This window comes from Pseudomonas abietaniphila (assembly GCF_900100795.1).
Classification (GTDB): Bacteria; Pseudomonadota; Gammaproteobacteria; order Pseudomonadales; family Pseudomonadaceae; genus Aquipseudomonas; species Aquipseudomonas abietaniphila.
The window spans coordinates 57,672-115,342 of record NZ_FNCO01000003.1 but is presented as its reverse complement, the minus strand read 5'-3'; the positions used below and the strand labels follow the sequence as shown (position 1 = coordinate 115,342).

Genomic DNA, 57,671 nt, shown 5'->3' with positions numbered 1-57,671 from the left:
TTGAAAATGCTCGGCAGACGCTACTAAACGACGTCGAATGACGCGCGTTCGATTCGTGTTGCGCACCCGCTCAACATCGCTGATCAACCGCAACTGGGTGTCGGCGATGCGCACATGCACTGAAACGCGAAACCATCGGCTACTCACACTCAGACCATGAGTCGACACCCCCAGCCCTAGCACTCCAGGGGCGCGGGTGAATGACTCGATATCAGCATAACCTCGCGGCGCGCGCTGGCTGACCAGCCCTCTGGCAGCGGAAAGCGTCATACCTTCCAGGCTGGCCATAACGGGCGCCGATACAGTATTGACGTTAAGCATCGCGTCGCGCGGCAGCACAACAACCCACGGCAGCAGTCGTTGCAGATCGTCTTTTTTCAGCTGAGGCATTCGCTGAAGCTGCGCCGCATCGGTGAGCGTGAAGTCGTTCAGCCGCCGCAGATCGAAAGCTGGGATATCCAGCGCGCTCAATAGACGAACCCAGCGCTGCAGCGTGACGTCGTCTACACCACCGGTCCCGACCAGTCGCGTCAGATTGAAGCGTCCTGCCAGGTCCTCGATCTCCAATCGGACATCCAGATCCGGTAGTTGAAAAGCCTGTGCCTTGAGTGCCCAGTCCTGCCCGAGGTGAATGGTCGTAGCCTCTCTGATATCGGATGCAAGCAAGAGCTGCGATGCGTAGCTTTCTGCTGTCAGCGCGGCCTGACGTAATTGCTGCTGATGAAGCTGCTGGGCGGTTCCTTGCACCGTCATCCTGTGGCTGCGCATCAAACCTGCAACCACAAACAATGCCAGGCTGGTGACCAGCAGGACACTGATGAGTGCGACTCCGCGCTGGCAAGAATGGGTCATGCCCCCTCCGCCAGCGCAATGACACGACGGATTTGCCCGAATGCACCGCAGGACAGGGTCATTTCCAGCGCGCGCGGTCGGCCTGATTCCCGCGCACTGCCCTCATCACTACGCCAGCCATGCCTGTCGTCATACAGACGCCAGTCAAGGCCGCGAACATCGTCCAATAACCGCTGCTTTTGGACTAAGGGCAGATCCGGACTGCGGCTGTAACGCCAGAGACGCCCCTGCTCAATCACGTAACTGACTTCCTGTCGCTCGCCGCGCGCATGCCCCAACGGATTGCGCCAGTTACCGCGGCTCAGATTCAACACACCTTGGCGTATCAACACCGCCTGACCTGCAGAGGCCGGAACAACCTGCAATACATCGCGTTCGATCACCGCGACCGCGCGACGCAATGCACGCAGGCTTTGCTCCTCTTGGCGCAGTTGATCCTGCACCCGGAAAACACTCTCGAACAGGTGCCAGCTGGCGAGCCCGATCAGAGAAAAAATCGCCAGGCTGACAATCAGCTCCAACAGGGTGAAACCACGCTGTCGGATCATGGCAGCGCAGCCTCAGACATTGGAGCGATCCAGCCCACCGTTCGATAAACGACTGGGCTATTGGCGCCGTGGCTCACCTCGATCTCGATACTGAGCCAACGGTCGTCGCGACCACGCTTGACGTGCTGCTCCAGCGCCCAGGATTCGCCCGCAAAGCTTCGCGTAATGCGTTGTTGGCCCGGGCTTGGCAACCGCAAACGAAGCTCGGTCAAATGATTGTCGGCCAGCCAGCTGGCAAACAGGCGCTCGCGCAATCCGGCATGCTGACTCAGTACAAACTGACAAGCCGAAAGCACGGCAGCGGATAGCAGAGCGAACACTGCCAACGCGACCATCACCTCCAGCAACGTGAACCCGCGCTCAGTGCCCATCGATCACCGGATCGTTCACACCGTCACTGGATACAGCTAGCAAGGGGCCGTCTGCAGTTTCAAAGTAGAGCGCAAACGCGCTTGTTTCATCGCTGCTTAGAATCAACAACTGTGGCTCATCGGCACGATGAGACAGCTGCAAAGCCTGCCCTTCCAACTCCAGACGAAACGACATGCCCTCCCCCACTGGATGAGCGCTGCGTTGAAACCATTGGCCCTCTTTCCACTCCATCAGTCGGTAGCCGTCATCATCGAAACGCACGCCATACTCCGCTCCGTCAGACACGGCCTTGACGCGCAGTTGCGTAATCATCGTCACCAGCTCATGGGCATACTGGCGCGCTTTCTGAGCAGGGCCTGCGCGCAATCCGACGGTCGCCAGCCCCAGCAGCACACCGATCAGCACCATGACCGTCAAGATTTCCAACAGGGTGAAACCACGACAACGTCCAGGCATTACTCGGCAGTCCTGTCACCGATGTCGGCGGCAAAGTCGTCACCACCCGCCACGCCATCTGCGCCGTAGGAGTACAAATCAAACGCTGCGCCAGCCGCGCCCGGACTCAGATACTGGTAAGGCGTGCCCCATGGATCGGAAGGAAGGCTCTTCAGATACCCCCGAGGATTCCAGTGCTTCGCGGCAGGCGTACCCGAAGGGCGTATAACCAGAGCCTCAAGTCCCTGTTGGGTTGACGGGTAGCTGAAATTATCCAGCCGGTACATCTCCAGTGCCGTGCTCAATGCCTGAATATCCGTGTGCGCCGCAGTGACCTTGGCCTGGTCCGGGCGACTCATGAATTGCGGAATCACCAGCGCGCCCAAGACCCCGATGATCACGACCACGACCATGATTTCGATGAGGGTAAATCCGTATTGCCGACGTTGTTGCGGGATTGCCATAAGCTCAATTCACCAGTTGGTTGAGGTTTAGGATCGGCATCAGAATGGCCATGACGATCAGGAGTACCACGCCGCCCATCAGTACCAGCATCGCCGGTTCGAACAGGCTGACCATTAGCGCAATGCTGGCGGCCAGAGTCTTTTCCTGCTGTTGCGCGGCACGTTCAAGCATGCGGTCGAGCTCACCCGCACGCTCGCCGCTCGCGATCATGTGCAGCATCAAGGGGGGAATGTCTCCGCCGTGCTCAAGGCTACGGGTCAAGGTCTGTCCTTCGCGTACACGGCGCGCGACATCCTGCATTCGTTTGCGAATCGACTGATTGCCGATGACTGCCGCCGAAATGTGCAACGCATCAACCAGCGGCACGGCACTTTTGCCAAGAATGGCCAGGGTGCTCGCGAAACGCGCCGCATCCGTGGCTCGAAGGACCTTTCCCAGAACCGGGATGCACAACAATCCATCATGAAAGCGCCCGCGCAGAGCAGGGCGCCGTAGAGCCCAATAACCCACGCCCATCAATGCCATGAGAATGACCAAAAGCAGCAGACCGTAGCGACGCAGCCCGGAACTCAGCGCAATCAGCCCCTCAGTCAACGCAGGCAGGGGCTGACCGCTGTCGATGAACACCTTGACCACATCCGGCACCACAAACCCCAACAGAAAGCTGACGATGGTCAGCGACGCGCAAAACAGGATCATCGGATAGACGAGGGCAAGCTGAATTTTCTGCCTCGACTGCTGCCGCCCTTCGGTGTACTCCGCCAGTTGCTCAAGAACGACCCCCAGGTGGCCGGAGCGCTCACCTGCAGCAATGGTTGCGCAGAACAGTGCCGGAAAGGCGCGAGGGAATGCGGACAGCGCCGACGCCAGATCGTGACCTTCACTGATTCGGGTCGCGACCGCCGTTACCAAATGGCTGACTCGAGGCTTTTCACTTTGTGCTGCGACGACCTGTAATGCCTCTTCCAGTGGCAGCCCCGCCTGAATCAGAGTCGACAGCTGCAGGGTTAGCGGGGTCAACTCGCCCGATCTTAACCAGCGTCCTCTCTGCCCTCCCGCCCAACCGATGGACAGACTGATCGACGGTTTGACGTCGATCGGTAACAGCCCTCGCTCGCGAAGCCGCTGACGAGCATGACGCGCGCTTTGAGCCTGTTCCTGACCACGATGGCGGCGACCGGAGGCATCCTGAGCCTGATAATCGAACCATGCCATGTCCTAGTTCTCCTGGCTCACACGCAGCAATTCGTCGAGGCTGGTCCGCCCCTCCATAACCAGTCGACGACCGTCGTGAAACAGACTGCGGGAACAGGTTCGGGCTTCCTGGGTCAGTTCAGGCTCACTTGCCGCGTTGTGAATCAGCTCTGCCAGCCGAGGCGTGACCGTAATCAACTCGTAGATGCCGATGCGTCCACGGTAACCCCGCTGGCAATGCTCACACCCCGTCGCCCTGAACAGCTCATGGCGTTTGCCGACGTCCAGACCCAGCCGCTCGACCGCCTTTTCGTCAGCAATCCAGGGCGTCTTGCAGTGCTCACACAACATTCGTACCAGACGTTGCGCCAACACCCCCAACAGTGAAGACGCGAGCAGATAGGCATCCACGCCCATATCCAGCAAACGGGTAACCGCGCCCACGGCGCTATTGGTGTGCAAGGTTGATAGCACCAGATGCCCGGTCAACGACGCCTGCACCGCAATATCCGAGGTTTCGCGATCACGGATCTCGCCAACCATCACAACGTCCGGATCCTGTCGCAGGATGGCCCGCAGGCCACGGGCAAACGTCATCTGGACCTTGGGATTGACCGGCGTCTGGCCGATGCCCGGCAGGTGGTATTCGATAGGGTCCTCGACCGTCAAAATGTTCCGCGTCTGATCATTGAGGTAGGTCAGCGCGGCATACAGACTGGTGGTCTTGCCGGAACCGGTTGGCCCGGTGACCAGAAAAATTCCGTGGGGCCTGCCCAGCAAATGTTCAAACTGCTCCAGCGTATCGTCAGGCATGCCCAGTTGCCGCAGGTCCAGTGCGCCCTTTCGCTTGTCCAGCAAGCGCAGCACCACCCGTTCTCCGTGGGCAGAGGGCAACGTGGAAACGCGCACGTCGACTTCATGCCCAGCCAGGCGCAACGCCATCCGACCATCCTGAGGGACGCGCTTTTCAGCGATATCCAGTCGCGACATCACCTTGATCCGAGAAACCAGCAGATTCGCCAGTTCCCGACGGGGTTTGAGCACTTCGCGCAACTGGCCGTCGACGCGAATGCGAACGGAAACACTGTGTTCGAACGTTTCAAGGTGCACATCCGAGGCTTTTTCACGCACAGCCTGGCTGAGCAACGCATTGATCAGCCGAATAATCGGAGCATCCCCCTCCTGCTCCAGCAGGTCGGCGGTTTGCGGCAATTGCTCGGCGACTTCCAGCAAATCGAGCTCGTCATCCAGCCCTTGCGCAACGTCCTCAGCCGCGCGCTGCCCATCGCTGTAGGCACTCGCCAGCTGCGCAGCGAAGTGCGGTTCATCGAGCATTTGCCAGGCAATATCACTGCCGCCGAACCGCCGCTGAACCTCCGAGAGTGCGGTAAACGGTGTGTCGGCACGCAACAACACCTTGGGACCGCTTTCGAGTTGTTCACACATCACGCCAAAACGCCGGGCGAAACCGAAGGGCAGCAACTGGCTCATGGCTTGCGCCCACGGCTCTGATGCAGATCGGTTTCGGCTGCCTCCGTTTCCCTGTCGAACAGCTGTCGGGCTTCGCCAGGCAGCAGCAACGAATTGCCGTTTCCCGGCCCGCTGAGGTTTCGCAACGACCGGTAGCGATCTGCCGTCACCTCAGCCAGCTCGTCTTTGCCACGCACAATGGTCGGGCGCAAAAAGATCATCAGATTGGTCTTTTCGCGAGTGTCGCTGCTCCAGCGAAACAAGGCGCCCAGCCAGGGAATGTTCTTGAGCAGCGGCACGCCGCTCTGGCGAGTTCGAATGCTGTCCTTGATCAGCCCCCCAATCACGATGATCTGGCCGTCGTCCGCGAGAATCGTGCTTTTGAGCGCTCGCTTGTTGGTGATCAGATCGTTCAGTCCCTCTACCGAGCTGGCGATCTCGGAGTTTTCCTGTTCGACTTCCAGACGCAGTGTCTCCCCGTCATTGATGTGCGGACGGATCTTCAGCTTGATGCCGATATCCTGACGGGTGACCGTGGTGTAAGGGTTTTCCGAGCCGCTGCCGGGGGTCTGATACGAACCGCTCTTGAACGGTACATTCTGCCCCACGAGGATTTCCGCCTCCTGGTTGTCGAGCGTCAAAAGGCTCGGGGTAGAAAGCACATTGTTACGCGTGTCGCTAGCCAAAGCGTTGATCAGCACACCGAAGCGATCATTGCCTACGCGCAGTACCGCACCGTCGGGCAATTTGACGTCGCCCGCCGCCATTGCGGGAAAACTGATACCGGCTCCGGGAAAGTTGATAGCACCCAGGACACCGCCCGTCTGAGCCCCCCATTGCACGCCAAGCGCATTGGCAATGTCGCCGGAAACCTCAACGATGGCGGCGTGAATCAACACTTGGGAGCGCGGCTGGTCTAGCTGCTGTACCACGTGCTCCAGCGTTCGCAACTGCGCCGGCTCAGCAATAAGGACCAAGGCATTCTGGCTATCGTCGGACTTGACCATCGCCTTCTGTGCCGACGCGGCTCCTTTCTCGGCATTCTCGCCAAGCCCTGCCCCCATGGCATCGAGTACCTCCGCCAGTTGACGGGCATCACTGTGACGCAGTCGAATGACGCGAGAGTGCTCTGCGCGGGTCGAAGCCGGCGTGTCCAGATCCCTTGCCAGCGCGGCAAGGCGCCGGCGTGTCAATGGATTACCAACCAGCACCAGACGATTATTGCGAGTGTCGGCAATCACAAGTCCTCCGGCGTCGATGCCCTGCTTGCCCAGAGACTGTTCAAGCACCTTGGCCAGTTGCTCGGCCAGCCCGTGTCGTAAGGGAACGACCGAATGACCGCTCTTCTGTCCGGAATCCAGTTGAGCGACGATGCCGCCGATCCGATGCACATTGTTCGCCGTATCAGTGAGCACCAGCGCGTTGCTCGATGCTGACGGCCCTATATAGCCGTTCGCCGAGACCAGGGGGCGCAGCAGAGCGGAAAGATCGGCCGCGGTGCTGTTGCTCAACGCGATGACTTCAGTGACGAACTGGCCGCTGCGGGCAGTGCGGCTGTCGGTCTGGCCGGCCCGCGTCTTCGCCTCTGCCACCGGCGCGATCAGGATACGTTCGCCCTCATCGATCACCGTGAAGTTATGGGAGTCGAGTACCGAATAGAAAAGCCGGCGCACGCCCTCGCGATCCAGAGACTGATCCGACATAACCGTGATCCGCCCTTGAACGCGAGGGTCAAGAACAACGGTTGCGCCCAGGATCGAGGACATTTCACGGACCACGTCCCGCACGTCGGCGTCGTTCATTGCCAACTGCCATTGAGGCTCGTCGTCTGCAGCTCCCGTAGCGCTGTAGAAAGTCAGAACCAGCAAAACGATGCAGACAGCCTGTTTGCACCCACCCACCACGGCAACCACGTTCATGTTCAATCCTGAAGCTTGGCGGCATTGGGCCGCAGATGAGAGTGCACCACAGGCGTGACAGCAGTCGCAGTGCGCAGTACCGGCTGAGCCGACATCACCAGCGGCAGAACCTCCTCACGACCGTTACGCCATAAGAAAACCCGTCCGGCGTCGATGCGTAGCACCACGCTGCCGCTTGGCAGGCGCTCCCCTTCCCTATAACTCCTTTGGCTACCGCCCACCGTCAGCAGCGCTCTGGACTGCTTGCCCGAAGAAACCACGGTGCCACGCAATACCGCCGGTTCCTGACTGTGCGGGGCTGCCCCCTGAGTCTTGAAACCAAGCACCGTGAGCAACGCGCTGTTGTCTGGCGTGGGTAATGCCTCGAGGGGACGAGCGACAGGAGGGAATGCCGTGACGGCGTGCAGCCTCTGGCGATAGCTCCGCTCGGCCCAAAGCAAATGGGCGCCATAGCCCAGCACTGCGGCCATAACGAGGACGGCGAATCCGTGATGCCTGCTGATCAATGCCACATTCGCTTAATGATCGAATGGCCTGAAAGCTGATGTTTGATGACCGCCGCTACGTGCAACGTGATCAAAGCCGCGAGCGCGACACAACTCCAGGTATGGATCTGAGTGAACCATTCGCGCAGCCAGACGTGTGTCAAAACAGGGCCGAATTGAGCAAAGCCGAACACGTCGGCACCGTGTTGCATCATCAAGACGCCGCTGATCAATACCACCGTGGTCAAGGTATAAATGGCGCGATGCGTGAGACGGGCAGCCACCTGCTGAAGTGTCCATGAAGCATTAATACTTGCCGCAGAACGCGAAGCGGCCACATAAAGACGCAACATGAAAAACGGAATGAACACGGTTGTCAGCGACACATTGAAACTTGCCATACCGTCTTTTATTTCAGCGGGAAGTTCTAAAAAACTCAACAAGCTCCCCGTCACCAACGCCCACAAAATAACAACTGCAGAGAGCCAGTGAAGACCTATCTGCACGCGCGAATAAGATCCAGGCAAGTGCATATCAAATCCAGTCGTTAAGAGCTTTGAGCAGCGCAATGGAGCCGCTCAAAGCTTGAAGGTTACTTACTTGAGTATCCAGGCGTCTTGCCAGTCAGAACCGGTACCCGGCGTGTAATGATGAACATTCTGCGTGCACCAGCCAGCGGCCGGGAACGGTTTACACTCGTAAACGTTGCCGTCAGCAGGCTGAAGCACCGTTGTTCCGGCCACGTAGGTTTCAATGCCTTCCGGATAGACCGCATCGTAGTCCTGACCGCCGCCCTCGCCTTTGAGCTCCAGAACTTCCAGCGCCTGGCGCGTCGTACGACCGTCCGGCGTCACGCCGATCAATTTCAATTGATGGCTGCCCGGATTGCTCAGGAGAGCAATGTCCAGAGTTGCGTTGCCCGCCTGGACGAGGGATGTGTTCGATCCCACAGCCTTGTTGGCTGAATCGAATACCGTGGCCTGGATATTCATCGTGCGGTTGCTGGTCACGGTCACCGGCAGTGTCGCCCGCCCCTTTACCAGTTCAAGGTTTTTGTCGAAAGACTGAATGCTCAATTCGGCTTGAGCATCTTCCACCAATTCCATTTGCAGTTCGTAGCGATTGACCCCGCTTTCCTGCTTGGCATACAGATTGTTAGTGCCCCTGACGGGTTGAATCGTGCCATCTTCGCCACGTACGCCGGCACGCACGAGCGTATTGGCGGCGTTAAGTTGCTCAGCGAGCATGAACGACCAGTTTTCCGGTTTGCCTTCCTCAGCAGTGGCGATAATCAATTGAGCGCTGAATTCCGAACTTTCTCCATCATTGGTCAGCGCTCTCGCAGTCACCTTGTCGCCGGTCAGCAGCCCATTGCGCGGCGTGATGTTACCCACAGGCCTCCAGCCATCCGGCGCCTCGGCTTCGGCAACGATGTTCACATCCACCACATCATGGAAAGCACCCGGCGTATCATCGACGGTCCAGATCCCTAGCAGGACATGGTGCCCTTCGCGGTCGCCTGGAATCTGGCAGGCATGCTTCTCCCGTGCAGGTCCTTCGCTGCCCTGCGGCTGGTCGGTCGGCAACTTTCCGCCGGCGTCGACCACGCAGAACGGGGTGAGATCAAAGGACTCCCGGGTCAACGGCGCGTTGGGATTCCACCCGCTGCGGGTAATGAAATATTGATACTTCGTCGCGGGATGCGTTGCCTTGTAGTGCCAGTCGAAGTTAATGGTCCTGTCTTTGATTTCGGTTTTGTGCCAGCGGTTGGCGGACTGGATATCGAGCGCAGAAAATTGAGACAGCGCCCCACTGGCGATCTTGCCATCCGGAACACCGGCTTCCGGGAACCCCTTTGCGGTCTCCCCCACACTTTGTGGTTCGTATTGAGCGGCGCCGCACTCTGTATTCAAACCCTTCTGACAAGCAAATGCCCGAGAAGGTGGATCATTAAGGTAGCCATGGGCGGCTGCAAATTGCGGAGACAGTAGCACCGCAAGTAGGGCGAGGGAGGATACCCGTGGTGATACGGCGGTCAGTGTCGACATCATTTTCTCATCCCGTGTAATTTTTAAACTATTCGTCCATGTAACGACAGCCTCGCTGATACTCCGCAGATCGACCAAAAAACGTAGTTCGCGACGAATCAAAACACCGCTTGAGCTTAGTTATACTCATTCGAATTGAAATTAGCGTCTTCGGTAAACCAACTAGCGAGATCAAAAATTCTACGGACTCTAAAATATTTAGATGTAGGAAACCGCCTCAGGCGCATGAAGAAACCTCTCTTATTTGTTACAGATGGAAGTCATTCAAACCTCAGCGTTATCTTCGTAATCGCATGAGCAAAAAAAACGCCCGGCATCGACCGGGCGTTTTCGTATAGGCGTATCCGCGCTTACTGGTGGTACTTCGCTGACATCTCGTGCACCGCTTCGATGAAAGCCCCCGCATTGGCCGGGTCGACTTCCGGCGTGATGCCATGGCCAAGGTTGAAGACGTGGCCGGTGCCGCTGCCGTAGCTGGCAAGGATGTTCGACACTTCCTGGCGGATGGCCTGCGGATTTGCGTAAAGGACGGTCGGGTCCATGTTGCCTTGCAGCGCCACCTTGCTGCCGACACGACGGCGGGCTTCGCCGATGTCGCAGGTCCAGTCCAGGCCCAGCGCGTCGGCACCTGCGTCGGCGATGCTCTCCAGCCACAGGCCGCCGCCTTTGGTGAACAGGATGACCGGCACTTTACGACCGTCATGTTCGCGAATCAGGCCGCTGACAATCTTGCGCATGTAGGCCAGAGAAAACTCCTGATACGCAGCAGCAGAGAGGCTACCGCCCCAGCTGTCGAAGATCTGCACGGCTTGCGCGCCCGCCAGGATCTGACCATTGAGGTACGCGGTCACCGACTGCGCCAGCTTGTCCAGCAGCAGGTGCATGGCTTGAGGGTTGTCGTAGAGCATCGCTTTGGATTTGCGGAAGTCCTTGGACGAACCACCTTCGACCATGTACGTCGCCAGGGTCCATGGGCTGCCGGAGAAGCCGATCAGCGGCACGCGCCCGTTAAGCTCGCGACGAATCGTGCTGACGGCGTCCATCACATAGCCCAGGTCTTTCTGGGCATCCGGGATTGGCAACGCTTCGATGTCGGCCAGGGTGCTGACGGTTTTCTTGAAACGCGGGCCTTCGCCGGTTTCGAAATACAGGCCCAGGCCCATGGCGTCAGGCACGGTGAGGATGTCGGAGAACAGGATCGCCGCATCCAGCGGATAGCGTTCCAGCGGCTGCAACGTGACTTCGCAAGCGAACGCCGGATTCATGCACAGGCTCATGAAATCGCCGGCCTTGGCGCGGCTGGCGCGGTATTCCGGCAGATAACGACCCGCCTGACGCATCATCCAAACCGGCGTGACGTCAACGGGTTGCTTGAGCAGGGCGCGAAGGAAACGGTCGTTCTTGAGGGCAGTCATGGCGGCATCCGCAAAAAAAGTGCGGGCATTTTCTCAGACACAGACGTAAAAGGCACGGTAAGTACCGCGCCTTTTGTCTATGGGGGCGATTTGTCGCATCAACCCGCAGCGGCTTCAGGCGCCGGCTGAGCTGGCGAACTGTCCTTCAGCGCCTGTTCGAACGCATAGGCAAAGGACAGCAGAGACGCCTCACTCCAGGCGGTGCCGAAGAAGTACAGCCCCGTAGGATCGCCATCTTCGTCAAAACCTGATGGCACGGTAATTCCTGGGTAGCCCGCGCGCGCGCCGTAGGATTTGAGCACGCCACTCGACAGGTCCAGCAGCGCGTCCAGCGAGTGGTTGCGCAACGCATTGTCGATGGCCATCCGATTATTGTTTTTGAGCGCACTGGTCATTCTGAAATAACTGGTCTGTGAAAAGCTTTGCTGTTGAGCCTGTTCCAGGTTGCCCTGACCGTAATTCTCCTCGCCCGGATTGCTGGCGTTGAACGCGATGATGTCCGACAGCGTGCTGACCGGCAGGCCGGATCGGGTCTGAAGGTAGACCGCCAGTTCGCGCTTGAAATCCAGTTGCAGCAGCGGCCAGGTAAAGGCGCCCTCGGCCGGATTGGCCAGCAGGACGGGCACCAGCGTGGCGCCCGCTGCCTTGAGGATCTTGCCGACCCGGATGAACTCGGGATCGGTCAGCATCGGAACACCCCCGAAACCGTAAAGGGGGTAACCCAGACGCGCACCTCTGAGTGAATCCCGATCCAGCAAGGCGTGATAGTCGACAGGCCCGTTCGGTACCTGATACGTGGCGGTGTCCCGAGCGTCCGTACCGCTCATCGCCGAGAGCAGGAGCGCGGCATCGGTGACCGTGCGCGCCATCGGTCCGGGTGTGTCCTGACGGCTGGAGATAGGAATGACGCCCGCCCGGCTCAAAAGGCCCACGGTCGGTCGAATCCCCACGACGCCATTTCTGAAGGCAGGGCAGATGATCGAACCGTTGGTTTCCGTGCCCACAGAAACAGGCACGAAACCCGCTGCTACAGCCGCAGCCGAGCCCGAGCTTGAGCCGCAGGTAGTGGCGTCGGGGTTATGGGGATTGCGCGTCTGCCCGCCGCGACCACTCCAGCCATGGGGAATGGTTCGGCCGCGAAAGTTAGACCATTCGCTCAAATTCGATTTGCCGAGAATGATCGCGCCGGACGCCCGTAAACGTTGCACCACGAATGCATCCTTTGATGCAGGCTGGCCAACCATTGCCAGTGAACCCGCAGACGTTTGCATCTTGTCCGCCGTGTCGAAGACATCTTTAACCAATACCGGCACGCCGTGAAGAGGTCCGAGGTCACGGCCTTCGGCGCGCTCCTTGTCCATGTGCGCGGCGATCGTCAGCGCATCGGGATTAACTTCAATGACAGCGTTGAGTCGCGGGCCTTTTTTGTTCAACGCCTCTATGCGTGCCAACAGTTGCCGGACCAGCGCCACAGACGTCAACTCGCCTGAAGCCAAGCGCTGTTGCAATTGAACCGTTGATGCGAAATCGCTGGGGTCGGGGGCAATCAGCGATGCGAAGACCGGCCCGTCCAGCTCCGGCTCCTCATCGGCATGAACACAATTCAGGCCACCCATCACCAGGGCGAGCAGCAGTGCAGTGGTTTTCATCCATCAAATCCCTTTCGTTGAAAACGCTCGTTAGTGAGCGAAAACCAGGGAGTTTAGAAAGATGCAAGGCGCCGAATAGCGGCGCGTTCAGCAACGGATGTCAGATGCGTAAGTACCCGCTGTGCGATTCGTGAAAGCCGGCGTTTCCCCTGCAATGCTGCCACCCGCCTACCTACAAGTCCTGCCTGCCTGCGGGCAATCCCTGCTCCAGTGCATAAGCAAAGCTCAACAACCTCGCCTCGTCCCAAGCGGTGGACAGCCAATACAGGCCCAGCGGCATTCCTTTTTCGTTGGCCCCTACAGGCAAGGTTAAGCCTGGATATCCCGCGAGGGCACCTGAACCGTTGAAGGACCTGTCAGACCAATCGATGAGCGCATCCAACCCGTACTTTCCCATTAGCCCATCGATCAATTCGCGGTGAGTACGCTGAAGTTGTGTTGCCGCCTCGAAGTACAACTGCTGCTCGATATCCATCGACGATGAATTGATCAGGTTGTTCTGGTCATAGTTCTCAGCCCCGGGGTGCCGGGTATTGAACGCGACAATGTCATTCATAGAGCGCACATCCAGCCCGGGACGGGTTTGCAGGTAAGTGTTGAGTTCAGCGGCAAAATCCGTCTGAAGCAACTCCCACTCTGTGTATCTATTACTGGCAGGGACATCAATCGGGACCAGTATCGCGCCGATCCGGCGCAAGTGCTTTTTGATCGTTTCAAATGCAGGATCATCGTCCATGAATTGACCTTCCACCGTCTTCACCGGATACCCCAGACGCTTACCTTGCAGGGCATCCGCTCTCAGGTAGGAAAAATAGTCCACAGGATTATTGGGCACACCATAGGTAGCCTTGTCTCGCGCATCCTTGCCGCTCATGGCGGTCAGCATAAGGGCAGCATCAGTGACGGTCCGCGCCATCGGGCCGGGCGTGTCCTGGCGGCTGGAAATAGGGATCACACCTGCTCGGCTGAGCAAGCCGGTGGTGGGCCGCACGCCCACGACACCGTTCTTGCTGGCCGGGCAGATGATCGAGCCATGGGTTTCCGTCCCGATTGAAACTGGAGCAAATCCTGCGGCAACGCCGACCGCTGACCCCGAACTGGAACCGCAAACCTCGCTGGCCAGATCATGAGGATTACGGGTCTGTCCGCCACGGCCGCTCCAACCGTTGGGAATATTGTCGCCCCGGAAAGCGGACCACTCGCTGAGGTTGGCTTTGCCCAGAATGATCGCGCCGGCCTCTCGAAGCTTGTTCACCACGAACGCATCGTGCTGCGGTGCCGGGCCCACTAGCGCCGGTGAGCCCGCCGTCGTTTGCATCTTGTCTGCGGTATCGAAGTTGTCCTTAACCAATACCGGAATGCCGTGCAACGGACCGCGCTTCACGTTCGCAGCGCGTTCTTGATCCAACTGCTCGGCGATGCCAAGGGCATCAGGATTGATTTCAATCACTGCATTGAGCTGCGGGCCCTTGTTGTTGAGGGCATCGATGCGCCGAAGCAGATGTGTCACCAGCTCTACAGAGGTCAGGCTGCCTGAGCTCATCAATGCCTGGAGCGCCACGCTGGACTGAAAATCGACAGGCTGGCTTTCTATGACCGAGCCAAATACCGGGCCATCGAAGATGGCGGCAATCTGATCATCCGCGAATGCCCAGGGGGCACTGAAAAGGGAAAGGAACATCCCTGTTTTGAATACGTTCATTATCTACCGTCCTTGGTCGAAAGCGCTCGAATGTGAGCGACGTTTGCGAGCTTAGGCTAGGTAGACGAAACGGCATGTCAGAGGAATAAGCGTACTGCGCAGGAATTAGCTGAAGGCTTGCACGGGGCGCGCCGTCAAGCAGCGCACCCCGATGACACACGCGTCAGACGCCCAGATAGTCCAGGATACCTTCAGCGGCATTGCGCCCTTCGAAGATTGCCGTGACCACCAGGTCGGAACCCCGGACCATGTCGCCGCCGGCGAAGATCTTCGGGTTGCTGGTCTGGTGCTTGAACTTGCCTTGCTCTGGCGCAACAACGCGGCCTTGGCTGTCGGTGTCGATGCTGAACTGCTCGAACCATGGCGCCGGGCTAGGACGGAAACCGAACGCGATGACCACGGCGTCGGCCGGGATGATCTCTTCGGAACCCGGAATCGGCTCAGGGCTGCGACGGCCACGGGCATCAGGCTCGCCCAGACGGGTCTCGACGACCTTGACGCCTTCAACCTTGTCCTCGCCCACGATGGCGATCGGCTGACGGTTGTAGAGGAACTTCACGCCTTCTTCCTTGGCGTTTTTCACTTCCTTGCGCGAGCCCGGCATGTTTTCTTCGTCACGACGATAAGCGCAGGTGACCGACTTGGCGCCTTGACGGATCGACGTGCGGTTGCAGTCCATCGCGGTGTCACCACCGCCCAGCACGACCACTTTCTTGCCCTTCATGTCGACGAAGTCTTCCGGCGACTTTTCAAAGCCCAGATTGCGGTTGACGTTGGCGATCAGGAAATCCAGCGCGTCGTGTACACCCGGCAAGTCTTCACCCGGGAAGCCACCCTTCATGTACGTGTACGTGCCCATGCCCATGAACACGGCGTCGTACTCTTCCAGCAACTGCTCGACGGTGATGTCTTTGCCGACTTCGGTATTGAGACGGAACTCGATACCCATGCCAGTGAAGACTTCGCGACGGTTGCTCAGCACGCTCTTCTCGAGCTTGAACTCCGGGATACCGAAGGTCAGCAGACCGCCGATTTCCGGATTCTTGTCGAAGACGACCGGGGTCACGCCACCGCGTACCAGCACGTCGGCACAGCCCAGACCTGCAGGGCCTGCACCAATGATGGCCACACGCTTGCCGGTCGGCACGACCCGGGACATGTCCGGACGCCAGCCCATGGCGAACGCGGTGTCGGTGATGTATTTCTCCACCGAACCGATGGTCACCGCGCCGAAGCCGTCGTTGAGGGTGCACGCACCTTCGCACAGACGGTCCTGCGGGCACACGCGGCCGCAGACTTCCGGCAGGGTGTTGGTCTGGTGCGACAGCTCGGCCGCCGCGAGGATGTTGCCCTCGGACACCAGCTTGAGCCAGTTGGGAATGAAGTTGTGCACCGGGCACTTCCATTCGCAATACGGGTTACCGCAACCCAGGCAGCGGTGGGCTTGATCAGCCGATTGCTGGGGCTTGAAGGGCTCGTAGATTTCAACGAACTCTTTCTTGCGTTGACGCAACAGTTTCTTCTTCGGATCTTTGCGCCCGACATCGATGAACTGGAAGTCGTTACTCAGACGTTCAGCCATGGTGTTAAAACTCCTGACTGCTGCTTCAAGCGCCAAGCTTGAAGCAGCAAGAAAATCATGTTCGCAGGCACTCGCGCGCTGCCGTTAGCTTGCGGCTTGAAGCGTGCCGCTGACAGCTACCCTTATTGCGGATTTGCGCGGGTGCTGGACAACAAGGATTTCAGGTTTGCAGCCTTAGGCTTCACCAGCCAGAAGCGACGCAGGTAGTCGTCCAGGTTTTCCCAGAGATTACGGCCCCACTCACTATCGGTTTCCGCCACGTACTCGGCCAGCACGCGCTCCAGATGGCTGCGATAGGCTTCCATCGCTTCGCCGCTGATGCGCTGAATTTCAACCAGTTCGTGGTTGACCCGGTCAACGAAGGTGTTGTCCTGATCCAGCACGTAGGCGAAACCACCGGTCATGCCTGAGCCGAAGTTGTAGCCGGTCTTGCCCAGTACGCAGACGAAGCCGCCCGTCATGTATTCGCAGCAGTGATCGCCAGTGCCTTCCACCACGGTATGGGCGCCAGAGTTACGCACCGCGAAACGTTCGCCTGCGGTTCCGGCAGCAAAAAGCTTGCCGCCCGTGGCGCCGTACAGACAGGTGTTGCCGATGATGGCGCTGTCCTGGGTTTTGAACGGGCTGCCTTTAGGCGGCACGATCACCAGCTTGCCAGCGGTCATGCCTTTACCGACGTAGTCGTTGGCGTCGCCTTCCAGGTACATGTTCAGACCACCGGCGTTCCACACACCGAAGCTCTGACCCGCGGTGCCTTTGAAGCGGAAGGTCACCGGAGCGTCTTTCATGCCCTGGTTGCCGTGCAGCTTGGCGATTTCGCCGGAAATCCGCGCGCCGATGGAACGGTCGCAGTTGCAGATATCCAGTGCGTAGTCGCCGCCGGACTTGGACTCGATGGCCGACTTGGCCATCTCGACCATCTTCTCGGCCAGCAGGCCTTTGTCGAACGGCGGGTTGCGGTCGACCAGGCTGAACTGAGGCTTGTCGGCAGGAATGTGATCGCTGCCCAGCAAAGGCGTCAGGTCCAGATGCTGTTGCTTGGCGGTCTCGCCCGGCAGGATGTCCAGCAAGTCGGTACGGCCGATCAGTTGTTCCAGCGAACGCACGCCCAGCTTGGCCAGCCACTCGCGGGTTTCTTCAGCCACGTAGGTGAAGAAGTTGATCACCATGTCGACGGTGCCGATGTAGTGATCCTTGCGCAGCTTGTCGTTCTGGGTCGCCACGCCGGTCGCGCAGTTGTTCAGGTGGCAGATACGCAGGTATTTGCAACCCAGCGCGATCATTGGCGCCGTGCCGAAGCCGAAGCTTTCAGCGCCGAGGATGGCTGCCTTGATCACGTCCAGACCGGTTTTCAGACCACCGTCGGTCTGTACCCGGACCTTGCCGCGCAAGTCGTTGCCGCGCAGAGTCTGGTGGGTTTCGGCCAGGCCGATTTCCCACGGAGCGCCCGCGTACTTGATCGACGACAGCGGCGACGCACCCGTACCACCGTCGTAACCGGAGATGGTGATCAGGTCGGCATAAGCCTTGGCAACACCGGCAGCGATGGTGCCGACGCCCGCTTCTGCCACCAGCTTGACCGAGACCAGCGCCGACGGATTGACCTGTTTCAGGTCAAAAATCAGCTGCGACAAATCTTCGATGGAATAGATGTCGTGGTGCGGCGGAGGCGAAATCAGGGTCACGCCCGGCACTGCATAGCGCAGCTTGGCGATCAGGCCGTTGACCTTGCCGCCTGGCAATTGACCGCCCTCGCCCGGCTTGGCGCCTTGAGCGACCTTGATCTGCAGCACATCGGCGTTGACCAGGTATTCAGGTGTCACACCGAAGCGGCCGGTTGCGATCTGCTTGATCTTGGAGCTGCGGATCGTGCCGTAGCGCGCCGGATCTTCGCCGCCCTCACCGGAGTTGGAGCGCGCCCCCAGACGGTTCATCGCTTCGGCCAGCGCTTCGTGAGCTTCAGGCGACAGCGCACCCAGCGAGATACCCGCCGAGTCGAAACGCTTGAGGATCGCTTCCAGCGGCTCGATGTCGTCAATCGACAACGGCGTATCGAGCTCCTTGACCTTGAACAGGTCGCGGATCATCGACACCGGACGATTGTCCACCAGCGCGGTGTATTCCTTGAATTTGCTGTAGTCGCCCTGCTGCACGGCCGCTTGCAACGTCGCCACCACGTCAGGGTTGTAAGCGTGGTATTCGCCGCCGTAGACAAACTTCAGCAGGCCGCCTTGCTGGATCGGCTTGCGCGGGCTCCAGGCTTCGCCGGCCAGTGCCTTCTGCTCGTCTTCGATGTCGACAAACCGTGCGCCCTTGATGCGGCTTGGCACACCACGGAAGCTGAGGTCGCAGACTTCTTCGGACAGACCGATGGCCTCGAACAGCTGCGCACCGCGATACGACGCGATGGTCGAGATGCCCATCTTCGACAGAATCTTGAGCAGGCCCTTGGTGATGCCTTTGCGGTAGTTCTTGAAGACTTCGTACAGATCGCCCAGCACTTCGCCGGTGCGGATCAGGTCACCCAGCACTTCATAGGCGAGGAACGGATACACCGCGGACGCACCAAAGCCGACCAGTACCGCGAAGTGGTGCGGGTCACGCGCCGTCGCGGTTTCGACCAGAATGTTGCTGTCGCAACGCAGGCCTTTTTCGGTCAGGCGGTGGTGCACCGCGCCGGTGGCCAACGACGCGTGAATAGGCAGTTTGCCCGGCGCGATATGACGGTCGCTCAGCACGATCTGGGTACGACCTGAACGCACGGCCTCTTCAGCCTGATCAGCAACGTTACGCACGGCGGCTTCCAGGCCGATGCTCTCGTCGTAGTTCAGGTCGATGATCGCGCGGTCGAAGCCTGGACGATCCAGGTTCATCAGCGAGCGCCATTTGGCCGGAGAAATGACCGGCGAGCTCAGGATCACGCGCGAGGCGTGCTCTGGCGACTCCTGGAAGATGTTGCGCTCGGCACCGAGGCAGACTTCCAGCGACATGACGATGGCTTCACGCAGCGGGTCGATCGGCGGGTTGGTCACCTGCGCGAACTGCTGACGGAAGTAGTCATACGGCGTGCGCACACGGCGCGACAGCACGGCCATCGGCGTGTCATCGCCCATGGAGCCGACCGCTTCCTGACCTTGCTCGCCCAGCGGACGCAGCATCTGATCACGCTCTTCGAACGTGACCTGGAACATCTTCATGTACTGCTTGAGCTGATCCGGGTTGTAGAACGCCGAACCGTGATCGTGATCTTCCAGGGTGGCCTGGATACGCAGCGCGTTCTTGCGCAGCCACTGCTTGTAAGGGTGGCGCGACTTCAGACGGCTGTCGATGGCGTCGGTGTCGAGGATCTGACCGGTCTCGGTGTCCACGGCGAAGATCTGGCCCGGGCCCACACGGCCCTTGGCAATGACGTCTTCCGGGGTGTAGTTCCACACGCCGATTTCGGACGCCAGCGTGATGTAGCCGTTCTTGGTGGTGACCCAGCGCGCCGGACGCAGACCGTTACGGTCGAGCAGGCAGACGGCGTGGCGACCTTCGGTCATCACGATACCGGCCGGGCCATCCCACGGCTCCATGTGCATGGAGTTGAATTCATAGAACGCCCGCAGATCCGGGTCCATGGTTTCAACGTTCTGCCACGCAGGTGGCACGAGCATGCGCACGCCGCGGAACAGGTCGATGCCGCCGGTCACCATCAGCTCCAGCATGTTGTCCATGCTCGAGGAGTCCGAACCGACACGGTTGACCAACGGGCCCAGCTCGTCGAGGTCCATCAGTTCGTTGGTGAACTTGGTGCGACGCGCCTGCGCCCAGTTGCGGTTACCGGTGATGGTGTTGATCTCGCCGTTGTGGGCGAGGAAGCGGAACGGCTGAGCCAGCGGCCATTTCGGCAGGGTGTTGGTCGAGAAGCGCTGGTGGAACACGCAGATCGCGGTCTGCAGGCGCTCGTCGTTGAGGTCTGGATAGAATGCCGTGAGGTCACGCGGCATCATCAGGCCTTTGTAGATGATGGTCTTGTGCGAAAAGCTGCAGATGTAGTGGTCGGTGTCGGCGGCGTTGGACACCGACGAACGGCGACGGGCGCAGAACAGCTTGATCGCGAATTCCTGATCGCTCAGGCCTTCGCCACCGATAAACACTTGCTCGATCTTGGGCAGACGCTCCAGCGCCAGACGGCCCAGCACACTGGTGTCGATCGGCACTTCGCGCCAGCCGATGAGGGTCAGGCCCTCGGCCAGGATTTCGCGATTCATGTTCTCGCGAGCAGCCTGCGCCTTGGCATCGTCCTGGTTGAGGAACACCATGCCCACGCAATACTGACGCGGCAGTTCGACGCTGAATTGCTCTTTGGCCACAGCGCGCAGAAACATGTCGGGTTTTTGAATCAACAGCCCGCAACCGTCACCGGTCTTGCCGTCGGCGTTGATCCCACCACGGTGGGTCATGCAGGTCAGGGCTTCGATAGCCGTCTGCAACAGGTGATGACTGGGCTCGCCTTGCATATGGGCGATCAGGCCGAAACCACAGTTATCCTTGAATTCTTCTGGATGGTACAGACCTGCTTTCATAGACACATTCTCACCAGGCTGCCTCTTAACGAGACAAATTTCTTTTCAATTCAACCATTTACCGTCCACGCTGAACGTACGCCAGCTTTGCGGGAGCAAAAGGGAGGTCATTGTACACACCGACACAAAACCTCACAAATTTAGCGACGAAACGTCGCAAATTTATGTCGCATTCATGAAAGGTTTTAAAGCGATTCTCGTGCTAGCCAGAGCTTTGTTGCGAGTCTGACCAAACAGAACCCAAAATTCAATGTGTGTCTGAGACGCAGACACCACAAGGCGCGCTGCTCGTTGGCAGCACGCTCATGCGGGAAATTCGGGGGAGCTAACCGAGCGACCCGGGTAGGGTCGCTGCGTTCTTAGCGAGCTGCGGCGAGTTCCTGTTGGATACTGCCGACAGTACGAGGCCAAGGTTTACCAGCCTGAACCTTCGCTGGCAAGACTTTGATCGCGGCGAGTGCCGCATTGCGGTCTGCAAAACTGCCGTAAGTCACTACGTACAGCGGCTTGCCCTGCAGGGTTTTCTTGAAGTAACGGTACTCGGCGCCCTGTTCTTTCACGTAGCTCTGAGCAGTGGCTTCGGAGCTGGTGCCGAGGATCTGCACCACGTAGTGAGTCGGCGCCTGACCTGCGTACCACGTGCCGCCGGCAGAAGCGGGAGCGGCGGCAGACGGCTTGGCGGCAGGTGCTGGTGCTGGCTTGGCGGTCGCGACCTGAGTCGGTGCCGGTTTTGCGGCAGGTGCCGGTGCTGGCGCAGGCTTGGCGGCCGGTGCAGGACGCGGCGTCGGGACTGGCGTTTGCGCCATCGCTGGAGCAGGACCCGCTGCGGCGCCGGCCGGTGGCGCGGTCGTGGTCACGGTCGGCGGCTGCAACGACTGGTTGGCGGCTGGGCCACCGTCCTCGCCATCGCCCTCACCCGAGCCTGCGGCTTCGGCCAGAGGGCCGCGCATGACCGGCTGAGAGTTGCCGACCAACGGTAGCGGCATTGGCTGCGAGTTCCCGGCGAACTCGATGGCCGGCCCCCCATTGTTCGACTGCTGAGCAGGCGCCTGACCCTGGCCCAGCGGCAGTTGTGCCTGGGAATTGGCGGGCGCTGTCGCGGGCGCGTTGTTGCGACCCGGAATCAACCAGGCAGCCAAAACCGCTGCAACAACAACCCCACCCAAAGCCAACACGTGTTTCTTAGGCATTTTGAACCCCATACTTGGACGCTTGACCGCAGAGCGGCTGGCGATCATGGCTTCGATCATCGAATCGCGCGCGACCTGGTTGATCGCGCCCGGCCATCCATTGGACTGCTCGTGAATATCGGCAATCTGCTCGGCACTGAACACTTCAATGCCTTGGCCAGCGCCATCCAGCCGCTGCGCCAGATACTCACGGGTTTCTTCTTCGGTATACGGTGCAAGCTCGATAACGTGGAAGCGTTCTTCTTCAGTGCCGCTCTCGGCGCACAGCTGATCCAGACGATCGATGATCGATGCCTCGCCGAACAGGAAGACGTGCGGACGCCCTTCCGGAGTGCCCGCTGCCAATCCCAACAACGCTTCGAGTGCGGATTCGCCCAGTTGTTCGGCATCGTCCACGAGGATGTAGACTTCCTGGCCGGTCAGGGCCAGTTGCACGACCTGCGACAGAATGGCTTTCATTTCGGGCTGGGCGACATTCAGGGCCTGAGCCACCTGGCGCAGCACACCCGATGCGTCACCGGCACCACGGGCGGAAACCACCACGCTCTGCACAGACTGCTTGTTCGTGCTCGCGACCAACGCCTGGCGCAGCAAGGTCTTGCCGCTGCCGTGAGGCCCGGTGACCAGCAACAGCAACTGGCTGTAGCGGGCGAGATGGTGCAGTTGCCCCAGCACGGGTTTGCGCTGGGCAGGGAAAAACTTGAAGCCGGGGACCCGCGTGGCAAAGGGGTCATGACTCAATTGGTAATGACCGAGGAAGGCCTCATCGGCGTGCAAACTAGTCATGGATTTTTCATTAACCTCTAAGCTGATCCACCAAGGCGCGGTAGTCCGCGACCAGTGTGGCCTGTAGTACTTCTTTTGGATATTCGTCAGTCACCACTGCTTCACCCATCCGGCGCAGCAGCACCAGGCGCAGACGACCATCGATCACCTTCTTGTCCACCGCCATGTGCTCGAGGAAATGCTCAGGCGTCATGTCTTCAGGCGGAACCACCGGCAAGCCGGCACGCTGAAACAGACGGATACCACGGTCTCGTTCCTGTTCGCTGATCCAGCCAAGCCGCGCCGACATCTCCAGCGCCATCACCGTACCCGCAGCTACGGCTTCGCCATGCAGCCAGACCCCGTAACCCATGTGGGTTTCGATGGCGTGGCCGAACGTATGCCCCAGATTCAAGGTGGCGCGCACGCCCGACTCGCGTTCATCCGCGCCCACGACCGCAGCCTTGGCCGCACAGGAGCGCTCGATGGCAGTGGTCAGCGCGACTTGATCCAGACCGCGCAGCCTGTCCACATTCTCTTCGAGCCACGTCAGGAACGGTTCGTCACAAATCAGACCGTATTTGATGACCTCGGCAAGCCCGGCCGACAGCTCGCGTTCAGGCAGGGTGTTCAGCGACGCGGTGTCGATGAGCACAGCGTTCGGCTGATAGAACGCGCCCACCATGTTCTTGCCCAGCGGATGGTTGATCCCGGTCTTGCCGCCCACGGAGGAGTCGACTTGAGACAGCAGTGTGGTCGGAACCTGAATGAAATCTACGCCGCGCTGATAACAGGCGGCGGCAAAACCCGCCATGTCGCCGATCACACCGCCACCCAGCGCAATCACGGTCGTGCGACGGTCGTGGCGCGCGGTCAGCAGGGCGTCGAAGATCAGCTGCAGGGTTTCCCAGTTCTTGAAGGCTTCGCCGTCGGGCAGGACGATTGGCAGGACGTTGTAACCGGCGAGCGCTTGAGTCAGGCGCTCCATGTACAGCGGCGCAACGGTGGCATTGGAAACGATCGCCACTTGCTTGCCGGCAATGTAGGGCTTGAGCAGTTCGGGCCGATCCAACAAGCCTTCGCCAATGTGAATCGGGTAGCTGCGCTCGCCGAGCTCGACCTTGAGTGTCTGCATGTGTCCCCACACTGTTCTAACAATTGGATGCCTGTTCGACGCATGGGCGTCGATACGGACCACGGCGCAAGGCCATTTGGCGGCCCCGCTTTTTATGGTCGCCGAGGATAGCGCATTTCTGCCTGCGCTTTAACGGGGAGGAAGCTCGGCCAACAGCGCAAGGATGTCAAGAACGACCATGCGTGGCGGCCGCTCATCGGTTTCGATGATGACATCGGCGATTTCCCGATACAGCGGATCGCGAATGGCCAGCAGCTCACGCAGCACCCGCGCCGGATCGGCGGTACGCAACAGAGGCCGGTTGCGATCACGGGAAGTGCGCCCCACTTGCTGCGCCACTGAGGCGTGGAGATACACCACGCGCCCGCCGGCATGCAGCGCACGACGGTTCTCTTCACGCATGACTGCGCCACCGCCGGTCGCCAGCACCACGCCGTCAAAGGCGCAGAGCTCGGCAATCATGGCTTGTTCGCGATCACGAAAGCCCGCTTCACCTTCCTTGTCGAAGATCCACGGGATATTGGCGCCCGTTCGCAGTTCGATTTCCTTGTCGGAATCCTTGAACGGCAGTCGAAGCTCTTTGGCCAGCAGACGACCGATGGTGCTCTTGCCAGCCCCCATCGGTCCCACAAGTATTAAATTTCGCACAGAATCAACGACTCACAGCAATCGCCTGGTTGTTCATGATACGCGGAGTGAGGAACACCAACAGCTCGGATTTTTTCTCCGAGACCACATCCCGCCGGAAAAGGCGGCCAACATACGGCACATCGCCCAAAAATGGCACCTTGTCGACGACTTTACTCTGCGTATTCGAGAACACACCACCAATTACGATGGTTTCGCCATCTGCAACCAGGACCTTGGCGTTGACCTCGTTTTTCTTGATCGGCGGCACGCCGAGCACCGTGTTCACGTAGTCAGGCTCATCCTTGGTGACTTTCACCTCCATGATGATGCGGTTGTCCGGCGTGATCTGCGGCGTTACTTCAAGCGACAGCGAGGCTTCTTTGAACGACACCGACGTCGCGCCACTGGAGCTGGCTTCCTGATACGGCACTTCCGTACCTTTCAGGATCTTCGCGGTTTCCTTGTCCGAGGTCACGACTTTGGGCTGCGACACCACCTCACCGTTGCCGGTTTTTTCCATGGCCGACAACTCGAGATCCAGAATCGTGTTGTTGGTCAGGAAGCCCAGACCAATCGACGACGTCGGATCGGCCACGCCCATGTCGACATACGGCCCGTTGGTGTTGCCCACGCCAGTCACCGTGCCCGCACCACCGGAGGTGAAGTTGCCGTGGGTACTCGAACCACCCCAACGCACGCCCAACGCCTTGTCGTAATCGACGTTGGCTTCGACGATGCGCGCTTCGATCATCACCTGACGCACCGGAATGTCCAGCTGGGAGACGATACGGCGCAGTTCGTCCAGGCGATCCTGGGTCTGATAGGCAATGATGTTGTTAGTGCGATCGTCGACCGTGATCGAACCCCGCTCGTCGGTCTTGGAATCGCCGCTGGTCACGGACTGGAACAGCTTGGCAATGTCAGCAGCCTTGGCGTAGTTGACCTGCAGCAGCTCGCGACGCAGAGGCGCCAGCTCAGAAATCTGCTTCAGCGACTCCAGTTCCTGACGCTCGCGGGCAGCGATTTCGTCCGCAGGCGCCACCAGCAACACATTGCCGACTTTGCGCTTGTCCAGGCCTTTGGTCTTGAGCACCAGATCCAGCGCCTGATCCCACGGCACGTTCTGCAGACGTAAGGTAATGCCGCCCTGAACAGTGTCGCTGGCGACCAGGTTGAGGTTGGTGAAGTCAGCGATCAGCTGCAATACAGAGCGAACATCGATGTCCTGGAAGTTCAGGGACAGCTTCTCGCCGGTGTACACGAGCTTTTCGGCGTTACGACGCTGCACGTCCTCGTTGGTGAGCGGACGTACGCTGATGGTCAGCTTGTTATCGGTCTGGTACGCCGAATAGTCGAACGCACCGGAAGGCTCGATGGAAATACTGGTCTTGTCGCCCGTGACACTGGAGTTGACGAACTGAACCGGGGTAGCAAAGTCCTTCACATCCAGACGTACGCGCAGCGGATCAGGCAGCTGCGTCTTGGCGAAGTCGACACGGATCTTGCCGCCCTGCTCCTGAATGTCCGGCGCAATGCCCGGATCGCTCAGCTCGATGACGACGTTACCCTCGCCCAGCTCACCGCGCTGAAAATCGACATTTTTCACCGAGCGCGGGCCCGGTGCGTAAGCGCGTGGCGCTGGCTTGGGCTGGGCCGCCTGAGTCGGCGCTGGCGGCACGCCAACCCGAGGAGCGCCCAACGCCGTGCTCGGCTGCGAACCTTGTGCGGCAGCGGCACCCTGACCGACCACCACAAACAGGTTGTTCCCTTCGACCCGTGAGCTGTAAGGCGCCAGAGTGGTGAGGTTGATGATCACGCGGGTGCGATCCTTGGCCTCGACCACCACGACACTGTGCGCATTACCTGAACCCAGGTCGCGACTCTTGATTGCCAACTGATTGGTCACGCCGGGCAGGTCCAGCGCGATACGCGCCGGTTGCTCCGTGGTGTAACCACGCGGCGCGGCCACCGGACCGTCGAAGGACAGTTTCAACTCGACCCGATCCCCCGGCAATGCAGCGACATCCAGCGTCTTGAGGTTGGCCGCCTGGAGAATCGGTGAAAGCATCGCCATCCATAGCGACACGCCGATCATTGAAAGAATCCTAGTCATGTTTACATTCCACCACTGTGCAGATCCGAAGGTGTTTCGCTTGCTTGTCGTCTTCATGAGCGCTCTTTAAGGGAAATGCTTCGCGGCCGCTCCAGCCACGCCCCCTCTCCATCAGGCACGATTTCTATCACCTGCACCGCCGACTCGGTGATGCTGACGATCCGGCCGTCATTGCGACCCAGATAGTCACCGACCTTGACCCGGTGCACACCACCGGCGCCGCGCAGCAACGCGAACATACCGGTTTCATTGCTCAATGTGCCGACCATTTCGAAACCATCGATGTTGAAGCCTTCCAGGAACTGCTTGACCCGTGTTGGATCCGGCTGAACCAGACGCGAGCCTTTCTGCCGGTTCACCAGATCGACCTTGATCGGCGGCTGAAACGGACTGCGCAGACTCGACGCGGCATACGTGAACGCTTCATAGGGACGAAACTTGGGCATGGGCTCGATGTTGCCGACCGGACGGGCGCGTACCTCGGCCATGAACTGCTTCAGATCGTCGAAATCACCAGAACCGTCACAACCCGCCAACGCCATCAACGTGACGCCGATGCACAACCAATGCACGGTCCTCATTTCGCGGGTCCCTTGTTGTCAGTGCTCTGAAGTCCCTTGTCGTTGTAGCGATAGGTTTTGGCGAGAATGCTCATACGCAGTTTCCCGGGAGACTTGGCGTCCACCGGCTTGATCTCGAAATCGTGCAGGGTAACGATGCGTGGCAGGCTCGCCACACCACTGACGAAGGTCGCCAAGTCGTGGTAAGCGCCCGTGACGGTGATCTGGATCGGCAATTCGATGTAGAACTGCTGAGCCGCTTCAGGCAGCAGCTTGATCTCTTCGAACTCCAGACCGCTTCCAAGCCCCGTACGCGTGATGTCTTCGAGCAAACCCGGCACTTCAGTGTCGCTGGGCAACTGCCTTAACAAGGCGCCGAAGGTGTTTTCCATCTCCACCATCTGGGTCTTGTAAGCCGTCAGGTTCGCCGCTTGAAAGGCCTTGTTGGAGAACTGCTCCTTCAGCGTGACTTCATCGGTACGCGCCTGATCCAGTTGCGCCTGCATGTCCTGAATGTAGAAAAAGTAACCACCGGCCAGCACCAGGACCAACAGCAACGCGCCAGCAATGGTTTTCAGCGCTGCGGGCCAGGAACCGACGTTATTGAAATCCAGGTCGTTGACGTCGACCTTGCGCAGGCCGTCCAGCCATTCATTCACATTCATGGCTTGACTCCATCGACAGCCGGCTGAGTCTGACGCACGGTCAACTGGAAGGTGTTGGACTGATCGACCGCCCCTGCGGTATTGGCCTTCACCTCTGTCAGACTGGGCGCTTCAAGCCAATCGGACGCGTCCAGATTGCGCAGCAGGTCCGATACGCGGTTGTTCGATTCGGCCGCACCGGCGATGCTGATCAACTTGTCGGTCATCTTCACTTGGCTGAAATACACGCCGTCCGGAAGTGTACGGGCCAGTTGATCGAAGATACGGCCAATGATCGGCCGATTGCCTTGAAGGTCTTGAATGATCTTCATCCGCTCCAGCAGTTGCTTGCGACGCGCCTTCAGCTCACCGATCTCTTTGATGCGCGCATCGAGCTGAACGATTTCAGTCTTGATGAACTGGTTGCGAGCATTCTGATGACTGATAGCGCTGCTCAAATATTGATCAGCCAGCAAAATAGCGCCGATACCGGCCACCAATACGCCGACGAGCGCTATCAAAAAGCGTTTTTTGCGCTCTTCGCGCTGCTGTTCACGCCAAGGGAGTAAGTTGATCCGTGCCATCAGTCGAAGCTCCTCAAAGCAAGACCGCACGCGATCATCAATGCTGGCGCATCACTGGCCAGCGCACCGGCGTTGACCTTGGCGCTCAATGCCATGTCGGCAAAGGGGTTAGCCACCATGGTTGGCGTGCCCAGGCGCTCCTGGATCAAGCGATCAAGACCGGCAATGGACGCCGTCCCGCCCGCCAGCATGATGTAGTCGACACGGTTGTACTGGCCGGCCGCGAAGAAGAATTGCAGCGAGCGGGAAACCTGCTGAACCACGGCGTCCTTGAAGGGTTGCAGGACTTCACGCACATAGTCATCCGGCAGGCCGCCCTGCTTCTTCGCAAGCCCCGCTTCGCCCACCGACAAGCCGTAGCGACGCTGGATTTCCTCGGTCAGCTGCCGCCCGCCGAACAGTTGCTCGCGGGTATAGATGATGCGGCCGTTGTGCAGCACGCTGAGGGTGGTCATGGTCGCGCCGATGTCGATGACGGCCACGGTCAATTGTTCGTGATCCTGCCCAAGCTGAGCCGAGAGCAGGCCAAAGGAGCGCTCCAGCGCATAGGCTTCGACATCGACCACGCGCGCCGTCAGACCGGCCAGCGCCAGGGCTGCTTCGCGCACTTCGACGTTTTCCTTGCGGCAGGCGGCCAGCAGGACTTCAACGCGCTCTGGGTTGCGCGCCGAGTATCCTTGCACCTCGAAGTCGATGGCGACTTCTTCCAGCGGATAGGGAATGTACTGGTCGGCCTCGATCTTGAGCTGGTTCTCCATCTCGTCGTCGGAAAGGCCGGCGTCCATCTCGATAGTCTTGGTAATCACTGCCGAACCCGCGACGGCGACCGCCGCGATTTTGACGTTGCTCTTGGCCTTGACCAGCACGCGCGTCAACGCATTGCCGACCCCTTCAAGCTCGGCAATGTTCTTTTCGACCACCGCATTGGCGGGGAGCGGTTCTACCGCGTAAGACTCGACCTTGTAGCGGGTACCGGAACGACTCAATTCAAGGAGTTTTACCGAGGTGGAGCTAATATCGATCCCTAGAAGGGTATTGGCCTTCTTACTGAAGAGTTCGAACACAACCGATTCCCTATGCGTTTCCGTCACTTACGGATATTTTTATGTCCAACGCCACTGTCGGCAGCCTTGACAGTAGCGCAAATAACGCTCGGCGACGAAAAATGCTTATAATGCCCAGCGTTTTTTTCGTGTAGCAAAGCTTCAAGGCGTGTTCATTTGTAAATGCCTGCGCTTAACCCATTCTTTTTTCTGGAAATCCAAAAGCCTTGATACGCCTGCTGAAGTTTTTCTGGTGGTCCTTTGTCGCTATCGTCTGCGGGCTACTGCTCGGTTTGAGCGGCGCCTTCCTTTACCTGTCGCCGAACCTGCCTTCGGTCGATGCGCTGCGCAATATTCAGCTGCAAATCCCGCTGCGCGTGTTCAGCAGCGATGGCAAGCTGATTGCGGAGTTCGGTGAAATGCGCCGTTCTCCCATCCGTTTCGCCGATATTCCACCTAATTTCATTCACGCCCTGCTGTCCGCCGAAGACGACAACTTCGCCAACCACTACGGCGTGGACCCCAGCAGCCTGATGCGCGCCGCTACCCAGCTGATCAAGAGCGGTCATATTCAGTCCGGCGGCTCGACCATCACCATGCAGGTCGCCAAAAACTACTTCCTGACCAGCGAGCGCAGCTTCTCACGGAAAACCACCGAGATTCTTCTGGCCTTGCAAATCGAGCGCCAACTTACGAAGGACGAGATTCTCGAGCTCTACGTCAACAAGATCTACCTGGGCAACAGGGCTTATGGTATCGAGGCCGCCGCACAGGTTTATTACGGTAAATCCATTCGCGACCTGAGCGTTGCGCAGATGGCGATGATCGCAGGCCTGCCCAAAGCACCGTCACGATTCAACCCACTGGCCAACCCGGTGCGCGCAAAAGAGCGTCGCGACTGGATTCTGGGGCGCATGTTCAAGCTGGGCAAGATCGACCAGAACACCTACCAGACAGCACTGGCCGAGCCGATCAACGCCAGCTACCACGTTCAGAGCCCTGAAGTGAACGCGCCGTACATCGCCGAAATGGCCCGCGCCGAAATGGTCGGCCGTTACGGCAGCGAAGCCTACACAGAAGGCTTCCGCGTCACCACTACCGTGCCAAGCAATCTTCAGGAAGACGCCAACAAGGCCGTGCAGGATGGCCTGATCGAATACGACCAGCGCCATGGCTATCGCGGGCCTGAAAGCCGCTTCCCGGGCCTGACCCGCGATGGCTGGGCACAAGAACTGACCAAGCAGCGTCCGATCAGCGGTCTTGAGCCGGCCATCGTCAGCCAGGTCGACAAGAACGGCATCCACGTGCTGACACGCAATGGCGAGAAAGAAGAAACCGTTGCCTGGGACAGCATGAAGTGGGCGAAGGCCTTCCTGAACACCAACAGCGTTGGCCCGAATCCGAAGCAGCCGTCAGACGTCGCTCACGTTGGCGACCTGGTGCGCCTCCAGCGTCAGCCGGACAACTCGCTCAAGTTCAGCCAGATTCCGCTCGCTCAGAGCGCACTGGTGTCGCTGGATCCGCGCAACGGTGCGATTCGCGCGCTGGTCGGTGGCTTTGCCTTCGAACAGAGCAACTACAACCGCGCCATGCAGGCCAAGCGTCAGCCGGGGTCGAGCTTCAAGCCGTTCCTTTATTCGGCCGCCCTGGACAACGGCTACACCGCCGCGAGCCTGGTGAACGATGCACCGATCGTGTTCGTCGACGAAGCCGTCGACAAGGTCTGGCGTCCGAAGAACGACAACGGCACGTTCCTGGGGCCGATTCGTCTGCGTGAGGCGTTGTACAAGTCGCGCAACCTTGTGTCGATCCGCCTGCTGCAGAGCCTGGGCGTCAACACCGCGATCAACTACATCACCCGTTTCGGCTTCAACAAGGCCGACCTGCCGCCTAACCTTTCGCTGGCACTGGGCACCGCGACGCTGACGCCCATGGAAATCGTCAGCGGCTGGAGCACCTTCGCCAACGGCGGTTACAAGATCAGCCCCTACCTGATCGACAAGATCGAGGATCGCGAAGGCAAGACGCTGTTCGTCGCCAACCCGCCCACCGTGCCGGCCAACGATCCCAACCCGAAAGAGGTCAGCGAGGCGGCAGTCAGCGATGCCTCGACCTTCGCCGCACCGGAAACACCCGCCCTGACTGCCAATACAGCCCCGAATGCGCTGGACACCAGCGGCGCACCACCTGCGCCTGCCGTTGCACCACGCATCGTGGACGGTCGCACGACTTACATCCTCAACAGCATGCTGCAGGATGTGATCAAGCGCGGGACTGGCCGACGCGCGCTGTCGATGAACCGTCCGGACATTGCGGGCAAGACCGGTACGACCAACGACTCGAAGGATGCGTGGTTCTCGGGCTATAACGCCGATTACGTGACCACGGTCTGGACGGGCTTCGATCAGCCCGAAAGCCTCGGTCGCCATGAGTTCGGCGGCACCGTTGCGCTGCCTATCTGGATGAGCTACATGAGCGCCGCGCTCAAGGACAAGCCACCGCATGTGCAGGCCGAGCCTGACGGCATCCTCAGTCTGCGCATCGACCCGGTCAGCGGTCGCTCGGCCACGCCAAGCACGGCAGGCGCGTTCTTCGAGCTGTTCAAGAGCGAAGACACCCCGCCAAGCGTGAACGAGCTGAACGGCAGCCCGGCACCTGGCAGCCCGCTGCCTGCCGATGAGTCAGCGCCGATCGATCTGTTCTGATCGCTGTAGAAGGGCGCTTGCTCACGATGAAGGCATGCCAGACACCTGCGAGGTGACTGGCGTATCGCAATCGCGAGCAAGCTCACTCCTACAGTCGAAGCAAAACCCAAGACCCACAAAAAAGCCCTGCATCTGTGCAGGGCTTTTTGTTTGTTGCTCAGCTATCAGCCGTTAAACACTTCATCCACGCTTTTCAGCGGGTAATGTTTCGGGTACGGCTGAGTGGCTACGCCGGTCGCGATAGCGGCCTTGGCAACCGCATCGGAGATCAGACCCAGCAGGCGTGCATCCATTGGCTTCGGAATGATGTATTCACGGCCGAATTCCAGCTTGATGCCACCGTAGGCGTCACAGACTTCCTGAGGCACCGGCAGCTTGGCCAGTTCACGCAGAGCGTTGGCTGCAGCGATCTTCATTTCTTCGTTGATGCGCTTGGCGCGAACGTCCAGTGCACCGCGGAAGATGAACGGGAAGCCCAGCACGTTGTTGACCTGGTTCGGGTAATCCGAACGACCGGTTGCCATGATCACGTCGTCGCGAGTGGCGTGAGCCAGCTCCGGCGAGATTTCCGGATCAGGGTTCGAGCACGCGAACACGATCGGGTTGGCGGCCATGGACTTCAGGCCTTCAGCGCTCAGCAGGTTAGGACCGGACAGCCCTACGAACACGTCAGCACCATCAAGGGCATCCGCCAGGGTGCGCTTGTCAGTCGCATGAGCGAACTGCGCTTTGTACTGGTTCAGGTCGGTACGGCCGGAGTGAACCACGCCGTTACGGTCGATCATGAAGATGTTTTCGATCTTCGCACCCATGCTCACCAGCAGCTTCATGCAGGAGATGGCTGCAGCACCGGCGCCCAGGCAGACAATCTTTGCCTGCTCAAGGGTTTTACCAGCGATTTCCAGTGCGTTGATCATGCCGGCTGCGGTCACGATCGCGGTGCCGTGCTGGTCATCGTGGAACACAGGAATGTCGCACTGCTCGATCAGCGCCTTTTCGATCTCGAAGCACTCAGGTGCCTTGATGTCTTCCAGGTTGATGCCGCCGAAGGTGATGGAAATGCGTTTGACCGTGTCGATGAAGGCCTGCGGGCTTTCCGAATCGACTTCGATGTCGAACACGTCGATGCCAGCGAAGCGCTTGAACAGTACACCTTTACCTTCCATGACTGGCTTGGAAGCCAATGGACCGAGGTTGCCCAGGCCGAGGATCGCAGTGCCATCGGAGATGACCGCGACCAGGTTGCCTTTACCGGTGTACTTGTAAGCGAGTTCAGGATCGCGTGCGATTTCACGCACCGGCTCAGCGACGCCCGGGCTGTACGCCAGTGACAGATCGCGAGCTGTCGCGGTGGCTTTGGTGAGTTCGACGCTCAGTTTCCCTGGACGAGGATTGGCGTGATAGTCGAGAGCGGCAGTTTTCAAATCTGACATGTGGGCATTCCGCTTTTTTTGCTGTTGGACAGACGGACGAACGAGCATACGCAAGTCACAAAGTCCTAACAAGACTGGCGAGTCAGCTGTGTCAAGAGGTCGCATCTACGACTTTCAGCGTAGAGCCGCGAAATACAAGGCCTACAGTGAAGACAATACGATCTGCATATTGTCTACAAATTTAATTAATACTTGTATTCAACATGGCAGGATGCGTGATTGGCATCATCCATCTCGCCTGACCTGATTTCAGCCCGCCGCGACGAGAGCGATCCACAATCCAGCCCCGCGCTTCAATGCTCTGCCCTTTTAGGCGTAAAAGCGCAGCCGTGTCGAACTGCTTCACCAGGTCCGGGGCGATGCGCAGCACCAGCGCGTCCGAGAACTCGATCCAGATCCCGCCGCCGTTGCGCTGCACGTTCGTGACCTGCCCGGACACCACGGCAAAGCCACCGGTATTGATCTGATCCGGCGATTGCACCGGTGAGTTGCGCCACACGCCGAGCCCCGTCTGACGAGCCGTTTTCTCCGCCGCCTGCTGGCAATTGACCAGCGCGACGTTGGGCGACACCGCGACCAAGTAACCGAGCCCTTCGGCCAGCAATTGTGCTTCGAGATTGGCGCCATTGCGGCCATAGACATTGGCCAGGGTGCGTCCGTAATGATCGGTGGCCTGTTCACCGACACGCAGACTGACCTGACCGCCGCTGTCATCGACCAAGGTTTGCAGCCGACGCTTGGCCGCTTCAGCGAACGGCTGGGCAGACTGACCTTTTTTGCCAGTTTCTGGCGCATTGAGGCCGATCATGCGCACGCTGCGCCCATCGCTCAGGCGCAGCGTGTCGCCGTCGACCACGCGCTGCACCTGTGCCACGGGCAAGGAATCCGGCATCGGGCACAGCGCCTGAGCCGCAGGGAGCCAAATCGTAGACATAAAAAAGGCGCCCGCAAGGGACGCCTTTTTGAGCAGCCTGGAGTAGCTCGGGGAGCGATCCAGAATGGCCACTCTTACTTCGCTTTGGTTGCGCCGAACGCACCGAAACGCGACTTGAACTTGTCGACGCGGCCGCCAACGTCCAGAGTCTTTTGCTTACCGGTGTAGAACGGGTGGCACTCGTTGCACACGTCCAGGCTCAGCGGCTTGGCCAGGTTCGAACGGGTGTGGATGACGTTGCCGCAGCTGCAGGTCGCAACGACGTCTTCGTAAACTGGATGGATATCAGCTTTCATCGGTATTTCCTCAGGCTAGCGTGCCGCCACCCAACACTATTGTTGAATACCGCACGGAATTAGGCCGCGCATATTAACAGAGCTTGCAAATGACGCAAGGGAACGTTAATGCCGGTCGTCTGCTAAGATCGCGCCCTTGGTCATACTCCGTAACAGGAAATCCCACGCGTGCCCGACGCCATTCTGCGCCTCGCCCTGCCCTCGCCCCTGCGTCGTCTGTTCGATTACCGCGCTCCTGCCGGAGTCGCTCCTGGCGCTCTGCAGCCTGGCATGCGCCTGAGGGTCCCGTTTGGCCGCCGGGAAATGATCGGGATTCTCGTGGAAGTCACTGATCACAGTGAAGTACCCGCTGACAAATTAAAACCCGCGATCGCCCTCCTGGACCAGGAAGCCCCGCTGCCGCCCTCGCTCTTCAAGCTCTGCCTCTGGACGGCTCAGTACTACCAGCACAGCCTCGGCGACACGTTGAGCTGGGCGCTGCCCGTGCTGCTGCGTCAGGGCGAACCGGCCGAGGCGCGTCAGGAACGCTTCTGGCAGGCCGCAGAAGGTGCCAGCGTGGATGACCCGCGCATCGCCCGAGCGCCCAAACAGAAAGAAGCGCTCAGGACGCTGGCGCAACATCCTCACGGTGTTGCTCATCAATTGTTGAGCAAGCTGATGCTGAACCGGGACAGCCTGAACCTGCTGCTGGCCAAGGAGTTGGTGACGGTTGAAGTGCGCGGCCACGCCCCTGTGGCGCGACACGAGCACTGGCTGGCGCAGCCGGAACTGGCACTGAACACGGAACAGCGCGCGGCCTACGAGGCAATACGTTCGGGCTTTGGCAGCTTTCACGCCTCGCTGCTGGCCGGCGTGACCGGCAGCGGCAAGACCGAGGTCTACCTGCAACTGATCCGCGAGACGCTGGAAGCCGGAAAGCAGGCGTTGGTATTGATCCCCGAGATCAATCTCGGCCCGCAGACACTCGCCCGTTTCGAGCAGCGCTTCAACGCGCGCATCGCCCTGCTGCATTCGGCCGTGAACGACCGCGACCGTCTGGATGCCTGGCTGGCGGCGCGTGATGGCGAGGCCGACATCATTATCGGAACCCGCTCTGCGTTGTTCACGCCGATGAAAAACCCCGGCCTGATCATCATCGACGAAGAACACGACGGCTCTTATAAACAGCAAGAAGGCCTGCGGTATCACGCCCGCGACCTGGCGCTGGTGCGCGCGCGGCAGGAAGACATCCCGATTGTGCTGGGCTCCGCCACGCCTTCGCTGGAAAGCCTGCACAACGCCTACACCGGCAGGTACGCCCTCCTGCACCTGAACCAGCGTGCCGGTGGCGCCCAACAGCCCCGCTTCCTGCGGCTGGACGTGAAGAGCCGTCCGCTGGACAGCGCAATCTCCGGCCCGATGCAGCAAGCTATCGGCCAGACACTCGCGGCAGGCCAACAGGTGCTGGTCTTCCTCAACCGCCGAGGGTTTGCGCCAACATTGCTGTGCCATGACTGTGGCTGGCTGTCGGAATGCAACCGTTGCGACGCGCGCATGACCGTTCATCAGCGCTCCGGCGAGCTGCGCTGCCACCATTGCGGCCATGTCGAGCGCGTGCCTCGCAATTGCCCCGCCTGCGGCAAAGTCGATCTGCGGCCGGTGGGCGCGGGCACCGAGCGCGCCGAAGAGCGGCTGGCGATTCTGTTCCCCGACTATCCCGTGCTGCGCGTCGACCGCGACAGCACGTCACGCAAAGACGCGATGAATCAGCTGTTCGCGACGATTCAAAAGGGCCAGCCGTGCATTCTGGTCGGCACGCAGATGCTTGCCAAAGGGCATCATTTCCCGCGCGTGACGCTGGTGTCGATTCTGGATGCCGACGGCGGTTTGTTCTCCGGTGACTTCCGGGCCAGCGAACGGATGGCGCAACTGATCGTGCAGGTGGCGGGCCGGGCCGGGCGCGCGGAAGAACCGGGCAAGGTGATCATTCAGACGCACCTGGCCGAGCATCCTCTGCTGATTCAGCTCACCGAGCAGGGTTATTTCGCCTTTGCCGAACAAGCCTTGAGTGAACGCCGTGCTGCCGGATTGCCGCCATTTTCGCACTTGGCGTTGTTGCGCGCCGAAGCGCACAAGCCGGGTCAGGCTGAGGGATTTCTCGACGAAGCCTGCACGGAAGCGGAGCACCTGTTGAAGGAAATGGCACTGGGTGGAATTGAACTGTTGGGCCCGGTTCCGGCTCCCATGGAACGCCGTGCCGGTCGATACCGCGCGCAATTGCTGGTCCAGGCCAGCGCCCGCGCGCCATTGCACAAGCTGTTGGCGACCTGGCTGCTGGCCCTTGAAAACATGCCGAGCGGGCGACAGGTTCGGTGGTCGCTGGATGTCGATCCGGTGGATCTTTATTGATCACGGTTCCTGTAGGAGCGCGGCTTGTCCCGCGATCTGGCGCGCAGCGGCAGCAAACCCTGTGAATGCAGTCCGTCAGAATAAGCCGAGGTGCGCAGGTTGACGACTGCTACGCAGCCGATCGCGGGACAAGCCACGCTCCTACACGTGATTACGGTCGCGACCAAAATCACAACCGTGCATCCATCGCGGTTGGCAAGGTGGCTCCGGCAACGGATAATGCCCAGTTTTTCCACCCGCGCATCGAGCGCTGCCGCGCTTGCGGTCGAAAGAGAGCACCATGAAAGACACCATTCGCCAGCTGATTCAACAAGCTCTGAGCCAACTCGTCACCGAAGGCGTCTTGCCGGAAGGGCTGACGCCGGCGATTCAGGTGGAAAACGCCAAGGACAAGAAAAACGGCGATTTCGCCAGCAATATCGCCATGATGCTGGCCAAGCCCGCAGGCATGAAGCCTCGCGATCTGGCTGAGAAAATCGTTGCTGCGCTGCCTGCCGACGAGCAGATCAGCAAGGTCGATATCGCAGGTCCGGGCTTCCTCAATTTCTTCCAGAACACCCAGGCCCTGGCCTCGCGCCTCGATGCCGCGCTGGCCGACGCCACACTGTCGGTGCGCAAGAACGGTCCTGCGCAGCGCGTCGTGGTTGATCTGTCGGCGCCGAACCTGGCCAAAGAGATGCACGTCGGCCACCTGCGTTCGACCATCATTGGCGACGGCGTGGCCAGTGTTCTCGAGTTCCTCGGTGACACCGTCATTCGTCAGAACCACGTCGGCGACTGGGGTACTCAGTTCGGCATGCTGCTGGCCTACCTGCAAGAAACCCCGGCCACCAGCGACGAGCTGTCGGACCTGGAAAACTTCTACCGCGCCGCCAAAGGCCGTTTCGACGAATCCGAAGACTTCGCCGAGCGCGCGCGTGGCCTGGTGGTCAAGCTGCAAGCGGGCGATCCTGAATGCCTGAAGCTGTGGACCCGCTTCAAGGACATCTCGCTGTCGCACTGTCAGGAAGTGTACGAACGCCTGAACGTCAAACTGACGCCGAAGGACGTGATGGGCGAAAGCGCCTACAACGACGACCTGGCCAATGTCGTCGCCGACCTGAAGAAAGCCGGGCTGCTGGTCGAGAGCAATGGCGCTCAGTGCGTATTCCTTGAAGAATTCAAAACCGCTGAAGGCACACCGCTGCCCGTGATCGTGCAGAAAGCCGGCGGCGGGTATCTGTATGCGACCACTGACTTGGCGGCCGTGCGCTACCGCAGCAACGTCCTGAAAGCCGACCGCGCGCTGTACTTCGTCGATCAGCGTCAGGCCTTGCACTTCCAGCAAGTGTTCGAAGTCGCGCGTCGCGCAGGCTTCGTGACCAACGGCATGCAGATGGAGCACATGGGCTTTGGCACCATGAACGGCGCCGATGGCCGTCCGTTCAAGACCCGCGATGGCGGCACCGTCAAACTGGTCGACCTGCTGGACGAAGCCGAAGAACGCGCCTACGTGCTGGTGAAAGAGAAAAACCCGGAAGTCGCCGAAGACGAACTGCGCACCATCGCCAAGGCCGTGGGCATCAGCGCCGTCAAATACGCCGACTTGTCGAAACACCGCGCCAGCGATTACAGCTTCAACTTCGATCAGATGTTGAGCTTCGAGGGCAACACCGCGCCTTACCTGCTGTACGCCTACACCCGCGTGGTCGGCGTGTTCCGCAAGCTGGAAGAGAAAGGCGAGGCGTACGACGAAAGCAACGGCCAGATCATCCTCGACGCACCTCAGGAGCAGGACCTGGCGGCGCGTCTGGCCCAGTTCGGCGAAACCGTAAACAACGTCGCCGACAAAGGTACGCCGCACGTGCTGTGCGCTTACCTGTACGACCTGGCCGGTCTGTTCTCCAGCTTCTACGAGAACTGCCCGATCCTGAACGCGGAAAACCCCGAGCAACAGCAAAGCCGTCTGCGCCTCGCGCACCTGACCGGCCGCACCCTCAAGCAAGGCCTGCAATTGCTGGGTCTGGAAACTCTGGAGCGTATGTAAGTTGGCAGTCAAAAAGAAACCTGCTCCCAAGCGCGGCGCCAGCCGGTACGAGGCACCCGCGAAGAAGCCGATTCCGGGATGGCTGTGGCTGGCGATCGGCCTTTCCGTTGGTGCCTTCATCGTTTTCCTGATGAAACTGGAGCCCGGCAGCGGCGACGACATCAAGCGCAACAAGGCTGAGGCCAAGGCCGCGAAGATTGCCGAGGCGAACAAAACGCCGCCGAGCCCGACCGCACCGGTCAAGCCGAAGTACGATTTCTATACCTTGCTGCCTGAGTCGGAAGTCATTGTCCCGAACGAAGCGGTGCCTGAAAAAACACCGCCTCCTGTGGTCGCGCCAACGACACCGGTTACGCCTGAACAGGCGGCGAAGATCGACACGGCGCGCGCTCAGGCGGCGCTCAGTGGCCTGACGCCCCCACCGGCGCCACCGGTCACCAAACCAGCGCCCGTGACGACGTTCTTCCTGCAGGCGGGTTCGTTCCGCAAGCAGGCCGACGCCGACAAGGTACGTGCGCAGATCATTCTGCTGGGCCAGGCCGCGACGGTTGAGTCGGGCACGGTCAAGGATGAAACCTGGTACCGCGTGCTGGTGGGACCGTTCAGCAACCGCGAGCAACTGACCACGGCGCAGAAGCAGTTGGCCGGTGGTGGGTTCAGTAACCTTTTGTTGCAACAGCGTCAGAGCCGTTAAGAACCTGCGCATTCCGATGTAGGAGCGCGCTTGCCCGCTAATGCGGTGTGTCATAAACGAATACGCCGTCTGACACGACGCCTTCGCGGGCAAGCGCGCTCCTACAGGGAGATGCGGCATCCTGCGCTTATCAACAGCTGCCATTCATCCCCCAACCCCTCCAGCAGTTGAAATACCCGCCCCCACCCCCATATGAGTTTCCATCAGGGCATTTTCGCCCCGCAGCGTGGAGACTCTCCCCTTGACCACCATCGTTTCAGTGCGCCGCCAAGGCAAAGTCGTTATGGCGGGTGACGGCCAGGTTTCCCTCGGCAACACCGTCATGAAAGGCAACGCCAAAAAAGTCCGCCGTCTTTATCACGGTCAGGTCATCGCCGGTTTCGCAGGCGCCACTGCCGACGCCTTCACCCTGTTCGAACGCTTCGAAGCGCAGCTGGAAAAACACCAGGGCCACCTTGTCCGCGCGGCCGTCGAGCTGGCGAAAGACTGGCGGACCGACCGTTCCCTCAGCCGCCTGGAAGCCATGTTGGCCGTTGCCAACAAAGATGCCTCGCTGATCATCACCGGTAACGGTGACGTCGTAGAACCCGAGGACGGCCTGATCGCCATGGGTTCCGGCGGTGCGTTCGCCCAGGCCGCCGCGCGCGCCCTGCTGCTGAAAACCGAACTGTCGGCGCGTGAAATCGCCGAGACGGCCCTGCACATCGCGGGCGACATCTGCGTATTCACCAACCACCACATCACCATTGAGGAGCAGGACCTCGCTGAATGAGTCCTGCCGCAGGCCGCAATTCATCGCGGCCCGCTGAACTCATCCACGACCGAGGACCGTTGAAAACCATGTCCATGACTCCCCGTGAAATCGTCCACGAACTCAATCGCCATATCATCGGCCAGGACGATGCCAAACGCGCCGTCGCCATCGCGCTGCGCAACCGCTGGCGCCGGATGCAGCTGCCAGAAGAGCTGCGCGTTGAAGTCACCCCGAAAAACATTCTGATGATCGGCCCGACCGGTGTCGGTAAAACCGAAATCGCCCGTCGCCTGGCGAAGCTCGCCAACGCGCCGTTCATCAAGGTCGAAGCGACCAAGTTCACCGAAGTCGGTTATGTGGGCCGTGATGTCGAGTCGATCATTCGTGATCTGGCCGACGCCGCCATGAAACTGCTGCGCGAACAGGAAATGACCAAGGTGCGTCATCGCGCCGAAGACGCTGCCGAAGACCGCATTCTCGACGCCCTGCTGCCGCCGGCACGCGTAGGTTTCAACGAGGACGCGTCCTCGAGCACCGACTCCAACACGCGCCAGCTGTTCCGCAAGCGCCTGCGAGAAGGCCAGCTGGACGACAAGGAAATCGAAATCGAAGTCGCCGAAATGGGCGGCGTCGACATATCCGCGCCGCCCGGTATGGAAGAGATGACCAACCAGCTGCAAAGCCTGTTCGCCAACATGGGCAAGGGCAAAAAGAAGAGCCGCAAGCTGAAGGTCAAGGACGCGCTGAAGATGGTCCGCGACGAAGAAGCGAGCCGTCTGGTCAATGACGAAGAGCTCAAGGGCAAGGCGCTGGAAGCGGTCGAACAGCACGGCATCGTGTTCATCGACGAGATCGACAAGGTGGCCAAGCGTGGCAACGTCGGCGGCGCCGACGTGTCTCGCGAAGGTGTACAGCGTGACCTGCTGCCCCTGATCGAAGGCTGCACCGTCAACACCAAGCTGGGCATGGTCAAGACTGACCACATCCTTTTCATCGCTTCCGGCGCGTTCCACTTGAGCAAGCCGAGCGATCTGGTGCCTGAACTGCAAGGTCGTCTGCCGATCCGCGTAGAGCTCAAGGCACTGAGCCCGCAGGATTTCGAACGCATTCTGAGCGAGCCACACGCGTCCCTGACCGAGCAATACCGCGAGCTGCTGAAAACCGAAGGCCTGAACATCGAGTTCATGCCCGAAGGCATCAAGCGTCTGGCGGAAATCGCCTGGCAGGTCAACGAAAAGACCGAGAATATCGGTGCCCGTCGTCTGCACACCCTGCTGGAGCGACTGCTGGAAGAAGTCTCTTTCAGCGCGGGCGACCTGGCGACTTCGCAAGACACCGGAACGATCCAGATCGACGCCGAATACGTCAACAGCCATCTGGGCGAGCTGGCAGAAGACGAAGACTTGTCGCGTTACATTCTCTAACCGCACGCCACCACGAGGTCTGTCCAGCCGCTACTATTCGGGCTGGACGCAGATCTCCTGTAGGAGCCGGCTTGCTGGCGAATGCTGCAGATGAGTCTGCCTACGATATCGGCTGTGGTGTGGCGTGCGCCAGCAAGCCGGCTCCTACAACTCCTGCGCAAGGCGCGAATGTCTATGACCCGCATCCCCACCGCAATCCAGCTTCACAAAGCCTCGAAGATCCTCAGCCTGAAATACGGCCCGGATGAGGAATACCACCTCGCTGCCGAATTTTTGCGGGTGCATTCGCCTTCCGCCGAGGTTCAGGGCCATGGCAATCCGATTCTTCAATTCGGCAAGCTGGGTGTCGGCCTCAGCAAGATAGAACCGGCCGGTCAGTACGCACTAAAACTGACCTTCGACGACGGTCATGACAGCGGACTGTTCACGTGGGAGTACCTTGAGCAACTGGCGCAACGTCAGGCGCAGCTGTGGGACGACTATTTGGCCGAGCTCAAAGCTGCAGGCAAATCCCGCGACCCTTCCGAGCAAGTCATTCGACTGATGCTTTAAGCCAGCGCTCTAGCCCGGGTGCTGGACGACCGACTGGCGTTTTAGGACGCACTTTCTAATTCCATTTGCTTCAATGTCCCGCGCAGCGGTCAATGACTGACCCTGCTTGCGATTTTTTGAAATCTCGCGTAACCAATGATTCTGGCAAGCCATCTGCATCGGAGTCGTTGCAGAAGCCTGTCGGTGATGTTCGTAGCCGTCGCTTGCAGCACCCCCAAAAAATCGGTGCCTGGCGTAAGCGTTCACACCTGTTGTGTTAATCATCGGTCACCCGAGAGCAGTGCTGGCGTTTGCCCGTGACGTGTTTTCACAGGGACGTCAGTGCTCGTCTCAGGACAATGGAGCGTCGTAGATGAGTAACAAGAGTAATGATGATCTGCCGCGTCAAGCCTCTGAACACACCTTGGGGCTGAACCCTGTGGTAGGCCTGAGGCGCAAGGATTTGCTCACCACGGCACGCATGGTATTGACTCAGGCCATCAGGCAACCGTTCCACAGCGCCAAGCACGTGGCCCACTTCGGACTCGAACTCAAAAACGTCCTGCTCGGCAAATCCACGCTCACGCCTGACAGCGACGACCGTCGCTTTGTCGACCCGGCCTGGAGCCAGAACCCGCTCTACCGTCGCTACCTGCAGACCTACCTCGCCTGGCGCAAGGAACTGCACGACTGGATCGACGACAGCAGCCTGTCCGCTCAAGACATCAGCCGGGGCCACTTCGTGATTACCCTGATGACCGAAGCGATGTCGCCCACCAATGGCGCGGCCAACCCGGCCGCGGTCAAACGCTTTTTCGAAACCGGCGGCAAAAGCATTCTCGACGGCTTGTCACATTTGGCCAAAGACCTGGTGAACAACGGCGGCATGCCGAGCCAGGTCAACATGGACGCATTCGAAGTCGGCAAGAACCTGGGGACCACCGATGGCGTGGTGGTGTTTCGCAACGACGTGCTGGAGCTGATCCAGTACAAGCCGATCACCGAGCAGGTGTTTGAGCGACCGCTGTTGGTGGTGCCACCGCAGATCAACAAATTCTACGTGTTCGACCTGAGCCCGGACAAAAGCCTGGCCCGCTTCTGCCTGCGCAACAACGTGCAGACGTTCATCATCAGTTGGCGCAACCCGACCAAGGCCCAACGTGAATGGGGCCTGTCGACCTACATCGACGCCGTGAAAGAAGCCGTGGACGTGGTCTGCAAGATCACCGGCAGCAAAGACGTGAACATGCTGGGCGCGTGTTCCGGCGGCATCACCTGCACCGCATTGCTGGGCCATTACGCAGCCCTCGGCGAGCAGAAGGTCAACGCGCTGACCCTGCTGGTGAGCGTGCTCGACACCACCCTGGACACGCAGGTCGCTCTGTTCGTTGACGAACAGACGCTGGAATCGGCCAAGCGCCATTCGTATCAGGCAGGCGTGCTGGAGGGCAAAGACATGGCGAAGGTGTTCGCCTGGATGCGCCCCAACGACTTGATCTGGAACTATTGGGTGAACAATTATCTGCTGGGCAACGAGCCGCCCGTGTTCGACATCCTGTTCTGGAACAACGACACCACCCGTCTGCCCGCCGCGTTTCATGGTGACTTGATCGAGATGTTCAAGAACAATCCGCTGGTTCGCCCCAACGCGCTGGAAGTCTGCGGCACGCCGATCGATTTGAAGCAGGTCAAAAGTGACGTCTTCTGTCTGGCCGGCACCAATGATCACATCACACCGTGGGTGTCGTGCTACAAGTCGGCCAGGTTGTTTGGCGGCAAGACCGAGTTCGTGCTGTCCAACAGCGGGCATATCCAGAGCATCCTGAACCCGCCGGGCAACCCGAAGGCGCGGTTCATGACCAACCCTGAGATGCCGGACGATGCCAACCGCTGGCAGGAAGACGCGACCAAGCACACGGATTCCTGGTGGCTGCACTGGCAGGCCTGGCAGGCCGAGCGCTCCGGCAAACTGAAAAAATCCCCCGCTACACTGGGTAACAAGGCGTATCCGGCGGGCGAGGCGTCGCCGGGAACGTATGTTCACGAGCGATAGATTTCAAAGCGGCGATGCGCTTTTGATTCTGCCCGCAGGGCGTAGGAGCGCGCTCGCCCGCGATTACGGTGTGTCAGGCACAGTTGTGGTGTCAGACCTTAAGCCATCGCGGGCAAGCGCGCTCCTACAGGGGCATGCGTTGTAGATGGAACGGCAAGCATCGAACACACAGGAGCCGCCCAGGCGGTTTCAGGACCGGAAAACGCGCAGGACAGCATTACCGGCGTTTAACCCACAGGGCTTCGCGCATGCCGCAACCGTTTGTATTTCGCACCATCGATCTGGATGGCCACAACATCCGCACCGCGGTGCGCCCCGGCAAGAGTCATCTCACGCCGCTACTGATTTTCAACGGCATCGGCGCCAACCTGGAGCTGGTGTTTCCCTTCGTCGACGCACTGGACCCGGACCTTGAGGTCATCGCCTTCGATGTGCCGGGTGTCGGCGGCTCATCGACGCCCAGTCGCCCTTACCGCTTTCCCGGCCTGGCCAGACTGGCGGCGCGTATGCTGGACTATCTGGACTATGGTCAGGTCAATGCGATTGGCGTGTCATGGGGCGGTGCGCTGGCTCAGCAGTTCGCGCACGACTACCCCGAGCGCTGTAAAAAGCTCGTGCTTGCCGCCACCGCAGCAGGCGCCGTGATGGTGCCGGGCAAGCCGAAGGTGCTGTGGTTGATGGCCAGCCCGCGGCGCTACATCCAGCCGTCTCACGTGATTCGCATCGCACCGGAAATCTACGGAGGCGCGTTCCGTCGCGATCCACACCTGGCCGCGAACCACGCGGCCAAGGTCCGCTCGTCCGGAAAGCTGGGTTATTACTGGCAGCTCTTCGCCGGCATGGGCTGGACCAGCATTCACTGGTTGCACAAGATCCGGCAGCCCACGCTGGTGCTCGCCGGTGACGATGACCCATTGATTCCGCTGATCAACATGCGACTGCTGGCCTGGCGGATACCCAATGCCCAGCTACACATAATCGATGATGGTCATTTGTTTTTGATCACTCGGGCCGAGGCCGTGGCGCCCATCATCATGAAGTTCCTCCAGCAAGAACGGCAACGTGCCGTCATGCATCCTCAACCCGCACCTATCGTGCGATAACCCCAAAGGATTTGTCGGGACTGGCTGGCGTTCGTGCTTTAAAAAAAGAAATCGCTTCATTGACTGCACTGTCAGCGGGATTGCCAAGGTGCAGGGTGGCGCGGGCAACGGATCACTTCGTCGCCTGCGCAGGTGTATGTGCTGATGGTCTGACGAAGGAGTGTTGATCCATGCGAGATAAACCGGCGAAGAGTCCTTATACAACGCCTGCGACCTACATCAACGCGCAGAGTGCGATCACCGGCCTGCGGGGCAGGGACCTGTTTTCGACCTTGCGCAACGTGGCGCTGCAAGGCCTCAAGCACCCGGTCTACACAGCGCGTCATGCGCTGGCGCTCGGTGGGCAGCTGGGGCGTGTGATGCTAGGCGACACGCCGCATCAGCCGCACCCTAACGACACACGCTTCAGCGATCCGACATGGACCCACAATCCACTCTACCGCCGTGGGCTGCAGGCCTATTTGAGCTGGCAGCACCAGGTGCGTCACTGGATCGACGACAGTGAACTGTCCGACGATGATCGCTCCCGGGCGCAGTTCATCTTTGCCCTGCTCAACGACGCCCTCGCGCCGACCAACAGCCTGCTCAATCCCCTGGCGGTAAAAGAGCTGTTCAACTCAGGCGGCACCAGCGTGGTGAAAGGCCTGAGCCACATGCTCGACGACTTCATGCACAACAATGGCCTGCCCAGCCAGACCACCAAGGATGCGTTCGAGATTGGCCGCACGCTGGCGGTAACGCCCGGTGCCGTGGTGTTTCGCAACGAGCTGCTGGAGTTGATCCAGTACAAGCCCATGAGCGAAAAGCAGTACGCGCGCCCGCTGCTGATCGTGCCGCCGCAAATCAACAAGTACTACATTTTCGACTTGAGCCCGACCAACAGCTTCGTCCAGTACGCGCTGAAAAACGGGTTGCAGACCTTCATCATCAGTTGGCGCAACCCGGATGTGCGACACCGTGAATGGGGGCTGTCCAGTTACGTTGAAGCCGCCGAAGAAGCGATGAACGTGTGCCGCGCCATCACCGGTGCGCGCGAGGTCAACCTGATGGGTGCCTGCGCGGGCGGTCTGACCATCGCTGCGTTGCAGGGGCATTTGCAGGCCAAACGGCAGATGCGTCGGGTGTCGAGCGCGACGTATCTGGTGAGTTTGCTGGACAGCCAGATCGAGAGCCCGGCGACGCTGTTCATTGATGAGCAGACGCTGGAAGCGGCCAAGCGTCGCTCCTATCAGCGCGGGGTACTGGACGGGCGTGACATGGCCAAGGTATTCGCCTGGATGCGTCCCAACGATCTGATCTGGTCTTACTGGGTCAACAATTACTTGCTGGGCAAGGCGCCGCCGCCGTTCGACATTCTCTACTGGAACAACGACAGCACGCGTCTGCCCGCCGCGTTGCACGGCGACCTGCTGGACTTCTTCAAGCACAACCCGCTGACACACCCTGGCGGCCTTGAGGTCTGCGGCACGCCCATCGACCTGCAGAAGGTCACCGTGGACAGCTTCAGCGTGGCGGGCATCAACGATCACATCACGCCCTGGGACGTGGTCTATCGCTCGACGTTGCTGCTGGGTGGCGATCGCCGTTTTCTGCTCTCCAACAGCGGGCACGTCCAAAGCATTCTCAATCCACCGGGTCACCCGAAGGCCAATTTTGTCGAGAACGGCAAACTGAGCAGCGACCCACGCGCCTGGTATTACGACGCCCAACGCACCGATGGCAGTTGGTGGCCAAGCTGGCTGAGCTGGGTTCAGGAGCGGTCCGGGGCGCAGCGTGAAACCCTGACGGCGCTGGGTAACCAGAATTACCCGCCGATGGAAGCTGCGCCGGGTACGTATGTGCGTGTCCGTTGAATATTTGCAAAACCTGTAGGAGCGCGGCTTGTCCCGCGATCGGGTGCGCAGCACCCGCAAACTCAGACGCTGCGCAACGCCGGAACATGGCGGTCGCCGGATTTGCTGCCGGTGCCCGGCAGATCGTCCGGATGCGGCCCAGAGACAAGCCACGCTCCTACAGTTCGCCATGAACACTGATTAAGAAGACTGGATGAAAACCCGCGACCGCATACTCGAATGCGCCCTGCTGCTGTTCAATCAACAGGGCGAACCCAACGTTTCAACCCTGGAAATTGCCAACGAACTGGAGATCAGCCCGGGCAACCTCTACTACCACTTTCACGGCAAGGAGCCGTTGGTGATGGAGCTGTTCGAGCGTTTTCAGCACGAACTGGCACCGCTGCTCGATCCACCGGCCGATGCACGTCTGGACGCCGAAGATTACTGGCTGTTCCTGCACCTGATCGTCGAGCGCCTGTCGCACTATCGCTTTCTGTTCCAGGACCTGTCGAACCTTGCCAGCCGACTGCCCAAACTCGCTCGCGGCATCCGGAATCTGCTCAACTCGATCAAACGCACCCTCGCCTCGTTGCTGGCTCGCCTCAAAGCCGAAGGCCAGGTCACCAGCGACACGCAGGCGCTGGGGCAATTGGTGGAACAGATCACCATGACGCTGCTGTTCTCCCTGGATTACCAGCGCATTCTGGATCGCGAAGGTGAAACACGCGTGGTGGTTTACCAGATCATGATGCTGGTCGCGCCGCACCTTAAACCCGGCGCACGGCATGCGGCCGAGCAGCTGGCGTTGCACTATCTGGAGGATTGAAGTTAGCCGTGACGTCCTTAAACTGTGGGAGCGAGCTTGCTCGCGAAGATGGACATTCAGACGCTGCAAATACGTGACTGTGCCGGCCTCTTCGTGAGCAAGCTCACTCCCACAGATTCGCAGCGCATCCTAATCATGGCACCCGATAAAAAACCCGACCTGCTTTCACAGATCGGGCTTCGGTGTCGCCAGCCGGGAATCAGGATTGGCTGGACGGTGTCGACGCCGTGGAGGCTGGCGACGGGGTAGCGGCCGGAGCCGACGGTGCTGACGCGGTGGGTGTAGCGCTGGCAGCAGGAGCCGGAGTCGGCGCTGCGGCGGGTTTGGCAGCGGCAGGCTTTTTGGCTGCAGCCGGCTTCTTCGCGGCGGCGGGTTTTGCGGCTGGCTGGGCTGCAGGTTTCGCCGCAGCTACCGGTTTCGCCGCAGGCTTGGCAGCCGGTTTCGCAGCGGCCTTCGGTGCGGGCTTGGCGGCCGGTTTCGCAGCCACCGTTTTCGCTTTGGCGGCGGTAGACGCTGCGGCTTTCGACGCTGCTGCTACCGGTTTGGTCGCGGCCTTGGCCACTGCGGGTTTGGCCGCTGCGGTTTTCTTCGCCACGGTGCTCGCCGCTTTCGCTACCGGCTTGGCGGCTGCTTTAGCCAGCGGCTTGGCGGTGGTTTTTGCCGCCGGTTTGGCTGCAGGTTTGGCCGCTGCGGTTTTCGAGATGGGGGTGACCGATGCACCGGTCAGCTTCTCGATTTGCCTGGTCAACAGATCGACCTTGCTGTGCAGGGCTTTGACTTCGTTGCGGCTCGGAACACCCAGACGGGAAATCGCGCTGTTCAGGCGCTTGTCGAAAGCCCCTTCCAGCTCGCCCCATTTGCCCAGTGCCAGGTCTTTCACATCGCCGACACGGGATTTGGTGGAAGCCTTGGCGGTGTCTACCGTCTTGCCAACGGTCGCCTTGGTTTCCTTCTCGGCTTTTTCGCCGTCTTTCACCAGCGTTTCGAAAAGCTTACTGCCGTCATTGCTGATCTTCGAGTAAGCGCCTAAACCAGCCAGCCAGATTTGGCGGGAGTATTTTTCAACCTCGCCAATCCAGGAGCTGCCTTCTTTTTCAGTTTTCTTCTTGCCAGCCATCCTGCTCTCCTTATTGTTTACGCGCGACACGTTCGAGCAATGCCGTCAGCTCATCGAGCTTAGCAGAGAGTGTCTCAACATCATGTTTAGACGGAATGCCAATGCGATTCAAGGCGCTGGCCACACGACGGTCGAATGCGCTTTCGATTTTGTCGAGCTGCACTTCGACACGACCTTTGACCTTGGTGATTTCGCCCTTGAATTCGCCCTTGGCCGAATCGATTTCACTGTTGGCCGCCTCGACCTTTTCATCGATGACTTTCTTGGCCTTTTTCTCGGTCTGTTCGCCCGTTTTGATCAGCTCTTTGACGTAGTCGGCGCCTTCCTGCCCGGCCTTCACATAAGCGCCCAGGCCCGCGAGCCAGATCTTGCGCGCATAAAGACGAACCTCGGAAACGGCCTTCGTTTCTTCGGCTTCGATTTTCTTCTTCAAGGTAACTTTGACCATGTCGCACCTCACGCTCGAAAGGGATAGGAGGAACCGCCCGCTGGAAGTCGGGGCATGGGCACAAAGTAGAGAGAAAAATTAGAAAGCTCACCCTAGGTTGCGGTCGGGTGATGTAGGAGCGTGGCTTGTCCCGCGATCGGCGACGAAGTCGTCGTAAACCTGAGTATGCGACAATCCTGGAAAACCGGTTTGGCCGCATCTACGACTGCTACGCAGCCGATCGCGGGACAAGCCACGCTCCTACAGGGTAATGCGTTACGCCGTCAGCGCTTTGTCCAGCTGCTTCTCGATTTCGGACTGAATCGTGCTGCTCATGGCCGAGAGGAAGAAATTGAGTTCGATGTTGACCCGCACCAGCGCGTCTTCGACCTGAACGGTCCCTTTTGCGCCTTTGCCTTCCAGCGACACGGTGTCGCCATTCCAGGTGTGCTCGATGCCATATTTGTCGCCCAGCTTTTCAGCGAGCAGCTCGGCCTTCTCGCGGGCCTTGTCCTTACCCAGCGCATGCGGGCGTTCTACGGTAATTCGCGCCATTGGCGGGCTCCTTCGTCGAGGTAAATCGTCGGCGCACTATACCAGCGGTGCTCAACGAAGAAACTGTTCACGGTAAGCCTTGTCAAGACAAAGCCAGCCCCGACGATTAGAATGGCGGCACTTTATTCCGGTGACAGCGATATGAACGATCCGCGCAAAGGCAGCGATGCCGAACCCACCACCCACTTCGGTTACAAAACCGTAGCGCAAAGCCAGAAGGCCGAGAAAGTCGCCGAGGTTTTCCACTCCGTTGCAGCCAAGTACGACCTGATGAACGACGTGCTGTCCGGTGGCATGCACCGCCTGTGGAAGCGCTTCACCATCGAGCTATCGGGCGTGCGCACCGGCAACCGCGTGCTGGACATCGCAGGTGGAACGGGCGATCTGGCGAAGAAGTTTTCCCACCTGGTCGGCCCGACCGGCGAAGTCGTGCTGGCCGACATCAACGCCTCGATGCTCAAGGTCGGTCGTGACCGTCTGCTTGATCGCGGCGTAGCCGGCAACATCAAGTTCGTCCAGGCCGATGCTGAAAAGCTGCCGTTCCCGGACAACTACTTCGATTGCGTGACCATCGCCTTCGGGCTGCGCAACGTCACTAATAAGGACGACGCCATCCGCTCCATGCTGCGCGTGCTCAAACCGGGTGGCCGCCTGCTGGTGCTGGAATTCTCCAAACCGACCAACAAAGTGATGTCCAAGGTCTACGACGCCTACTCGTTCGCCTTCATGCCGCTGGCCGGCAAGCTGATCACCAATGATTCGGAAAGCTATCGCTATCTGGCCGAATCGATCCGCATGCACCCGGATCAGGAAACCCTGAAGTCGATGATGGTGGACGCCGGTTTCGACCGCGTGACTTACCACAACATGACCTCCGGCATCGTCGCGTTGCACCGTGGTATCAAGCCCTGATGTTGATCAGCGGCTTGCTCGCCGGCGTCGAGCACGGCATCAATCGCGTGCTGCAGATGGACAGCACTGCCTTGCCACGCCTTGACCGGCTCAGTGGCAAGGTGATCGCGGTCGAGTGCAGCAGCCCTGCGTTTCATCTGTACATCCTCCCCAGCGACGAAGGCCTGATGCTGGCCGCGAATTGGGAAGGCGGTGCCGACGTGACCCTGCGCGCACCTGCAGCGAGCCTGATGCGTCTGGCGTTGAGCAAGGACAAGACTGCGGTCCTGCACAGCCCGGAAGTCGAGCTGGATGGCGAGAGTGCCGTGCTGCTGGAACTGACCGGCGTGCTGCAGGATCTCGATCTGGACTGGGAATATGAGCTGCAACGCTGGCTGGGGCCTGTGGCCACGACGCTGATCGGTGGGCACTTGCGCAACAGCGCACGCTGGACCAGTGACAGCTTTGCCAGCCTGAGCCTGAACCTGGCCGAGTATCTGGCCGAAGAATCACGCACCCTGGTCGGCAAACGCGAGGCAGAAGCCCGCTTCGCCGAACTGGATCAGACCAAACAAGACCTGGAACGCCTCGAAGCCCGCTTCGAGCGTCTGGCCCAATCCCTCAAATCCAGCGATAACGCATGAGCCTGCTTGCCGTCCGCCGCCTGTTTCGCATCCAGCGTGTCGTAATTCGTTACCGCCTCGATGACCTGCTGTTTGCCCTGCCGCTGCCTTGGTGGCTGCTGGCCGTACGCTTCGTGCTGCCGTGGCGCTGGATTCCGCGACGCAAGAATGAGCTGACGCGCGGCGCACGGTTGCGCCTGGCGTTGCAGGACCTGGGGCCAATCTTCATCAAGTTCGGCCAGCTGCTTTCGACCCGGCGCGACCTGCTGCCTGAAGACATCGCCGACGAGCTGATGCTCTTGCAGGACCGTGTACCGCCGTTCGAATCCGAGAAAGCCATCGCGCTGATCGAGTCTCAGCTGGGCGCGAAGATCAGCCAGGTCTTCACCCGCTTCGACGTCGCCCCGCTGGCGTCTGCTTCGGTGGCACAGGTTCACGCTGCGCAACTGAAAACCGGCGAAGAGGTGGTGGTCAAGGTGGTGCGTCCTGGTTTGAAACCGATCATCGGATCGGATCTGGCCTGGTTGTTCATTCTCGCCAAAATCGCTGAACGGCTGTCTGCCGACGCCCGTCTGCTGCACCCGGTGGACGTGGTCGCCGACTACGAAAAGACCATCTACGACGAACTCGACCTGTTGCGCGAGGCGGCGAACTCCAGCCAGCTACGCCGTAACTTCGAAGGCTCGACCATGCTCTACGTCCCGCAGGTCTACTGGGACTGGTGCCGGCCGAAAGTGCTGGTGATGGAGCGTATCTACGGGGTTCAGGTCACCGATCTGGCGACGCTGGCCGATCAGCGCACTGACATGAAGAAACTCGCCGAACGTGGCGTGGAGCTGTTCTTCACCCAAGTGTTCCGCGACAGCTTTTTCCACGCCGACATGCACCCCGGCAACATCTTCGTCAGCACCGTTGCGCCGTGGGATCCGCAGTACATCGCCATCGACTGCGGCATCGTGGGCAGCCTGACACCGGAAGACCAGGACTACCTGGCACGCAACCTGTTCGCCTTCTTCAAGCGCGATTACCGCCGCGTCGCCCAACTGCACATCGACTCCGGCTGGGTGCCTGCGGAAACCAAACTCAACGAATTCGAAGCCGCCATCCGCACGGTGTGCGAGCCCATCTTTGAGAAGCCCCTGAAGGACATTTCCTTCGGTCAGGTGTTGATGCGCCTGTTCCAGACCGCGCGCCGCTTCAACATGGAAGTCCAGCCCCAATTGGTATTGCTGCAGAAAACCCTGCTCAACATCGAAGGGCTGGGCCGTCAGCTGTATCCGGAACTGGACCTGTGGAGCACCGCACAACCGTTCCTGGAGCGCTGGATGCGCGAGCGCGTCAGCCCCAAGACGCTGATCGGCAACCTGCAATCCCAGGTCGAGCAGATTCCGCACCTGGCCAACATGACACGCGACCTGCTGGAGCGTCTGTCACAACCGCACGCCGCTGATCCACCACCGCCTTACTCGAATCGGGGCGATCATTGGGCCTTGCGCCTGATCGGGGCCGGGCTGCTGGCCGGTGGCGTGGTTCTGGCCACCGCCCATACTCAGTCGGGTGACGAACTGATGGCCTTTAGTGCCTGGCCCGCCGTGTTGATGCTGGTCGCCGGCCTTTATCTGGTCGTGCGCCGATAGCCATCGGCGGGCGCCGCTGGCACACTAACCCTTCGATAGAGCGGCCGGAGCCGAGGATGAAAGACTGGCTGGACGAGATTAAGTGGGACAGCGACGGTCTGGTGCCTGCGATTGCGCAGGACCATAAAACCGGGCGCGTCCTGATGATGGCCTGGATGAACCGTGAAGCACTGAGCCTGACCGCCGCTGAGAACCGCGCCATCTACTGGTCGCGTTCGCGTGGCAAGTTGTGGCGCAAAGGTGAAGAATCGGGCCATGTGCAGAAACTGCACGAACTGCGTCTGGATTGTGACGCCGACGTCATCATTCTGATGGTCGAGCAAATCGGCGGCATCGCCTGCCATACCGGCCGCGAGAGCTGCTTCTACCGCGTATACGACGACGCCGGCTGGAAGACCGTGGACCCGGTGCTCAAAGACCCAGAAGCCATTTATCAAGCAGGACACTGAACATGACTGATACCTTGTCTCGCCTTGCGCAAGTGCTCGAAGAACGCAAGGGCGCGGCTGCCGACTCTTCCTATGTCGCCAGTCTCTACCACAAGGGACTGAACAAGATTCTGGAGAAGGTCGGCGAAGAGTCGGTCGAAACCATCATCGCCGCCAAAGACGCCGCCATCAGCGGTGACTGCAGCGATGTCATCTACGAAACCGCTGACTTGTGGTTCCATAGCCTGGTCATGCTTGCAGCACTGGGCCAGCATCCACAAGCCGTACTGGATGAACTGGATCGCCGTTTCGGGCTGTCCGGCCACGCCGAAAAAGCGGCTCGTTCGGCGGAATAAACAGTGGGCCTGCGGGCTCTGAATTTCTTGTGAGGAACGTGACATGGGCATTTTTGACTGGAAACACTGGATCGTCATTCTTGTGGTCGTCGTGCTGGTCTTCGGCACCAAGAAACTCAAGAATCTGGGTACTGACGTCGGCGAATCGATCAAAGGCTTTCGCAAAGCCATGAACGACGACGAGAAGCCTTCCGAGCAGCCTCCGGTTCAGCCGCAACCGACTGCGCAGCCCGTTCCGCCGACCCAGCCGTTGCATCAGCCACACACCATCGATGCGCAGGCACAGAAAGTCGAAGAGCCCATCCGCAAAGACTAGGTCGTGACGCATGTTTGGTATCAGCTTCTCTGAACTGCTGCTGGTCGGTCTCGTTGCCCTGCTGGTGCTGGGTCCCGAGCGCCTGCCGGGCGCAGCGCGTACCGCCGGGCTTTGGGTCGGGCGTCTGAAACGCAGCTTCAATGCGATCAAACAGGAAGTTGAGCGCGAAATCGGCGCCGATGAAATTCGCCGTCAGTTGCACAACGAGCACATTCTGTCGCTGGAAGAAGAAGCGCGCAAAATCATGCAGCCGCAGCAGCCACCGGCTCCGCCTGTCGTGCAGCCGAGTGCGCAGACCGAAACGCCGCCTGCCAGTGAACCGGTCATGAGCGCAGCGCCCTCCCCCGGCCCTGCTGCCGATATAGGCCCTGCCGCACCGGCTGAAAGTGCGTCGGTCAGCCCGCCGCCCGCTCAGACTCACGCCGAGCCGGCACAGCCAGCATCGACACCTGCGCCAGCACCGGTGACCACGCCGGCCACTGCGGTGCAAAGCGCACCTTCCGCTAACGATTCGTCACAGCCACCACGAGCCCCATGAGCGAAATTCCGGAAAACGACCAGCAAATGCCGTTGGTCTCGCACCTCACTGAACTGCGCTCGCGCCTGCTGCGTTGTGTGCTGGCGATCTTCGTGATCTTCGGCGCGCTGTTCTACTTCACGCAGAAGATCTACACCTTCGTTTCGGCGCCATTGCGCAAGTTCTTGCCGGAAGGCGCGACGATGATCGCCACCGACGTGGCCTCGCCGTTCATCACGCCTTTCAAGCTGACCATGATGGTCGCGCTGTTTCTGGCCATGCCGGTCATCCTGTATCAGATCTGGGGATTTATTGCGCCGGGCCTGTACAAGCACGAAAAACGCGTGGCCGTGCCGCTGTTGGTTTCCAGCATCATTCTGTTTTATGCCGGGATGGCGTTCGCGTACTTCCTGGTCTTCCCGCTGATTTTCCACTTCTTCGCCAGCGTGACCCCGGAAGGCGTGTCGATGATGACGGACATCGCCAGTTATCTGGATTTCGTCATGACGCTGTTCCTGGCCTTTGGCGTGGCCTTCGAGATACCCGTGGCCGTCGTGTTGCTGGTGTGGATCGGCATCGTCGACGTCAAATACCTGAAGAAGATTCGTCCGTATGTGGTCATCGGCTGTTTCGTGGTCGGCATGATCCTCACCCCGCCGGACATTTTCTCGCAGACACTGCTCGCCGTGCCGATGTGGCTGCTGTTTGAGATCGGCGTGCTGTGCAGTTCGATGGTCACCAAACGAGGTGACCACGAAGACGACGAAAAGGCCGAAGACAAACAAGACCAGCCGCCAGCGACCCAGCCGTGAACCTGCTGCTTCTTGAAGACGCCGACTTCATTGCGGCGGATCGCGTGGTCCTGCGTGACCGGCGCCTCAAGCACATGCAGGAGGTGCATCGCTCGGAAGTCGGTGACAGCCTGCGCGTCGGTCGCGTGGGTGGCCTGCTGGGCAGCGCTGAATTGCTGCGCCTGGAACCTCGCGAGGCTGAACTGTCGGTGGCCTTCGACCGCGAACCTCCCGCCAAGCTGCCGCTGACGCTGGTCCTCGCGCTGCCACGACCGAAGATGCTGCGCCGGGTGTTCCAGACCATCGCCACGATGGGCGTACCCAAGGTCATTCTGGTCAACAGCTACCGCGTCGAAAAAAGCTTCTGGCAAACCCCGTTTCTGGAGCCAGCGGCCATTCGCGAGCAGTTGATTCTGGGCCTGGAACAAGCCCGCGACAGCGTGCTGCCTGAGATCGTCATCGAGAAACGCTTCAAGCCTTTCGTGGAAGACCGTCTGCCTGCGATCACCGACGGCACACTGGGACTGATCGGGCACCCTGGGGACTTCCCTGCGTGCCCCCGTTCCGTCGAGCAGCCGGTGACGCTGGCGATCGGCCCTGAAGGTGGCTGGATTCCCTATGAAGTCGAGCTGCTGCGCGCATCGGGTTTGAACCCTGTCCAGCTCGGTGAGCGCATCCTGCGCGTCGAAACCGCCGTCACCGCCCTCCTCTCCCGGTTGTTTTAAGCCTCCGATCATTCCCCGCAGGGAGGGTATTTCACCTGCCTGCATCACAGCGCTCGAGGCCGCGGCAATCCCTACAGCAGTTGGCCGAATCACCCGCCATACGGTGCTTCAGTTTGGGGCATGATGGCCGATCTACAGACGTCCATAAAAACAATGTGCAAGGAATCACACCATGTATCGCTGGTCTGCCCAACGCCTTGGAAACGTGAGCGTCAGTCGCAAACTGAGTATCGGTTTCGGGCTGGTGCTGTTGTTGACCCTGATCATCACCGCCACAGGCTGGTCGAGCGTTTCGTCGCTGATCGAGCGCGGTGACAAGCTGGCGGCCATCTCGCAGATCAGCGAACAGACCATGGAACTGCGCACCGCCCGCATGCGCTACGAAACGCAATCCAATGCCGACGCGGCGACGGGTGTCATGACCGCGCTGGACACGCTCGACATCGACCTCAAGAACGCCCGCAGCAAAATCGCCGGCGCTGATGACCTCAAGCTGCTGGACGCGCAGATTCAGGCCGCTGCCGATTACCGTCGCGCGTTTGACGACATGACCAAGGCCATTCAGGTCCGCGAAACCAGCCGTGTGAACCTGGGCGCCACGGCCGATGCGGCCGTGGACGAGGTCAACAAGATCGAAGAAGCCCTGATCCAGCACGACAACATTCTGCAATTCAACAGCGCAGTGGGCGTCAGCAAGTTGATCCAGCAGGCGCGGTTTCAGGTGCGCGGTTACACCTTCAGCGGCAACCCCGATTTCGAGAAGAACGCCAACGCGGCCATCGACGAAGCCATCATCGGTGTGAACTCGCTGGCCGGCGACGTCTCGTCTCAGTACATCCCACAGCTGCAAAAGGCCAATCTCGCGCTCAAGGGCTATCGCGCTGCCGTGGGTCAATACCGCGACGCTCAACAGGTCAG

Annotated in this window: 50 protein-coding genes and 1 pseudogene (2 of these 51 cut by a window edge); 21 read left to right on the top strand and 30 right to left on the bottom strand. The window is 59.9% G+C overall.

From position 1 onward, the window contains the following. The 24 genes from BLS87_RS07345 to BLS87_RS07225 all read right to left on the bottom strand — a co-directional run. Window positions 1-852: the 5' portion of a type II secretion system minor pseudopilin gene (locus tag BLS87_RS07345; protein WP_074751597.1), read on the bottom strand. Its footprint begins 6 nt before the window's first position; 852 of the gene's 858 nt are visible here — the first part of the coding sequence; the start codon lies at window positions 850-852; its stop codon lies off the left edge, out of view. Then, the gene (gene gspJ / locus BLS87_RS07340) at window positions 849-1,400 is read right to left on the bottom strand and encodes a type II secretion system minor pseudopilin GspJ (RefSeq protein ID WP_074751595.1); all 552 of its coding nucleotides are present in this window, start codon (window positions 1,398-1,400) and stop codon (window positions 849-851) included. Before gspJ ends, BLS87_RS07345 begins: the two co-directional genes overlap by 4 nt. Beyond that, a complete protein-coding gene (gspI, locus tag BLS87_RS07335) occupies window positions 1,397-1,771 on the bottom strand; it encodes a type II secretion system minor pseudopilin GspI (protein WP_074751593.1) in 375 nt (124 codons plus the stop codon). Before gspI ends, gspJ begins: the two co-directional genes overlap by 4 nt. Further along, window positions 1,761-2,228: a type II secretion system minor pseudopilin GspH gene (gene gspH / locus BLS87_RS07330; protein ID WP_074751591.1), complete on the bottom strand. Its 468-nt coding sequence runs from the start codon at window positions 2,226-2,228 to the stop codon at window positions 1,761-1,763. Before gspH ends, gspI begins: the two co-directional genes overlap by 11 nt. Then, window positions 2,228-2,671, bottom strand: a complete 444-nt coding sequence (gene gspG, locus BLS87_RS07325; protein WP_074751589.1) for a type II secretion system major pseudopilin GspG — start codon at window positions 2,669-2,671, stop codon at window positions 2,228-2,230. The genes gspH and gspG overlap by 1 nt, the downstream gene beginning before the upstream one ends. 4 nt (window positions 2,672-2,675) lie before the next feature. Further along, window positions 2,676-3,887, bottom strand: a complete 1,212-nt coding sequence (gene gspF / locus BLS87_RS07320) for a type II secretion system inner membrane protein GspF (RefSeq protein ID WP_074751587.1) — start codon at window positions 3,885-3,887, stop codon at window positions 2,676-2,678. Window positions 3,888-3,890: 3 nt separating this feature from the next. Then, window positions 3,891-5,357: a type II secretion system ATPase GspE gene (gene gspE, locus BLS87_RS07315; RefSeq protein WP_074751585.1), complete on the bottom strand. Its 1,467-nt coding sequence runs from the start codon at window positions 5,355-5,357 to the stop codon at window positions 3,891-3,893. Continuing rightward, window positions 5,354-7,255, bottom strand: coding sequence for a type II secretion system secretin GspD (gene gspD / locus BLS87_RS07310; protein ID WP_074751583.1), 1,902 nt, complete (start codon window positions 7,253-7,255; stop codon window positions 5,354-5,356). The genes gspE and gspD overlap by 4 nt, the downstream gene beginning before the upstream one ends. Window positions 7,256-7,257: 2 nt before the next feature. Next, on the bottom strand, window positions 7,258-7,725 hold the full coding sequence (locus BLS87_RS07305) for a type II secretion system protein N (protein ID WP_074751581.1): 468 nt from the start codon (window positions 7,723-7,725) through the stop codon (window positions 7,258-7,260). 32 nt (window positions 7,726-7,757) lie between these two features. Beyond that, window positions 7,758-8,273, bottom strand: a complete 516-nt coding sequence (locus BLS87_RS07300; protein ID WP_074751579.1) for a cytochrome b — start codon at window positions 8,271-8,273, stop codon at window positions 7,758-7,760. A gap of 63 nt (window positions 8,274-8,336) precedes the next feature. Next, window positions 8,337-9,791 (bottom strand): N-acetylglucosamine-binding protein GbpA, encoded by a 1,455-nt coding sequence (gbpA, locus tag BLS87_RS07295; RefSeq protein WP_074751577.1) that lies wholly within the window; start codon window positions 9,789-9,791, stop codon window positions 8,337-8,339. A gap of 347 nt (window positions 9,792-10,138) precedes the next feature. Further along, window positions 10,139-11,203, bottom strand: coding sequence for a uroporphyrinogen decarboxylase (gene hemE / locus BLS87_RS07290; protein WP_074751575.1), 1,065 nt, complete (start codon window positions 11,201-11,203; stop codon window positions 10,139-10,141). Between the two features lie 98 nt (window positions 11,204-11,301). Further along, a complete protein-coding gene (locus BLS87_RS07285) occupies window positions 11,302-12,852 on the bottom strand; it encodes an amidase family protein (RefSeq protein ID WP_074751572.1) in 1,551 nt (516 codons plus the stop codon). Window positions 12,853-13,024: 172 nt separating this feature from the next. After that, on the bottom strand, window positions 13,025-14,554 hold the full coding sequence (locus BLS87_RS07280) for an amidase family protein (protein ID WP_074751570.1): 1,530 nt from the start codon (window positions 14,552-14,554) through the stop codon (window positions 13,025-13,027). A 163-nt stretch (window positions 14,555-14,717) separates the two neighbouring features. Beyond that, window positions 14,718-16,136 (bottom strand): FAD-dependent oxidoreductase, encoded by a 1,419-nt coding sequence (locus BLS87_RS07275; RefSeq protein ID WP_074751568.1) that lies wholly within the window; start codon window positions 16,134-16,136, stop codon window positions 14,718-14,720. Between the two features lie 122 nt (window positions 16,137-16,258). Then, window positions 16,259-20,704 carry a glutamate synthase large subunit gene (gene gltB / locus BLS87_RS07270; protein WP_074751566.1) on the bottom strand — a complete coding sequence of 1,482 codons (4,446 nt, stop codon included), beginning with the start codon at window positions 20,702-20,704 and terminating at the stop codon, window positions 16,259-16,261. Between the two features lie 359 nt (window positions 20,705-21,063). After that, on the bottom strand, window positions 21,064-22,680 hold the full coding sequence (locus BLS87_RS07260; RefSeq protein WP_074751564.1) for an AAA family ATPase: 1,617 nt from the start codon (window positions 22,678-22,680) through the stop codon (window positions 21,064-21,066). A gap of 10 nt (window positions 22,681-22,690) precedes the next feature. Then, a complete protein-coding gene (gene aroB, locus BLS87_RS07255) occupies window positions 22,691-23,794 on the bottom strand; it encodes a 3-dehydroquinate synthase (RefSeq protein WP_074751562.1) in 1,104 nt (367 codons plus the stop codon). Window positions 23,795-23,923: 129 nt separating this feature from the next. Then, window positions 23,924-24,442 carry a shikimate kinase AroK gene (gene aroK, locus BLS87_RS07250; RefSeq protein ID WP_074751560.1) on the bottom strand — a complete coding sequence of 173 codons (519 nt, stop codon included), beginning with the start codon at window positions 24,440-24,442 and terminating at the stop codon, window positions 23,924-23,926. 4 nt (window positions 24,443-24,446) lie between these two features. Further along, window positions 24,447-26,537 (bottom strand): type IV pilus secretin PilQ, encoded by a 2,091-nt coding sequence (locus BLS87_RS07245; protein WP_074751558.1) that lies wholly within the window; start codon window positions 26,535-26,537, stop codon window positions 24,447-24,449. Window positions 26,538-26,590: 53 nt separating this feature from the next. Further along, a complete protein-coding gene (gene pilP / locus BLS87_RS07240; protein ID WP_074751556.1) occupies window positions 26,591-27,118 on the bottom strand; it encodes a type 4a pilus biogenesis lipoprotein PilP in 528 nt (175 codons plus the stop codon). Further along, on the bottom strand, window positions 27,115-27,762 hold the full coding sequence (pilO, locus tag BLS87_RS07235) for a type 4a pilus biogenesis protein PilO (RefSeq protein WP_074751554.1): 648 nt from the start codon (window positions 27,760-27,762) through the stop codon (window positions 27,115-27,117). Before pilO ends, pilP begins: the two co-directional genes overlap by 4 nt. After that, window positions 27,759-28,325, bottom strand: coding sequence for a PilN domain-containing protein (locus BLS87_RS07230; protein ID WP_074751552.1), 567 nt, complete (start codon window positions 28,323-28,325; stop codon window positions 27,759-27,761). Before BLS87_RS07230 ends, pilO begins: the two co-directional genes overlap by 4 nt. Continuing rightward, window positions 28,325-29,389: a pilus assembly protein PilM gene (locus BLS87_RS07225; protein WP_074751550.1), complete on the bottom strand. Its 1,065-nt coding sequence runs from the start codon at window positions 29,387-29,389 to the stop codon at window positions 28,325-28,327. The genes BLS87_RS07230 and BLS87_RS07225 overlap by 1 nt, the downstream gene beginning before the upstream one ends. Window positions 29,390-29,598: 209 nt before the next feature. On the opposite strand from BLS87_RS07225, the gene BLS87_RS07220 reads away from it, so the two are divergent. Next, window positions 29,599-32,073 carry a penicillin-binding protein 1A gene (locus BLS87_RS07220; RefSeq protein ID WP_425262209.1) on the top strand — a complete coding sequence of 825 codons (2,475 nt, stop codon included), beginning with the start codon at window positions 29,599-29,601 and terminating at the stop codon, window positions 32,071-32,073. Window positions 32,074-32,237: 164 nt separating this feature from the next. On the opposite strand, the gene BLS87_RS07215 is transcribed toward BLS87_RS07220, so the two are convergent. The 3 genes from BLS87_RS07215 to rpmE all read right to left on the bottom strand — a co-directional run bounded on the left by BLS87_RS07215 (window position 32,238) and on the right by rpmE (window position 34,736). Beyond that, window positions 32,238-33,506, bottom strand: a complete 1,269-nt coding sequence (locus BLS87_RS07215; protein WP_074751546.1) for a malic enzyme-like NAD(P)-binding protein — start codon at window positions 33,504-33,506, stop codon at window positions 32,238-32,240. A gap of 181 nt (window positions 33,507-33,687) precedes the next feature. Continuing rightward, window positions 33,688-34,440 carry a thermonuclease family protein gene (locus BLS87_RS07210; RefSeq protein WP_074752162.1) on the bottom strand — a complete coding sequence of 251 codons (753 nt, stop codon included), beginning with the start codon at window positions 34,438-34,440 and terminating at the stop codon, window positions 33,688-33,690. Between the two features lie 74 nt (window positions 34,441-34,514). Beyond that, window positions 34,515-34,736: a 50S ribosomal protein L31 gene (rpmE, locus tag BLS87_RS07205; protein ID WP_062379238.1), complete on the bottom strand. Its 222-nt coding sequence runs from the start codon at window positions 34,734-34,736 to the stop codon at window positions 34,515-34,517. A 168-nt stretch (window positions 34,737-34,904) separates the two neighbouring features. On the opposite strand from rpmE, the gene BLS87_RS07200 reads away from it, so the two are divergent. The 10 genes from BLS87_RS07200 (at window position 34,905) to BLS87_RS07155 (ending at window position 48,370) form a co-directional block, all read left to right on the top strand. Further along, complete coding sequence (locus tag BLS87_RS07200) at window positions 34,905-37,124, top strand: primosomal protein N' (protein ID WP_074751544.1); 2,220 nt, start codon at window positions 34,905-34,907, stop codon at window positions 37,122-37,124. A gap of 280 nt (window positions 37,125-37,404) precedes the next feature. Continuing rightward, window positions 37,405-39,150, top strand: a complete 1,746-nt coding sequence (gene argS, locus BLS87_RS07195) for an arginine--tRNA ligase (protein WP_074751542.1) — start codon at window positions 37,405-37,407, stop codon at window positions 39,148-39,150. 1 nt (window position 39,151) lies between these two features. Beyond that, window positions 39,152-39,844 (top strand): SPOR domain-containing protein, encoded by a 693-nt coding sequence (locus BLS87_RS07190; RefSeq protein ID WP_074751541.1) that lies wholly within the window; start codon window positions 39,152-39,154, stop codon window positions 39,842-39,844. Between the two features lie 241 nt (window positions 39,845-40,085). Then, window positions 40,086-40,616: an ATP-dependent protease subunit HslV gene (gene hslV, locus BLS87_RS07185; RefSeq protein ID WP_074751539.1), complete on the top strand. Its 531-nt coding sequence runs from the start codon at window positions 40,086-40,088 to the stop codon at window positions 40,614-40,616. A 68-nt stretch (window positions 40,617-40,684) separates the two neighbouring features. Further along, entirely contained in the window at window positions 40,685-42,022 is a 1,338-nt protein-coding gene (hslU, locus tag BLS87_RS07180; RefSeq protein WP_074752161.1) for an ATP-dependent protease ATPase subunit HslU, read from the top strand. A 174-nt stretch (window positions 42,023-42,196) separates the two neighbouring features. Next, the gene (locus tag BLS87_RS07175) at window positions 42,197-42,574 is read left to right on the top strand and encodes a gamma-butyrobetaine hydroxylase family protein (RefSeq protein ID WP_074751537.1); all 378 of its coding nucleotides are present in this window, start codon (window positions 42,197-42,199) and stop codon (window positions 42,572-42,574) included. Between the two features lie 352 nt (window positions 42,575-42,926). Continuing rightward, window positions 42,927-44,606, top strand: a complete 1,680-nt coding sequence (gene phaC / locus BLS87_RS07170; protein ID WP_074751535.1) for a class II poly(R)-hydroxyalkanoic acid synthase — start codon at window positions 42,927-42,929, stop codon at window positions 44,604-44,606. A gap of 248 nt (window positions 44,607-44,854) precedes the next feature. Beyond that, window positions 44,855-45,709 (top strand): poly(3-hydroxyalkanoate) depolymerase, encoded by an 855-nt coding sequence (phaZ, locus tag BLS87_RS07165; RefSeq protein ID WP_062379246.1) that lies wholly within the window; start codon window positions 44,855-44,857, stop codon window positions 45,707-45,709. A 170-nt stretch (window positions 45,710-45,879) separates the two neighbouring features. Beyond that, window positions 45,880-47,562, top strand: a complete 1,683-nt coding sequence (gene phaC / locus BLS87_RS07160; protein ID WP_074751533.1) for a class II poly(R)-hydroxyalkanoic acid synthase — start codon at window positions 45,880-45,882, stop codon at window positions 47,560-47,562. Between the two features lie 193 nt (window positions 47,563-47,755). Beyond that, window positions 47,756-48,370 (top strand): TetR/AcrR family transcriptional regulator, encoded by a 615-nt coding sequence (locus tag BLS87_RS07155; RefSeq protein WP_074751531.1) that lies wholly within the window; start codon window positions 47,756-47,758, stop codon window positions 48,368-48,370. A gap of 199 nt (window positions 48,371-48,569) precedes the next feature. Here BLS87_RS07155 and BLS87_RS07150 read toward each other — a convergent pair whose 3' ends face one another. The 3 genes from BLS87_RS07150 to BLS87_RS07140 all read right to left on the bottom strand — a co-directional run bounded on the left by BLS87_RS07150 (window position 48,570) and on the right by BLS87_RS07140 (window position 50,469). Beyond that, entirely contained in the window at window positions 48,570-49,487 is a 918-nt protein-coding gene (locus BLS87_RS07150; protein WP_074751529.1) for a phasin family protein, read from the bottom strand. Between the two features lie 10 nt (window positions 49,488-49,497). Further along, the gene (locus tag BLS87_RS07145) at window positions 49,498-49,935 is read right to left on the bottom strand and encodes a phasin family protein (protein ID WP_074751527.1); all 438 of its coding nucleotides are present in this window, start codon (window positions 49,933-49,935) and stop codon (window positions 49,498-49,500) included. A 255-nt stretch (window positions 49,936-50,190) separates the two neighbouring features. Continuing rightward, entirely contained in the window at window positions 50,191-50,469 is a 279-nt protein-coding gene (locus BLS87_RS07140; protein WP_074751525.1) for a polyhydroxyalkanoic acid system family protein, read from the bottom strand. A gap of 141 nt (window positions 50,470-50,610) precedes the next feature. On the opposite strand from BLS87_RS07140, the gene ubiE reads away from it, so the two are divergent. The 10 genes and pseudogenes from ubiE to BLS87_RS35165 all read left to right on the top strand — a co-directional run. Further along, window positions 50,611-51,381 (top strand): bifunctional demethylmenaquinone methyltransferase/2-methoxy-6-polyprenyl-1,4-benzoquinol methylase UbiE, encoded by a 771-nt coding sequence (gene ubiE, locus BLS87_RS07135; RefSeq protein ID WP_074752160.1) that lies wholly within the window; start codon window positions 50,611-50,613, stop codon window positions 51,379-51,381. Further along, a complete protein-coding gene (locus BLS87_RS07130; protein WP_074751523.1) occupies window positions 51,381-52,004 on the top strand; it encodes a ubiquinone biosynthesis accessory factor UbiJ in 624 nt (207 codons plus the stop codon). Before ubiE ends, BLS87_RS07130 begins: the two co-directional genes overlap by 1 nt. After that, window positions 52,001-53,620 (top strand): ubiquinone biosynthesis regulatory protein kinase UbiB, encoded by a 1,620-nt coding sequence (ubiB, locus tag BLS87_RS07125; RefSeq protein ID WP_074751521.1) that lies wholly within the window; start codon window positions 52,001-52,003, stop codon window positions 53,618-53,620. Before BLS87_RS07130 ends, ubiB begins: the two co-directional genes overlap by 4 nt. A gap of 56 nt (window positions 53,621-53,676) precedes the next feature. Further along, on the top strand, window positions 53,677-54,069 hold the full coding sequence (gene hisI, locus BLS87_RS07120; RefSeq protein WP_074751519.1) for a phosphoribosyl-AMP cyclohydrolase: 393 nt from the start codon (window positions 53,677-53,679) through the stop codon (window positions 54,067-54,069). Between the two features lie 2 nt (window positions 54,070-54,071). Then, on the top strand, window positions 54,072-54,404 hold the full coding sequence (locus BLS87_RS07115; RefSeq protein ID WP_062379266.1) for a phosphoribosyl-ATP diphosphatase: 333 nt from the start codon (window positions 54,072-54,074) through the stop codon (window positions 54,402-54,404). A 43-nt stretch (window positions 54,405-54,447) separates the two neighbouring features. After that, window positions 54,448-54,720, top strand: coding sequence for a twin-arginine translocase TatA/TatE family subunit (locus tag BLS87_RS07110; protein ID WP_074751517.1), 273 nt, complete (start codon window positions 54,448-54,450; stop codon window positions 54,718-54,720). A 10-nt stretch (window positions 54,721-54,730) separates the two neighbouring features. Next, complete coding sequence (gene tatB / locus BLS87_RS07105; protein ID WP_074751515.1) at window positions 54,731-55,258, top strand: Sec-independent protein translocase protein TatB; 528 nt, start codon at window positions 54,731-54,733, stop codon at window positions 55,256-55,258. Then, window positions 55,255-56,049: a twin-arginine translocase subunit TatC gene (gene tatC, locus BLS87_RS07100; RefSeq protein ID WP_074751513.1), complete on the top strand. Its 795-nt coding sequence runs from the start codon at window positions 55,255-55,257 to the stop codon at window positions 56,047-56,049. Before tatB ends, tatC begins: the two co-directional genes overlap by 4 nt. Further along, on the top strand, window positions 56,046-56,753 hold the full coding sequence (locus tag BLS87_RS07095; protein ID WP_074751511.1) for a 16S rRNA (uracil(1498)-N(3))-methyltransferase: 708 nt from the start codon (window positions 56,046-56,048) through the stop codon (window positions 56,751-56,753). The genes tatC and BLS87_RS07095 overlap by 4 nt, the downstream gene beginning before the upstream one ends. 172 nt (window positions 56,754-56,925) lie before the next feature. Then, window positions 56,926-57,671: pseudogene (locus BLS87_RS35165) on the top strand (methyl-accepting chemotaxis protein) (its annotated part continues 268 nt past the right edge of the window); the annotation flags it as partial.

What these genes read in the sequence shown, in the direction of transcription:
- gspJ (WP_074751595.1), bottom strand. Translation starts at nt 1,400, where the DNA reads ATGATCCGACAGCGTGGTTTCACCCTGTTGGAGCTGATTGTCAGCCTG.
- gspI (WP_074751593.1), bottom strand. Translation starts at nt 1,771, where the DNA reads ATGGGCACTGAGCGCGGGTTCACGTTGCTGGAGGTGATGGTCGCGTTG.
- gspH (WP_074751591.1), bottom strand. Translation starts at nt 2,228, where the DNA reads ATGCCTGGACGTTGTCGTGGTTTCACCCTGTTGGAAATCTTGACGGTC.
- gspG (WP_074751589.1), bottom strand. Translation starts at nt 2,671, where the DNA reads ATGGCAATCCCGCAACAACGTCGGCAATACGGATTTACCCTCATCGAA.
- gspF (WP_074751587.1), bottom strand. Translation starts at nt 3,887, where the DNA reads ATGGCATGGTTCGATTATCAGGCTCAGGATGCCTCCGGTCGCCGCCAT.
- gspE (WP_074751585.1), bottom strand. Translation starts at nt 5,357, where the DNA reads ATGAGCCAGTTGCTGCCCTTCGGTTTCGCCCGGCGTTTTGGCGTGATG.
- gspD (WP_074751583.1), bottom strand. Translation starts at nt 7,255, where the DNA reads ATGAACGTGGTTGCCGTGGTGGGTGGGTGCAAACAGGCTGTCTGCATC.
- BLS87_RS07305 (WP_074751581.1), bottom strand. Translation starts at nt 7,725, where the DNA reads ATGGCCGCAGTGCTGGGCTATGGCGCCCATTTGCTTTGGGCCGAGCGG.
- BLS87_RS07300 (WP_074751579.1), bottom strand. Translation starts at nt 8,273, where the DNA reads ATGCACTTGCCTGGATCTTATTCGCGCGTGCAGATAGGTCTTCACTGG.
- gbpA (WP_074751577.1), bottom strand. Translation starts at nt 9,791, where the DNA reads ATGATGTCGACACTGACCGCCGTATCACCACGGGTATCCTCCCTCGCC.
- hemE (WP_074751575.1), bottom strand. Translation starts at nt 11,203, where the DNA reads ATGACTGCCCTCAAGAACGACCGTTTCCTTCGCGCCCTGCTCAAGCAA.
- BLS87_RS07285 (WP_074751572.1), bottom strand. Translation starts at nt 12,852, where the DNA reads ATGAAAACCACTGCACTGCTGCTCGCCCTGGTGATGGGTGGCCTGAAT.
- BLS87_RS07280 (WP_074751570.1), bottom strand. Translation starts at nt 14,554, where the DNA reads ATGAACGTATTCAAAACAGGGATGTTCCTTTCCCTTTTCAGTGCCCCC.
- BLS87_RS07275 (WP_074751568.1), bottom strand. Translation starts at nt 16,136, where the DNA reads ATGGCTGAACGTCTGAGTAACGACTTCCAGTTCATCGATGTCGGGCGC.
- gltB (WP_074751566.1), bottom strand. Translation starts at nt 20,704, where the DNA reads ATGAAAGCAGGTCTGTACCATCCAGAAGAATTCAAGGATAACTGTGGT.
- BLS87_RS07260 (WP_074751564.1), bottom strand. Translation starts at nt 22,680, where the DNA reads ATGACTAGTTTGCACGCCGATGAGGCCTTCCTCGGTCATTACCAATTG.
- aroB (WP_074751562.1), bottom strand. Translation starts at nt 23,794, where the DNA reads ATGCAGACACTCAAGGTCGAGCTCGGCGAGCGCAGCTACCCGATTCAC.
- BLS87_RS07245 (WP_074751558.1), bottom strand. Translation starts at nt 26,537, where the DNA reads ATGACTAGGATTCTTTCAATGATCGGCGTGTCGCTATGGATGGCGATG.
- pilP (WP_074751556.1), bottom strand. Translation starts at nt 27,118, where the DNA reads ATGAGGACCGTGCATTGGTTGTGCATCGGCGTCACGTTGATGGCGTTG.
- pilO (WP_074751554.1), bottom strand. Translation starts at nt 27,762, where the DNA reads ATGAATGTGAATGAATGGCTGGACGGCCTGCGCAAGGTCGACGTCAAC.
- BLS87_RS07230 (WP_074751552.1), bottom strand. Translation starts at nt 28,325, where the DNA reads ATGGCACGGATCAACTTACTCCCTTGGCGTGAACAGCAGCGCGAAGAG.
- BLS87_RS07215 (WP_074751546.1), bottom strand. Translation starts at nt 33,506, where the DNA reads ATGTCAGATTTGAAAACTGCCGCTCTCGACTATCACGCCAATCCTCGT.
- BLS87_RS07210 (WP_074752162.1), bottom strand. Translation starts at nt 34,440, where the DNA reads ATGTCTACGATTTGGCTCCCTGCGGCTCAGGCGCTGTGCCCGATGCCG.
- rpmE (WP_062379238.1), bottom strand. Translation starts at nt 34,736, where the DNA reads ATGAAAGCTGATATCCATCCAGTTTACGAAGACGTCGTTGCGACCTGC.
- argS (WP_074751542.1), top strand. Translation starts at nt 37,405, where the DNA reads ATGAAAGACACCATTCGCCAGCTGATTCAACAAGCTCTGAGCCAACTC.
- hslU (WP_074752161.1), top strand. Translation starts at nt 40,685, where the DNA reads ATGTCCATGACTCCCCGTGAAATCGTCCACGAACTCAATCGCCATATC.
- BLS87_RS07175 (WP_074751537.1), top strand. Translation starts at nt 42,197, where the DNA reads ATGACCCGCATCCCCACCGCAATCCAGCTTCACAAAGCCTCGAAGATC.
- phaC (WP_074751535.1), top strand. Translation starts at nt 42,927, where the DNA reads ATGAGTAACAAGAGTAATGATGATCTGCCGCGTCAAGCCTCTGAACAC.
- phaZ (WP_062379246.1), top strand. Translation starts at nt 44,855, where the DNA reads ATGCCGCAACCGTTTGTATTTCGCACCATCGATCTGGATGGCCACAAC.
- phaC (WP_074751533.1), top strand. Translation starts at nt 45,880, where the DNA reads ATGCGAGATAAACCGGCGAAGAGTCCTTATACAACGCCTGCGACCTAC.
- BLS87_RS07155 (WP_074751531.1), top strand. Translation starts at nt 47,756, where the DNA reads ATGAAAACCCGCGACCGCATACTCGAATGCGCCCTGCTGCTGTTCAAT.
- BLS87_RS07150 (WP_074751529.1), bottom strand. Translation starts at nt 49,487, where the DNA reads ATGGCTGGCAAGAAGAAAACTGAAAAAGAAGGCAGCTCCTGGATTGGC.
- BLS87_RS07145 (WP_074751527.1), bottom strand. Translation starts at nt 49,935, where the DNA reads ATGGTCAAAGTTACCTTGAAGAAGAAAATCGAAGCCGAAGAAACGAAG.
- BLS87_RS07140 (WP_074751525.1), bottom strand. Translation starts at nt 50,469, where the DNA reads ATGGCGCGAATTACCGTAGAACGCCCGCATGCGCTGGGTAAGGACAAG.
- ubiE (WP_074752160.1), top strand. Translation starts at nt 50,611, where the DNA reads ATGAACGATCCGCGCAAAGGCAGCGATGCCGAACCCACCACCCACTTC.
- BLS87_RS07130 (WP_074751523.1), top strand. Translation starts at nt 51,381, where the DNA reads ATGTTGATCAGCGGCTTGCTCGCCGGCGTCGAGCACGGCATCAATCGC.
- ubiB (WP_074751521.1), top strand. Translation starts at nt 52,001, where the DNA reads ATGAGCCTGCTTGCCGTCCGCCGCCTGTTTCGCATCCAGCGTGTCGTA.
- hisI (WP_074751519.1), top strand. Translation starts at nt 53,677, where the DNA reads ATGAAAGACTGGCTGGACGAGATTAAGTGGGACAGCGACGGTCTGGTG.
- BLS87_RS07115 (WP_062379266.1), top strand. Translation starts at nt 54,072, where the DNA reads ATGACTGATACCTTGTCTCGCCTTGCGCAAGTGCTCGAAGAACGCAAG.
- BLS87_RS07110 (WP_074751517.1), top strand. Translation starts at nt 54,448, where the DNA reads ATGGGCATTTTTGACTGGAAACACTGGATCGTCATTCTTGTGGTCGTC.
- tatB (WP_074751515.1), top strand. Translation starts at nt 54,731, where the DNA reads ATGTTTGGTATCAGCTTCTCTGAACTGCTGCTGGTCGGTCTCGTTGCC.
- tatC (WP_074751513.1), top strand. Translation starts at nt 55,255, where the DNA reads ATGAGCGAAATTCCGGAAAACGACCAGCAAATGCCGTTGGTCTCGCAC.